The 41767-nt window shown below is 69.0% G+C and carries 32 protein-coding genes and 1 pseudogene; 11 read left to right on the plus strand and 22 right to left on the minus strand.

The window, feature by feature from the left end; all coding sequences use genetic code 11:
• Positions 1 to 126: 126 nt before the first annotated feature.
• Positions 127 to 876 (minus strand): SDR family oxidoreductase, encoded by a 750-nt coding sequence (locus tag D7V93_RS02255; protein WP_120641772.1) that lies wholly within the window; start codon positions 874 to 876, stop codon positions 127 to 129.
• Positions 877 to 1013: 137 nt separating this feature from the next.
• On the opposite strand from D7V93_RS02255, the gene D7V93_RS02260 reads away from it, so the two are divergent.
• Positions 1014 to 1886, plus strand: coding sequence for a LysR family transcriptional regulator (locus tag D7V93_RS02260; protein ID WP_244237060.1), 873 nt, complete (start codon positions 1014 to 1016; stop codon positions 1884 to 1886).
• Positions 1887 to 1936: 50 nt separating this feature from the next.
• On the opposite strand, the gene D7V93_RS02265 is transcribed toward D7V93_RS02260, so the two are convergent.
• Both D7V93_RS02265 and D7V93_RS02270 read right to left on the minus strand, forming a co-directional pair.
• On the minus strand, positions 1937 to 2893 hold the full coding sequence (locus D7V93_RS02265; RefSeq protein ID WP_120641773.1) for an alpha/beta hydrolase family protein: 957 nt from the start codon (positions 2891 to 2893) through the stop codon (positions 1937 to 1939).
• 172 nt (positions 2894 to 3065) lie between these two features.
• The gene (locus D7V93_RS02270) at positions 3066 to 3848 is read right to left on the minus strand and encodes an SDR family NAD(P)-dependent oxidoreductase (protein WP_120641774.1); all 783 of its coding nucleotides are present in this window, start codon (positions 3846 to 3848) and stop codon (positions 3066 to 3068) included.
• A 146-nt stretch (positions 3849 to 3994) separates the two neighbouring features.
• Between D7V93_RS02270 and D7V93_RS02275 the strand changes: the two genes are divergently transcribed.
• From D7V93_RS02275 to D7V93_RS02285, 3 genes are all read left to right on the plus strand, one after another.
• Complete coding sequence (locus D7V93_RS02275) at positions 3995 to 4819, plus strand: helix-turn-helix domain-containing protein (RefSeq protein WP_244237061.1); 825 nt, start codon at positions 3995 to 3997, stop codon at positions 4817 to 4819.
• On the plus strand, positions 4788 to 5648 hold the full coding sequence (locus tag D7V93_RS02280) for a flavin monoamine oxidase family protein (RefSeq protein WP_158623625.1): 861 nt from the start codon (positions 4788 to 4790) through the stop codon (positions 5646 to 5648). The genes D7V93_RS02275 and D7V93_RS02280 overlap by 32 nt, the downstream gene beginning before the upstream one ends.
• Before the next feature lie 70 nt (positions 5649 to 5718).
• Positions 5719 to 6306 carry a hypothetical protein gene (locus D7V93_RS02285; protein WP_120641776.1) on the plus strand — a complete coding sequence of 196 codons (588 nt, stop codon included), beginning with the start codon at positions 5719 to 5721 and terminating at the stop codon, positions 6304 to 6306.
• 196 nt (positions 6307 to 6502) lie between these two features.
• Here D7V93_RS02285 and D7V93_RS02295 read toward each other — a convergent pair whose 3' ends face one another.
• From D7V93_RS02295 to D7V93_RS02315, 5 genes are all read right to left on the minus strand, one after another.
• Positions 6503 to 6634, minus strand: coding sequence for a transposase zinc-binding domain-containing protein (locus D7V93_RS02295; protein ID WP_120641777.1), 132 nt, complete (start codon positions 6632 to 6634; stop codon positions 6503 to 6505).
• 300 nt (positions 6635 to 6934) lie between these two features.
• Positions 6935 to 7744: an endonuclease/exonuclease/phosphatase family protein gene (locus D7V93_RS02300; RefSeq protein WP_120641778.1), complete on the minus strand. Its 810-nt coding sequence runs from the start codon at positions 7742 to 7744 to the stop codon at positions 6935 to 6937.
• Between the two features lie 98 nt (positions 7745 to 7842).
• Positions 7843 to 9675: a serine hydrolase domain-containing protein gene (locus tag D7V93_RS02305; protein WP_120641779.1), complete on the minus strand. Its 1833-nt coding sequence runs from the start codon at positions 9673 to 9675 to the stop codon at positions 7843 to 7845.
• A 269-nt stretch (positions 9676 to 9944) separates the two neighbouring features.
• Positions 9945 to 10502: a hypothetical protein gene (locus tag D7V93_RS02310; protein WP_120641780.1), complete on the minus strand. Its 558-nt coding sequence runs from the start codon at positions 10500 to 10502 to the stop codon at positions 9945 to 9947.
• Between the two features lie 25 nt (positions 10503 to 10527).
• Positions 10528 to 11808 (minus strand): type I restriction enzyme HsdR N-terminal domain-containing protein, encoded by a 1281-nt coding sequence (locus D7V93_RS02315; RefSeq protein WP_120641802.1) that lies wholly within the window; start codon positions 11806 to 11808, stop codon positions 10528 to 10530.
• A 271-nt stretch (positions 11809 to 12079) separates the two neighbouring features.
• Between D7V93_RS02315 and D7V93_RS02320 the strand changes: the two genes are divergently transcribed.
• The gene (locus D7V93_RS02320; RefSeq protein ID WP_147451011.1) at positions 12080 to 13228 is read left to right on the plus strand and encodes a hypothetical protein; all 1149 of its coding nucleotides are present in this window, start codon (positions 12080 to 12082) and stop codon (positions 13226 to 13228) included.
• A 12-nt stretch (positions 13229 to 13240) separates the two neighbouring features.
• On the opposite strand, the gene D7V93_RS02325 is transcribed toward D7V93_RS02320, so the two are convergent.
• The 3 genes from D7V93_RS02325 to D7V93_RS02335 all read right to left on the minus strand — a co-directional run bounded on the left by D7V93_RS02325 (position 13241) and on the right by D7V93_RS02335 (position 19922).
• Positions 13241 to 16033 (minus strand): amidohydrolase family protein, encoded by a 2793-nt coding sequence (locus tag D7V93_RS02325; RefSeq protein ID WP_120641782.1) that lies wholly within the window; start codon positions 16031 to 16033, stop codon positions 13241 to 13243.
• The gene (locus D7V93_RS02330) at positions 16023 to 18704 is read right to left on the minus strand and encodes a P-loop NTPase family protein (protein WP_120641783.1); all 2682 of its coding nucleotides are present in this window, start codon (positions 18702 to 18704) and stop codon (positions 16023 to 16025) included. Before D7V93_RS02330 ends, D7V93_RS02325 begins: the two co-directional genes overlap by 11 nt.
• Positions 18705 to 18782: 78 nt before the next feature.
• Positions 18783 to 19922 carry an esterase/lipase family protein gene (locus D7V93_RS02335; RefSeq protein WP_120641784.1) on the minus strand — a complete coding sequence of 380 codons (1140 nt, stop codon included), beginning with the start codon at positions 19920 to 19922 and terminating at the stop codon, positions 18783 to 18785.
• Between the two features lie 112 nt (positions 19923 to 20034).
• Here D7V93_RS02335 and D7V93_RS02340 point away from each other — a divergent pair, with 112 nt between their 5' ends.
• The 3 genes from D7V93_RS02340 to D7V93_RS02350 all read left to right on the plus strand — a co-directional run bounded on the left by D7V93_RS02340 (position 20035) and on the right by D7V93_RS02350 (position 24195).
• Positions 20035 to 20898, plus strand: a complete 864-nt coding sequence (locus tag D7V93_RS02340) for a hypothetical protein (protein WP_120641785.1) — start codon at positions 20035 to 20037, stop codon at positions 20896 to 20898.
• A gap of 45 nt (positions 20899 to 20943) precedes the next feature.
• Positions 20944 to 21843 carry a hypothetical protein gene (locus D7V93_RS02345; RefSeq protein ID WP_120641786.1) on the plus strand — a complete coding sequence of 300 codons (900 nt, stop codon included), beginning with the start codon at positions 20944 to 20946 and terminating at the stop codon, positions 21841 to 21843.
• Between the two features lie 81 nt (positions 21844 to 21924).
• Positions 21925 to 24195: a hypothetical protein gene (locus D7V93_RS02350; protein WP_120641787.1), complete on the plus strand. Its 2271-nt coding sequence runs from the start codon at positions 21925 to 21927 to the stop codon at positions 24193 to 24195.
• A 95-nt stretch (positions 24196 to 24290) separates the two neighbouring features.
• Here D7V93_RS02350 and D7V93_RS02355 read toward each other — a convergent pair whose 3' ends face one another.
• Both D7V93_RS02355 and D7V93_RS02360 read right to left on the minus strand, forming a co-directional pair.
• Positions 24291 to 24941, minus strand: a complete 651-nt coding sequence (locus D7V93_RS02355) for a LysM peptidoglycan-binding domain-containing protein (RefSeq protein WP_120641788.1) — start codon at positions 24939 to 24941, stop codon at positions 24291 to 24293.
• 105 nt (positions 24942 to 25046) lie between these two features.
• On the minus strand, positions 25047 to 27032 hold the full coding sequence (locus D7V93_RS02360; RefSeq protein ID WP_158623626.1) for a DUF1565 domain-containing protein: 1986 nt from the start codon (positions 27030 to 27032) through the stop codon (positions 25047 to 25049).
• A 153-nt stretch (positions 27033 to 27185) separates the two neighbouring features.
• Here D7V93_RS02360 and roxA point away from each other — a divergent pair, with 153 nt between their 5' ends.
• Positions 27186 to 29207, plus strand: coding sequence for a rubber dioxygenase RoxA (gene roxA / locus D7V93_RS02365; RefSeq protein ID WP_120641790.1), 2022 nt, complete (start codon positions 27186 to 27188; stop codon positions 29205 to 29207).
• A gap of 53 nt (positions 29208 to 29260) precedes the next feature.
• Here roxA and D7V93_RS02370 read toward each other — a convergent pair whose 3' ends face one another.
• Genes D7V93_RS02370 through D7V93_RS02410 form a run of 9 tightly spaced genes read right to left on the minus strand, consistent with a single transcriptional unit; the run spans position 29261 to position 40707 of the window.
• On the minus strand, positions 29261 to 30640 hold the full coding sequence (locus tag D7V93_RS02370) for an aldehyde dehydrogenase family protein (RefSeq protein ID WP_120641791.1): 1380 nt from the start codon (positions 30638 to 30640) through the stop codon (positions 29261 to 29263).
• A 26-nt stretch (positions 30641 to 30666) separates the two neighbouring features.
• Positions 30667 to 32844 carry a 3-hydroxyacyl-CoA dehydrogenase NAD-binding domain-containing protein gene (locus D7V93_RS02375; RefSeq protein WP_120641792.1) on the minus strand — a complete coding sequence of 726 codons (2178 nt, stop codon included), beginning with the start codon at positions 32842 to 32844 and terminating at the stop codon, positions 30667 to 30669.
• A gap of 37 nt (positions 32845 to 32881) precedes the next feature.
• Positions 32882 to 34093, minus strand: coding sequence for an acetyl-CoA C-acetyltransferase (locus D7V93_RS02380; RefSeq protein ID WP_120641793.1), 1212 nt, complete (start codon positions 34091 to 34093; stop codon positions 32882 to 32884).
• Positions 34094 to 34125: 32 nt separating this feature from the next.
• Positions 34126 to 35274, minus strand: coding sequence for an acyl-CoA dehydrogenase family protein (locus D7V93_RS02385; protein ID WP_120641794.1), 1149 nt, complete (start codon positions 35272 to 35274; stop codon positions 34126 to 34128).
• 27 nt (positions 35275 to 35301) lie between these two features.
• Entirely contained in the window at positions 35302 to 36441 is a 1140-nt protein-coding gene (locus D7V93_RS02390) for an acyl-CoA dehydrogenase family protein (protein ID WP_120641795.1), read from the minus strand.
• Positions 36442 to 36473: 32 nt separating this feature from the next.
• Positions 36474 to 38312, minus strand: coding sequence for an AMP-dependent synthetase/ligase (locus D7V93_RS02395; RefSeq protein ID WP_120641796.1), 1839 nt, complete (start codon positions 38310 to 38312; stop codon positions 36474 to 36476).
• A 48-nt stretch (positions 38313 to 38360) separates the two neighbouring features.
• Entirely contained in the window at positions 38361 to 39191 is an 831-nt protein-coding gene (locus D7V93_RS02400; protein WP_120641803.1) for an SDR family oxidoreductase, read from the minus strand.
• An 8-nt stretch (positions 39192 to 39199) separates the two neighbouring features.
• Positions 39200 to 39871 carry a TetR/AcrR family transcriptional regulator gene (locus tag D7V93_RS02405; RefSeq protein WP_120641797.1) on the minus strand — a complete coding sequence of 224 codons (672 nt, stop codon included), beginning with the start codon at positions 39869 to 39871 and terminating at the stop codon, positions 39200 to 39202.
• The gene (locus tag D7V93_RS02410; RefSeq protein WP_120641798.1) at positions 39868 to 40707 is read right to left on the minus strand and encodes an enoyl-CoA hydratase-related protein; all 840 of its coding nucleotides are present in this window, start codon (positions 40705 to 40707) and stop codon (positions 39868 to 39870) included. Before D7V93_RS02410 ends, D7V93_RS02405 begins: the two co-directional genes overlap by 4 nt.
• A gap of 88 nt (positions 40708 to 40795) precedes the next feature.
• Here D7V93_RS02410 and D7V93_RS02415 point away from each other — a divergent pair, with 88 nt between their 5' ends.
• Together D7V93_RS02415 and D7V93_RS02420 are read left to right on the plus strand one after the other, a co-directional pair.
• A complete protein-coding gene (locus tag D7V93_RS02415) occupies positions 40796 to 41569 on the plus strand; it encodes an SDR family NAD(P)-dependent oxidoreductase (RefSeq protein WP_120641799.1) in 774 nt (257 codons plus the stop codon).
• A 17-nt stretch (positions 41570 to 41586) separates the two neighbouring features.
• Positions 41587 to 41767, plus strand: a pseudogene (locus D7V93_RS02420) (acyl-CoA dehydrogenase family protein); the annotation flags it as partial.

Genomic DNA, 41767 nt, shown 5'->3' on the forward strand with positions numbered 1-41767 from the left:
GGAGGGTACAGAGGGGCCGAGGAGGGCCGCTGACGGGGCCGCCCGAGCGATGCTCCCGGCCGGTGGACATGAAGTTGCCCCGGTTCCGCAGAGCGTTCCGCGCTTTCGCCCTCAAGCGGCAGGCGTTCAGACCATGCCTCCGTTGGCGCGAAGGACCTGGCCGTTGATCCACCCGCCCTCCGGGCCGGCGAGGAAGGCGACGGAAGCGGCGATGTCCTCCGGGGTGCCCAGCCGCTCCAGGGGGTTCAGCTTCGCCATGTGGTCCACCAGCTCCGGGGACTTGCCGTTCATGAAGAGCTCGGTGGCGGTGGGGCCGGGCGCGACGCAGTTGACGGTGATGTTCCGGCCGCGCAGCTCCTTGGAGAGGATGGCGGTCATCGTCTCCACGGCGGCCTTGGTGGCCGCGTAGACGCCGTACGTCTCCAGCTTCAGGCCCAGGACGCTGGTGGAGAAGTTGATGACGCGACCGCCGTCGCGCAGGCGTCGCGCGGCTTCACGCAGGCCGTTGAAGGTGCCCTTGAGGTTGACCGCCACGTGCTGGTCGAACAGCGCGTCGTCGAAGTCCACGAAGCGAACCATCTTCGCGATGCCGGCGTTGTTCACCAGCACGTCCACGCCGCCGAACGCCTGCTCCGCCGCGTCGAACATCCGGGGGAAGGCGGCGGGGTCGGCGACATCCGCCTGGACGCTCAGGGCCCGGCCGCCCGCCGCTTCAATCCGGCGCACCACGGCCTCCGCCGCGTCGTGGCGGCCCGCGTAGTTGACGAGGACGCTGAAGCCGTCGCGCGCGAGCCGCTCCGCCACCGCGGCGCCGATGCCGCGTGAGGCGCCCGTCACGAGGGCCGTCTTCTGCTGCTGGGTCTGGGGGTTCGTCATGGTGTCTTCCTCCGGAGGTTCGCCGTCGCCGTCGCTGGCGTCGGGTGAGGGGAAGATGGACCTTTCTTGCGTGCGGATAATCCGCTTTGTTCCGGCATCACTGTTCGACAGGGCGGATGATGGACCGGTTTGATGCCATGAAGGCCTTCACCCGCATCGTGGAGCGCCGGAGCTTCACCCAGGCCGCGAAGGACCTGGGGCTGCCGCGCTCGTCGGTGACGGACGCGGTGAAGCAGTTGGAGGAGCGGCTGGGCGTGCGCCTGCTCCAGCGCACCACGCGGCACGTGAGTCCCACGCTGGACGGCGAGGCGTACTACCAGCGCTGCCTGGCGCTGCTCGCGGACCTGGAGGAGGCGGACGCGGCGTTCACGGGGGCGCAGCCGAAGGGGCTCTTGCGCGTGGAGGTGCATGGAACCCTGGCGCGCCGGGTCGTGCTGCCCCGGCTGCCGGAGTTCCTGGAGCGCTACCCGGGCATCGAGCTCTACATGAGCGAAGGCGACCGCTTCGTGGACCTGGTGCGCGAGGGCGTCGACTGCGTGCTGCGCGCGGGCGAGCCGCGGGACAGCGACATGGTGGCCCGCCGGGTGGCGCTGCTGGAGGAGGCCACGTGCGCGTCGCCGGCCTACCTGGCGCGGCACGGCGTGCCGGAGAGCATCGAGGCGCTCCAGCGCGGGCACCGCATGGTGGGCTTCCGCTCCTCCCTGACGGGAAGCCTGCTGCCGCTGGAGTTCACGGTGAACGGCGAGGTCCGCCACGTCGTACTGCCCACCACCCTGTCCGTGAACGGCGCGGACACCTTCGTCGCCGCCGCGCATCTGGGCCTGGGCCTCATCCAGGCGCCGCGCTACCGCCTGGAGGAGGACTTCGGGCGCGGCACGCTGGTGCCCGTGCTGCCCCAGTACCCGCCGACGCCCACGCCCGTGTCCCTGATGTACCCGCGCAACCGTCAGCTGTCCCCGCGCGTGAGGGTCTTCATCGACTGGCTGTCGCGGGGCTTCGCCGCGCCTTGAGCCTCAGCGCAGCGGCGCCCATCCGCTTGAGACGGATGGGCCTTCTTCGCCTACTTGGATTCGACCCGTCCGAGCGGGTGGGCTGCGCCAGTCAGCGCGTCTTGCGCTTCCTGCCAGGCGGAGTCTCCGGAGTAGAGCGCGGTGCGGAGATAGGCCCAGGTGAGACGCTGGACGGCAGCCACTCGCTCGGGGTTCTCATCCGTGGTCTCGGCGACGTCGTATCCCGAGACCCCGCCCAGCCCGTGCCCTGCGTCGAACAGGGTGACCAGGGACTTGGGGCCTGGGGCGAGGAGGTATGGATCGGCGTGCCAGTCGGCGCCCGCGACCGTCAGGTGGGGAGAGTCATCCTTGTCGCCGGCGATCACGAGCGCGGGCGTCGTCATCGTGGAGAAGTCGATGGTCGAGAAGAAGGGGTAGTTCTCGGCTGCGAACCTGCTGAGGGCGTCGCCTCTGCCGGGCGCGGCGAGCAGCACGCCCGCCTTGATCCGGGGCTCGGCGAGGTTCACCGCCGTTCCGTCGTGGAGATCCTTGTGCCGCGTGCCAAGCAGCAAGCTCGCGGTGTGCCCGCCCAGCGAGTGCCCGATGACGGCCACCTTGCTTCGGTCCAGGCGCCCGGCGAGCCCAGCGACGGCGCGCTCGATCGCGTCGAGTTGGTCGAGGATGCGCTTCATGTCCCCGGCCCGCGCTCGCCAGTACAGCGGCGCATCGGGGTCACCGGAGTCGAGGACGAGCGTCTTCGAGTCAAGATGGGTGGGCTGGATCACGACGAAGCCGTGTGCCGCCAGGAAGTGGGCGAGTGGGGCGTAGCCATTCAAGGAAGAGAGGTGGTTGGAGCGACCGTGGCCATGCGAGAGCAGGATGATGGGCAGCTCGCTTCCGGTCACGGGCGCGGAGACTCGCACCTGGAGCTCGACGGCGCGGCCGGGAGCTGGCAGCACGACAGGGCTGACCGAGAGGACCGGCGTGGGTGCGCTGCGGGGGTGGGCTGCGGGAGTCGGTTTGTTCATGAGATTGATTTCCTTTCGTGGGCGCGGACCAGGATGCGCGGCGCGCTCTGTGATCACTTCGCGACGCGCGCAGCTGGCCGCGAAGTCCGTGGAGCCGTGGCTGAAGGCGAGGTGGATGGCGCCCTCCGATTCCGCTGCTCCACGCTTCAGGCTGTCTCGGTCCACCGCTGCCTCACCCCGGCTGCTTCTCCAGGTACTCCTGCACGCGCGCGAACACGTTCGGCTGTGTATAGACGTCCCCGCGGCCGCTCAGGGCTGCGTCGCACAGCACATGCGCGACCTCCTCCGCCGACTGCGTCGCGCCGCTGATGACGGCGAGGACCTCAGCGGGAAGCTTTCCGGCATCACCCCCGCGCTGACCCAGGGCGTTGTGGCCGAAGTCGGTCGCGATCCGGCCGGGGTAGACGACGACCACGCGGAGCTGGGGATGTGAGCCCGCCAGCTCGATGCGGAACGCCTCCGAGAGCGACATCATCGCTGCTTTTGCCGCGGCGTAGGCAGCGCGCGGAGGGAGCGGGGTGCGGCCGAGGAGCGACGACACGTTCACGATCGCGCCCGTGCCGCGGGCCTGGAGGTGCGGCGTCACGACCTGCATGCCGTAGAGCACCGACTTCAGGTTGTCGCGGATCATCGCGTCGACGTCGTCGTCGGTGATCTCGAGCAGGGGGCGGCCGATGCCTCGACCCACGTTGTTGATCCAGATGTCGACGCGACCGAACTTCGCGACGGCCTCGTCGAAGATGCGCTGCACGTCGTCGCGCTTCGTCACGTCGGCGACGACGGCGTGGGCCCGGTTCCCACAGCGCCTGGCCACTTCGCCGAGGGGGCTGGCGCGGCGCGCGGCCAGCACGACCGATGCTCCACGTCGCGCGAGCTCCTCGGCGGCGGCGGCTCCGACACCCCCGCTCGCCCCGGTGACAACAACGACGTGGTCTGAAAAGTCTTGGTTGCTCATGCGTTACCTCCACCCCTTTCGTACCTCCCGCCGCCGCCCTCCGATTGGAAGGACCGGACATTTCATCGGTCCTTCCGCGCCGGCTTGAACGGCCGAGGTGGACGCGTGAGAGTACGAGGGTGCCGCTCACGATGGACCCTGCCGCCTTGACGTTCTCGCTTTCCCGCTTCGTCGAGGACGTTCGCGCTGTCGTGCCAGTCGCTGGACACGCACGTCACGAACGGCTGCCCGACGGAAGAACGACGCTTGTCTTTCGAGTGATCGAGGAGGGTCGGAAAGGGGATGTGTGCGTCGCGGGCCCGCGAACGCAGGCGCTGTTCAAGAACGCCCCCGGCATCGCGCGGGCGGTCATCCTTCAGTTCAAGCCAGGCTGGTCGGTGCCGCTGCTGGGCGTGGCAGCGAACGCGCTGACGGACCGGATCGTCCCGTTGGAAGACCTCTGGGGCCGTTCGGGCGGCGACCTCTGCCTCAAACTCCTTGCGGCGCGAAGCCTGTCGGAGGTGCTTGACCGACTCTCCCACGCGATCGCCCTGCGGACCCATCAGACCTTCGAACCGGCCTCGGCACGGCTCGCTCGCCGCGCGGTTCGCTTGTTCGAAGGAGAAGAGGATCGGGTGGAGACCGTGGCGGAGCGGCTTGGAGTCACGGCGCGGCATCTTCGCCGCGCTTTCACGGAGAACGTCGGCATCGGGCCAAAGGATTTCGCGCGGACCGTTCGCCTGCAGCGTGCCGTGCGGATGGCGGCGACCTCGAAGGACTGGGGACGCATCGCAGCGGACGCGGGCTATTACGATCAGGCGCACCTCATTGCCGACTTCCGGGAGCTCGTCGGGCTCACACCGGGCGCCTTCCTGAAGCGCCCGGGGGATGGGGGCCCAGCCGAACGGTTTCACCGCGCCGGTGTCGAACAGGGGGATTCGAGACCGGAGGATGCGCAGCATGTCGCCGACCCCCACCCTTTCCCGCCGTGAAGTCCTTGCCGTCGCCTCCTCCGTCGGGCTCCTCGGGTGCGCGGCGCGATCCCACCTGAAACCCACGGCGCCGGCCAGGAGCGCGGTCGTGCTGGGGGCTGGACTCGCGGGTCTCGTCGCGGCGTTCGAGCTGATGAAGCGCGGCTTCGACGTCCACGTGCTCGAAGCGAACGCTCAGCCCGGAGGACGCATTCGAACGATCCGCGCTCCGTTTCCGGACGGGCTCTGCGTGGAGGCCGGAGCCACCCATGTGGTCGGTGCCCCCGACCTGCTGGCGCTGTTCTCCGAGCTGAACGTCGGCCTGTTCGAGCCGGCTCGGCGCGGGTGGCCGAAACGCGTGCTGTTCAAGCGCGGCCAGCGGTCAGTCGTCAACGCCGGTGAGGCCACTCCCGAGGAGGACCCGCCCCTTCGCGAAGACGAAGCCTCATGGGATTTCAACGGGATGCTCGCGAAGTACTTCGGCACGGTGAAAGACCACGACCCTCGCAACCTCGACGGGTCTGGCCCCGAGTTCTCACGCCTCGATGGACTCACGGCCGAGCAGCTCTTGCTCGAACGGGGTGCCTCCGAAGGCTTCCGCCAGATGGTGGAGCTCTCTTTCTGCCCGAGCGGCAGCTTGAAGACGATGTCTGGGTTGGCCTTGATGCGCGAGGCGCTCAACATCCAGCTGGAGATTGGCTGGGGCAGCGCCAAAAGGGTGGTGGGAGGCGCGGACGACAACCCCAACATCCACTCCCGCTTCTCCCTCCTGCGCCGTTTCGGCTGGGGCCAGGGGCTGCGGCTATGGAAACGCTTCTGCGTGCACTACACGCCCGTGCATGGCAGTTAGCCCAATCAGGCAGAGGTAGACGAGCTTCCCTTGGTGCCCGCTTGGGCTATCCTCAGTCAACGGAGGTCCCATGAAGTTTGCCTACACGCACGCCACTCCTGACCCGGGCTTTGTCGAAGCGGTCGCATTCGCCAACGAGCTCTCCTCCATGGAGGGCTTTTGGCAGGAGATCGCCGAGGCTGAACAGTTCACCTACACAACCGTCACGCCCGCCGCGATCGCGGAGCGGCTGCGCGCTTGCACCGACGTCGTCAACATCCTTCACATCAAGAAGAGGCCAATTACGACGGCGGTCACCGACCCAGGCATGCCCCTCACGATCTACGTCAACACCCGGCGTTTTCATAACCGCAGGGTTCGGGACAAGGTCAACACGCTGGTCCACGAGTTTGTCCATAATGTCGACTTCTTCCGGGATGGCGCGCAGTCAAAGCGCTGGAACTACACTCACTGGGTAAAGGACCATTCTGATCGGCCGAAGACGGCTCCCTACTGGATCGGTAACCTTGCTGAGCGTTGGTGGGAGTTGGCCAACCAGCACGTTCCTGAGGACCAGCGCCGTGCGATCGTGAAGGCTAAGGGGGTGCCGGACTTCGCTGGGGCTGAGGACTTCGGGTGCGAGATCGCACACGTGCCGGAATCGGAGATCGAGCGCTGAAAGGGGCGAACACCGCCCGCAGGAAGAGAGTGAGGACGTCGGAGAGCAGTCCCGCCTCCTCCAGCAGCATCCACCGCACCCGATGCGGAAAGGACAGCGTCCACTGCCGCTAGGGCACGCGCGGCAGCACCTGCTCCACCAGGTGCACCGACGTCACCCGCGCCCGCTTCGCGTTACGGGAGGGGCACACCCCTCGTCACTTGCACGAGAAGGCGACGAGCAGTTCGTCCTTGCAACTCTCGCAGCGCACTCGCGCGAAGCCGTGTGCCAGCACTCCGCATTCCAGGTACCTGGCGAAGTCGCGCTCCACGTACTGGGGCAACTTCATCCAGTCCCTCACGCCTCGCGCATAGAGGGGCTCAGTGCGTCCCTGGCTTCGTCCCCAAAATGTCTTCAAGATTGGCGGGGACTCCGGGTGACAGGTGGGACTGCCGAGAACTCACCCGTGGACTCGCAGTGCCTGGATTCACTCACGATTCTTCGAAGATCGTGTGCCGTCGTGAGTTTAGGGCACCCCTCGTCCATGGGTTCAAGTCCCGTGCTCCTTGCCACTGAAGGGCCCGGAACCGAAAGGTTCCGGCCTTTCGTTTTTCTGCGCCTGGGTTTCTCCTTCGGCGTGCTGCAGCCCTCAGGTGCGCAGCAGCCGTGCGGCGATGGGCAGGTGATCAGAGGGCTCGGTCTCCGACGGCATCGGCGTCTGGTCGTCCAGCTCTGGCAGCCGGAGCGGCTGCGCCTGCAGCGCGCGCGAGTGGAAGAGGAAGTCGATGGCCTTGGCCCTGCCGTTCGCGTTGCAGGTTGGCTGGTGCCGCCCCTCATGGGCATCGAGCAGACCGGCCGCCGAGAATGCTCGGACCAGCGGATCCCCGGGCTGCGCGTTGAAGTCGCCGCACACGACCCACAGGGCCTCCGGGTCCCGCCCGACCAACTCCTCGAGCAATTCGGCCGCCTGTTGCATCCCCTGGTGCTGCTCCACGGGCCTATCCGGCCGGTCCCAGCGCAGGTGCGTGCACGCCACGCGCAGCCGGTCCCCTCCGACGTCGAAGTCCACGACCAGCGCCAGGTGCCCCGAGATGCGCCCGTCCTCCAGCCGGTCCTTGAAGTAGTGGGCCTCGTGGCCAAGGCAACGCTCCAGACGGTGGAACACCGCGCAGCCATCGGGGCGGCCCTGCTGCTTCAGGGCCAGCACGCCTGCGTACCCGTGCGGCTCCAGCGCCTTCTCAAGCGCGGCGAAGCGGTCGGGCTCCACCTCCTGCAGGCAGACGATGTCCGCGTCCAGCCCCACGATCCGGCGGGCCAATGCCTCGTGGCGCCTCTGCGGCTGGAGGATGTCCGCGGGCGTGTGCGGGAACCACTCGGGCTTGACGTAGGCGTCCGCCAGGAGGTTGTACGAGGCAATTCGCAGCTCCACCGCCATCGGCAGGTTCTCCCGGTCCGCCAACTGGATTCATCCCAGGGCCGTCGCAAGCATAGGCGGAAGGGGGGCCTTGTTGAGTGGGCTCGGCGGAAGTCCCCGCGTCCACTCCAGTTCGGACCGCGCTACCACCGCCACAGCGCGAACGAGAACAGACCGAACTTCGCGAGCCAGGTGCTCAGGCACACGACGGACGCGGACCCGAGGAGGCAGCGCCACCGGGCCACGGTCGCGGGCTCCTGCCTCCAGGTGCGCACGCTGAGGACGACGCCGGCCACGCCGAGCGCTGGGAACAGCACGGAGGCCGCCCAGACACCGACCGTCTGCCAGTTCTTGTGCGCGAGCAGGGTCAGCTCGAGGTTCGCCGCGCAGATGACACCCAACACCAATGACAGCAGGGCGAGACACGGCAGGCGGCGCACCCAGCGATTGCGCAGCGAGGTGCGTCGTCCGAAGGGCGTGCTCAGGAGGAGGGCGAGCGACACGAGCACACTCACGAGCGGGAAGACCGCTGCCGCCATCGAGGTGCGCTGCAGGTAGTCGCCTCCCGTCTCCAGTCCCACGGTCGCGCCGTCCCCGTTCCGGACCAGGACCCCGTTGATCACTTCGCCGTAGTCGACATCGGCGAGCAGTCCATCTCCGTGGTGCTTCAGCGTCGCCTGGTAGCCGAACCCCGGCAGGATGGGCTCGAGGGTCAGCGTGTCGGCCTGCACGGTCACCTGGCCTGTACTGAGCAGGTAGGTGGGGAGGCCCAGCAGCGAGATGCGCGGGTTGACGAGGCGGTACCAGCCGTCGACGTCGCCTGTGAGCGGGTGGAGGGTCGGCGCCGATGGCTTCCACTGCGTCTGGTGGGAGATGAAGTCGGCGAGCGGCTCCTCCAGCTTGCGCAGCTCGTTCTCGCTGTTGACCAGCAGCACGTAGCCCATGCCCTGCTCGGCGTGGAAGTGCATGCTCGCCTTCGCGCCCAGGACGCCCCCGGCGTGGCCCTGCCAGAGCGTGGCCCTGACGATGCGGTGGTGCAGCCCCAGCCCCGCGCCGTAGGCCAGCCCCGCCCGGGCGCCCTCTGTCGATTGGACCTGCTTCATGGCGCGGACGGTCTCGGGCCGCAGCACTCCAGGAGCAGAGGCCCCGTCGGTGAGCATGAAGCGGCCCAGCGTGGCCAGGTCCGTCGCCGTGCACCACAGCGCGCCGTCCGCCTGGGTCTGCTCGAAGAACACAGGGGTGCGGTGCATGTCGATGCCGCTGTGGCCGCTGGCGTGGTCGCGCTGCGCGGCCTGCGTGGCGAGGGTGGCGACCTGCGTGATGCCCAGCGGTCCCAGGACCCGTGCCGTGACGATCTCGTCCCAGGGCTTCTGGTAGTGGGCCTCCAGGATCGCGCCGAGCAGCACGTACCCCGGGTTGCTGTAGCTCTCGTGCATGCCGGGCCGCCAGCGCACCGTCAGCGGCTCCGGATGCTGGAGGCTGCTCTCGAGGTGGCGCCCCCGCCGCTCGACGGGGCTGAAGAACGCCTTGGCGTGCATGTCGTCGAAGCCCGCGGTGTGGGTGAGCAGGTGGAGCACGCGGACCGGGTCACTGTCTCCGAACGGGTTCCGGATGGGAGCGTCCGGCAGCAGCTCCGAGACAGGAGTCTGCAGCCCGAAGTGGCCCTGCTCGACCAGCTGCATGATGGCGATCGCCGTCACCGTCTTCGTGACGGAGCCAAGGCGGAAGAGCGTGCCGTCCGTGACGGGGGCCCGGGTTCCGCTGTCGGCCAGCCCGATGACCTCGCTGAGCACGGTGCCCCGGCGGTCGAACACCGCGTAGCTCGCGCCCGGGATGTGGTGCCTGGCAAGCAGCGCGGTCAAGGACTGCCGCAGCTCGGCGGGCGTCGCCGGTCCCGGCCGCGCGGGAGCGGTCGTCGCGAGGGCGAGTGTCGGGACGAGCAGCGCGAAGGCCCACAGCGGGGCAAGGCCCTTCATCGGTTCTCCGGGGGTGCAGGGGAGGGTGCCGAGTGCCCGGATGCCGGAGATGCTCGGTCGGCGCTGACTACGGCGCAGCCCCAGGACCATTTCGCGGTGCCGCGCGAAAAGCTCGAACGATGGGCGCGGGCACGGCCCACACCGCAGGGGCCATTCGAAGGTCACTGGCGAGCGAGCCCGCTGCGCACGACGAGTTTTCAGGGAGGCGTCCCACTCGGCCAGGAGCTCCTGCCTGCTCTCTGGACCGGGTGGGCATCGCGCCTCATTTTCTAGCTGGAACTGCTCAACGCCCTGCTGGAGCCCAGCCGCTCCCATGCGATGTGCTCAGCGATGGCGCCGATGGCATATGCGACGTCATTCTCGTCGCCATTGGCATCCTCATGCTCGTAGCCAACGACATGCATCCACTCATGAAGCCAGTGCCCCACGCCGGAGGCCACGTCGTCGTGAGCGACCCAATTGTTGATGTGATAGAGATTCGTATGGATGACCGGGCCGCCAAGGTTGGTGGAGCCTACGGTCTTCTTGTTCAAGACCCGAATGGGTCGGAATCCGTAATAGAACGCGCGGAGGTTGATCCGAAGATCGATCTCATGGTCTGCGTCCGTCCCCAACTCCCGACCCTCGAACAGATACCGCATGAGGGCATCCTTCGAGTGGTCGGTGCCGTGATGGTGGATGTAGCTGAACTTCTGCTGTGCGACCGCATCGCGGAAGCCTTGCGTGTTCACGACCTCCTCCATCAACTGGATGGCGCGCTGAACGAACGCTTTCGTTTTCTCGCCGGCATTGGTCAGCTCGTGCAGCGTGACTTTGAGCGGAGTCATTCCATTCTCCTTGAGCGTTGTGGGCCTACTGGCTGGAGACCACCTTGAGCGTGGTCCTGGGGTCCTCGCCCGAGAGGACCTCGTCCTTGACCGTGAGGGACAGCTCCAGGCTCCGGGCCACCAGCGCCTTGAGCGCCCACACCTGGGGGATCGTCTCGATGTAGACCCGGCTCAGCCCGAAGGCAGCGGGGGCCGCCTCGACCTCGAATCCCGCCGCGAGCGTTTTCGCCTCCTCGACCGGGATCCAGGTGACGATGCTCTTGCGCTTGCCGTTGCCGAAGAACCGCACGAACCACTTCGTGGGTCTCTTGAAGGACACGTTGAAGTAGTTCGAGGTGTCCCGGTAGAGGATGTCGTCCGCCGGGTGGCCATTCTTGCCGCAGATGTCCCGGACGACCGCGAAGAACGCCAGCTCCTCCTCAGTGGTCTCGACCGTGGCTCGACCCTTGTCATCACCTGGAGCGCGAGGCTCCGTTTCAAAGGGCCTGGCGGAGTCCGCCTTCACCACGTTGGGCCCTTCCACGGCGGCGGGCGGCTCCGTGCCCTCGTTCAGGCGCTGGATGCGTTCCTTGAGCTTGTTCAGGAAGTCATCGCCCATCACCCGGAGCAGGGTGGGTTCGATGGCCTCCTTGGCGACCTCCGCGAGGCGCTCCATCACCGCCGTCGTCCGCTTCCCCTTGTAGATGTCCTCGGTGAGCCACTTGAGGAAGCCTTCATTCTCGCCGGGCGCCTTCAGAACCGCCGAGAGCTTGTCGATCATGCTCTGGCGGTACCGGCTGTTCTCCGCGTCTGTGATGAGCGTCGTCGCGTTGAAGGACTCACGGCTGAACTTGGACAGGAACTTCGCGACCTTCGCCCAGTCGGCCTTCGAGTCCTCCAGGGAGAACGTGAAGAAGGGCTCCGGATCCATGACGTTGGGGTTCTCCAGATCTCCGAAGAAGAGATAGTGGCACCCATCCGTGATGATGCCGAAGTGGAGCTCCGGGAGCTGGGACAGGTAGCGCGCCAGCTGCTGGGCGCGTGACTTGAGGTCCGTGCCCAAGGGCTTGGTCTCGATGACGATGAGCGGCTTCGCGCCGGTCTGGTCGAAGATGGCGAAGTCCATCCGGTCCGGGAGCTTCTTCCCGTCGCCCTGGACGAAATCCGCCGCGTACTCCAGACGCACCTCGCGCGGGAAACCGGGGTCGTAGCCGAGCAGCTTGATGAAGGGGACCACCAGCGCGAGCTTGGCCGTCTCCTCGTTGGTGATGAACGACTTGGAATCCTGATAGCGCTTCACCAGCTCCAGCAGTTGATTCGCGTCCATGGTGTTCCCCCCCTGCAATCCGCCGAACCTGGGATTTGAAATCCCTGGCGACGTCCATGACTACAGTGCGTTTGTCCGCCCTTGTCCATCCCACCACGGCGCACGCAAGGGGTTGAGCGTGGAGGTCATCGCGGACCTGGAACCCGGCGATACCTCCTCGGGAGTATGTCATTTCACTGGCAAGGAGGACCTGCGTGCGGTGGACCAGGCGGTGGGCGCCCGGGAGCCCTGGCGGATTGGCATTCCTGCGTGCCATGCCCATGTGTCTTCCATGGCGGCCTCTGACACCCTGCCTCCCGAGAACCCTCCGCCCGCGATCCTGGACCTCGTCGGCTTCCGCCGCCGGTCGAGCAGGTACGGCTCGGCCACCCAGCTGCTCTGGAACAGGCTGGAGAACGACGCCTCGCTCTGCGAGCTGTGTTGGATCCGCAAGGATTTGACGGCCGAGGACCGGGTCATCCTGGAACAGTGCAATCAGAGGCTGGGGGTGGCCCGGCGCTGCCTCGACAAGCAGCTCTGGCGTTGGTCCTTCTCCTTCTGGCAGATCATCCACGAGGTCGACGGCCTGCTGCTGCTGGTCATGCCCCGGCACATGCTGCTGCCCCATGCCCTGGAGATTCAGCAGCAGTTCGAACGGAGGGTGACGGACTCCGCCCAGAAGACACTCTGGCTGGGCGCGGATCGGACCTCGGGGCCCCTGCCCCAGTGCGTCCGTGTGCTCCGCGGGGAGGCGCTCCTCTCCAGCGATCCTGAAGCCTCCCTGCCTGAAGCGGAGCGCCTGGCGCGGTGCCGCCATGTGCTCTGGGGCGCGCAGGGGGTCATCAACGATCGCGTGGACAAGACCTTCTGGCAGCTCTCCATCAATGTCTCCATCCAGGTCCTCAGCACCCTGCTGCTCATCACGCTCTCCCTCATCGCGTTGCTGGGCTTCAATCGCTCCCTGGTCACGACCTGGCCTGGAGAGCTCGTTCCCCAGGGGCTGCTCCTGTTCAGCCTCGTGGGCGCCGCCGGCGCCGTGGTGTCCAACATGCTCTCCAAGGAGCGCTTCGTCGTCGCGACCGGGGCGACGAGCCGCTTCTTCGCCTATCACCTGCTGGTCAAGCCCGCCGTTGGCGCCTTCGCGGCCCTCACGCTCCTCTTCGTCGAGCAGTCCAACCTGCTGCTCTCGGTGATTCCTCGCGACCCCGTGAGCGCCGCCGGCTCCAACCCGGCCCTCCTGAACATCGTCGTGCGGGACTGGCGCGCCGTCTTCTTCACCCTGGCGGCCCTGTCAGTGGCCGCGGGGTACTCCGCCGACAGGTTCCTGAGCTCCATCATGAACAACGTGCTCAGCAGGCTGCTCGGGCAGTCGGAGAAGCTGCTGCCTTCCAGCGCTCCCCCGGAGGCCGGCGCCGCCTCCCGGCGCGCGGAGCCGAAGTAGGCGACAGCCGCCTCACGCCGGGGCTTTGCCGCGGGCCCGGCGGTGCGCCGCGGGCCGCCTCGCGTAGGCCCCCAGCGCGTCCATCAGCTCCTCCGACATGCGCTCCGCGCTGGGATGCCAGGGCGTGGTGAAGCGCGCGTCCATGCTCGTCTGCCGGATGGTGGACAGCCACTCGTGCACCACGCGTTCGGAGTAGCCCGCGCTCCGCGCCGCCTCGTGCAGCAGGGAGTACTCCCGGAGGAGGAAGGTGGAGAAGGTGATGGGGTCGTCCGCGCCCACCGCGATGGGCACCGGCGGCGGTGCTCCCTCCTCCGCGCGAGGCGGAAGCAGCCGCAGGATGGGGTGGTTGCGCAGGTCCAGCAGGTTGCCGATGAGCAGGTTGCTGGAGGGATTCACCTCCACGACTGTGCCCCGCGCTCCCACGTACCGGCGCAGCGCGTCCTGCGCCGACCGCAGCGCGGCCACCTCCGCGCCATCCAGGGGGATGTCCACCAGCTGCTGCCCGCGCCGGAACACGCGCTCGTCCTCCCGGTACGCCTCGATGAGCTCCTGGACGCGCCGGGGGTTGCGCACCCGGATCCAGTCCAGCCGGCGGGAAGCCCGGCTGAAGGCGTCCAGCCCCACGCCCACCGCATCCTGTGCCAGGGGCGGACACCAGAGGTTGTGCAGCACGTGGTGGGCCTCGGCCAGCACGTGTGGCGCGACACACCTGCCAAACACACCCTCGGACAGCTCGCGGATGAGGTTCTCCACCTGCTCAGGCCGTCCCGGTGGGGCCTCCGCGTTCAAGCCCGAGGGCAGCCGGTAGCTGCCGTACAGCCGCCACTCGAAGACCAGGTCCCACAGCCGCTCCTCGGCCGGCATCATCACCGCGCCCACGGACTCCGCCCACGTCCCGGGCTCCACGCCCAGCGAGGTGGCGTGTCCCAGCCGCCCGCCCCAGTGGTCCAGCAGGTAGTGCAGGCATTCGTAGATGCGGCGCAGCCCCTCCATGAGGTGCCGGTAGTCCTCGCCCACGTGGCCCGTCAGCCGCAGGGGTGGGGCGCCCCGGGCCGCCGGCCGGGCCGCGGCGCGGGCGGCCTCCCACCGCACGTAGCGGTACAGCGGCGCCAGCACCCACGTGGGCACGCTCAGCTCGTCCGACGCGACGTCCAGCCCCCGCACCAGCCAGAGCGACAGCGGCACCGCCCGCAGCAGCTCCACCAGCGCTTCCACCTGCGTCGACTGCGAGACGAAGTAGTCCGCGTAGCGGCCTCCCAGCCGGATCAGGCCCTCCGGAGCCGGCTCCGCGTACGTCCCCATGGCATGCGCGGGCGGCAGCCCCTCCCTCCAGTGGCGCTTGGGGTCGCGCGCCTTGAGCAGGTGCAGCACCAGGCCGAACTCCGGCTGGCGCCCGTCGCCCGTGCCCCTCCCCACGCGCTCCAGCACGCGCCGCCACGAGCGCGTCAGCCCCCACAGCTCCTCCGCCATGAGGATGGAGTCGTTCATGAGGCGGGTGCGCACCTCCAGGGCGGCGATGGGCTGCTCGCCCCCCGCCACCGAATAGGAGACCTCGGCGCGCACGGCGTGCAGGGGCCGCTTCATCGCGCCCAGGCGGTCGTAGAAGCGGATGAACCACTGGAGGCCCGCGGTCAGGGGCCGCTGCACGTAGGTGCGGTAGCTCAAGCAGCGCACCCGTTGGACCTGCCAGAAGAGGCGGTTGAAGTGCGGGTCCGGCGTTCCGGCCTCTTCCTGCTGCCGCATCCGCCGCAGCCCGAAGCGCACCAGCCAGCGCTCCCCCGCGTTGGGCGCGTGCAGCCCCATCCGCAGGGCGATGGGGTCGCACCGTCGCCACACCTCCTCGAGGGTCTCGGGGAGCTCGGCGCCGCCGCGGGCCGCCAGCGGGTGGAGGTCCCCGTAGAGCTCGCGCAACTCGTCCAGCTCCGGCAGGACCTCGAGGCGGGCGCGCGAGAGCGCCTCCAGCGTCCGCGCGAGCACCCGGCGGCGCTGGGGCATCCAGACGGAGGACTCCCGCAGGCCCTGCACGAAGTCCAACAGGGGGCGCCTCCCATCTCGCAGGATGACCTCCGCCAGGACGCATCGGGCCACCGCGGCCGCCAGCAGCCAGCGAAGCATCGTCTCGCCGTCCCCGAAGAGGAGCCCCGGCCCCGACAGCAGGCGCGCATCCAGGGCCGGATCCGCGATGGCGGTCAGCAGCGAGGCCCACAGCAGCGGGAAGTCCATGCCCGCGTTGACGTGGTGGTGCACCTCCGTGACGCCCCGGTCCAGCAGGTGGCGCATCAGCAGGGGCGGTTCGATGTCCACCCGCGTGGGCGGCGGCTCCACCGGCACCGCCGACATCAACAGGTCCTCCGGCATGGCGAAGGTGAGCCAGCGGTAGTGCGTGAGCGCGTCCACCGACCCGGCCTCCGTGTCCTGGGCGACGACGGTGACCCCTGGCCGGCGCTCCAGGTGGGTGTCCGCCAGGTGCAGGAGGTAGCCGGCCATGGACACCCGCCGCGGCGGATCCCTCTGGCCGCGGATGTGCCGGCGCGAGTCGAACCAGAACACGTCCCGCACCGCGATGAGGCGGTCCAGCGACCAGCCGCTGGCGTGCTCCGACAGGGTCTTCTCGCAGTCGCGCCACAGCGCCCGCGTGGCGCCCGCGTCCGGCCCTTCCAGCGAGGGCACCAGCTCCGTCAGCGCCTCCTGGAAGGCCCGGAGGCTGGTCAGCGGGAAGCTGGCCACCTCGGCGCGCACGTAGGCCTCCGGCACGCGGCGGGGGGCGATGTTGCCCTGGGCATTGCGCGGTCCGTCAGTGGTCATGGCTGGCGCCACCCTGGAGGTGCTCCAGGGGGTCGCCCTCCCGGTCCACGGCCTGGAACCACGTCCGCACCACGGCGTCGAGCCAGTCGTAGTACAGGCCCGTGTCCCGGCCCTCGTCCTTCCCAAGGTGGCGGCGGAGCGCCTCGGACGCGCCGGAGCGCCCCACCGCGGCGCGCACCATCTGTTCACGGAGCCGCGTCCGCCGGGGCCCATGGTGGCTCCAGTACGCCACCAGCTCGTCCCAGGCCTTGTTCGCTCCCGCGTCCCCCGACGGCCAGTGCAGCAGCTCGCTGGGGGCGGGGGCCGGCGCGAACTCCGGCCGCACCAGCAGGGGCAGCGCGTTCTGGAGCCACACCCGGGCCGTCCACAGCCGGTCGGACCCCACGCTGTAGGTCCGGATGTCCTCCAAGAGCTTCGCCACCGTGTCGCGCACCCGCTGCTCGTAGGGCGCCAGCACGGTGGCGCGCCCCCTTGCCTGGACCACCGACTCCATCCCCTGGTGCGCGTCGCCCCAGTCCCATCCGCCCAGCTCCCGGCCCGACACCGAGCAGATGTTCTCCACCCAGGCCGCCAGGATGAAGCGGTGGTGGGCGCTGACCTTCAGGCGCGAGTCCCGCATGTTGTCGACCTTGAAGAACCCGTCCGCCGTCCTCTTCAGGAACGCCTTCCACTGCGCGGTGAAGATGGCGAACTCGACGAAGGTCTTCCAGGTGGGAAGGCTCCACCAGCACTCGAGTTGGACGAGCGGCTCGGGGTGCGCGGTGGAGTCCACCCACAGCTCGTGCATCGTCACGACCAGCTCGGGGCTCATCTCGAAGGGCGTCACGTCCGGGTTCAGCACCCGGGGCGGCTCGAAGAGCATCAGCACGTCGTGCAGCAGCATGAGCCAGCCGGCCACGTTGCCGGGCAGGGGCACGCTGGGGCCCTCCCGGTCCACGTCACCCAGCATCAGCACCACGTCGTGGAAGTGCCGCAGGTGCAGCTCGCTGATGAGCACCCGTTCGTTCGCCTCCGCGCCGCCGTTGCCCTCCCGCTCCGGTCGCGGCCACTCCAGGACGTCCGACAGGGTGGTCCGCTTGGAGCGGCGCACCGGCTTGCCCGTCAGGTCCAGGAAGATGAGCCCCTGGTCGTCATACCGGAGGATCCGGTTGAGCAACTGCTGGCTCGCCCAGGCCGGCAGATCGCTTTCATCAATGGCGTTGCGCAGCATCTCCGTGGCCACCCGGACGGTCTGCTCCCCCTCCGAGACGGCGGCCTCCTCGGAGGAGGCGTGGGTGCCCTGGAGCTCGCGCCGGGCGGCGTGCCAGAGGTCCTGCAGGGTGCGCGCCGGCAGGCTGAGGGCGAGCTTGCCCGCGTGGGTGAGGATGACCTTGCGCTGGGGCGCGTCCCGCCCCTGCCGCAGGGCCTCGCGGTAGGTCGTCTTCACCGCGTCGGAGAGCCGGGGCTCCAGGTTGAGGAGGTCCGCGAAGGAGGCCAGCACCTGCGTCCTCTCCCGCTTCGGGGGCAAGGGCAGCCGGAGCTGCTCCAGGAGACTGCCCAGCGTCAGCCGTGCGTCCTCCGGTTCCACCCCCTGGGGGCAGAAGTCCCACGCCTTGTAGGGATCCACGGGCCCCAGGTCGATGCGGTAGCTGGGCGGCAGCGCGCGGCGCAGGGTGGTGGCCGACTGGCGCCGGGCGATGGAGAGCGTCTCGTCCTGGCCCGCGGTCCCGATGCCCGCCTGCCCGGAGAGGATGAGCTCCTTCTGGAAGGAGCGCTCCATGAAGAGCTGGAACTCCTGGTGGCCCGCGGCCAGCACGAACCAGAGCCGGGGGCTGGCCACCATGCGGGTGAGCTTCACGATGTTGTGGAGGTGTTCGATGCTGCGGTCCACGTTGTCGATGGGCAGGACGAGGATGACCTGCTCGCCCTGGGCGGTGCCGAAGCGGGGCAGGGACAGCGTCTTCGCCACATCCTCCATGGCCCGCGTGAAGCGCGGCTGGAAGGTGGCGTAGATCTCCGCGGCCTTGATCTGCTGCTCCGCGCGCGCTCGCGTGTCGAGCGTCGACGCGCTGTCCTCCCACATGAACGAGGCATCCCGGATGAGGTGATCCAGCTTTCCCCAGGCCTCTTCCGCGCTCTCCTCGAGGATGGAGGAGGACCACCTGCCGTGCCCGGTGCTCGGGGACGTGTCCTCCTGGGGCGCGTCCAGGGCGGCGCGCACGCGCACCAGCAGGGTGGCCAGGAGGTTGGCCCCCGGGGGAACCGGTTCCAGGTCGAGCGGCTCCAGCCACACGACGCGCCCCTCGATGCGTTCGAGTGTCGTGCCCAGGTCCCGCCGCATCGCCTCCCTCCCCGACGCCAGCGCCTCGCGGGTCCCTGCCTCCAGGTGCCCTCCCGGCTTCAGCCCGAGGAAGGCCCTCCAGTTGCGCAAGGCCTGGACGGCGCTGAGCAGGACGGTGGTCTTCCCCGAGCCCCGTGGGCCGGAGATGAGCAGGCTGGTGGAGAGGTGCTCGTCCCGGCTCCCCCTCATGTCCAGGCTGCTTCCGCAAGCGGCCTCCAGCCAGGACAGCAACTCGTACAGCCCCCGCTGCGTGGGCTCCAGCAGGTCGTCCCAGGGGAAGGCCCTGGCTTCGGGAAAGGGCGTGGGCACGTAGTGGCGCGTCTCGTCCGTGCGGCCCGGTTTCGTGTCCATGGAAGAGGATAGGGAGCCAGGGCCGGGACGCGCATCACCCTGGAGGCGGCTCGCAGGTCCGCCCTGGCGCGTACCCGGTCAGGCGGGGGGCCTGCCCACCGTGAAGTCGAGCACCCGCTCCCAGACCGCGTGGAAGTCCTTCTCCTGGAAGCGGGAGCCTGACTTCAGCCAGCTGATGTATTTCTCGGGCTCGTCGAAGTGGCCCAGGACGTCCAGGTGGTCGGCTTTCGCGACGTGGACCATCTGTCCCCAGACCTGCGAGCGGCTGGGGACGATGCCGTCGCTCCACGACTCGAACTTCCCGCCGAAGGCGTCCTGGAGGGCCTGGGTCTGCGCCGGCGTGCGCTCGGGAATCCTCAGCTCCGCGGAGAGGGGCGCGCTCCTGCCATACAGGAAGCAGAAGATGGCGTAGAGGAACGAGTCCGGCGGCAACAGCATGCGGGGGGACAGGCGGCGGAGCAGGCTGGGCGGCGGCGCGCCCGTGACGACGCTGCCGTAGCGCACGCCCTCCCGGTCCGCTGTGTTCGCGTTGAAGGCCTGCGCGCTGACCGGCATGAGGTCGCGGATCAACGTCTGGTCTTCTCCCACCTGGCTGAAGAACCGGATGAGCTCCTCGCGCTCGCTGTCGGAGAGGTCCGCCGTCAGCCGGGCGATCTGATTGAAGAGGTTGGGCGGGAGCTCCGCCCGCTCGCCCAGCAGGACGAGCCGGTAGCACGCCTGGAGCGCGGCGGCCCTGAAGGGCATCGCCTCGCGGTGCAGGGTGAGGAAGGTGAAGAGCCACAGGTAGCGCAGCAGCGTCTTGCCCAGGTCGCCCTGGTGGAAGAAGGTCGCCAGCGGTGTGCCGTGATGCGGGGTGGCGATCGTCACCACCGAGCGCACGCGCTTCACGAAGGCCGGAGCCTCCTGGGCCATGCGCGGTGAGACGACGCTCCGCGCATCCAGCCCGCCCGTGGAGTGCCCGACGAGGTGGAGCGCCGCGTCGTCCTCGTTCGCGGTCCGGGCCATCTCCCGGAACACGTCGCGCGCCCGCGCCTCGAGCCCGGAGGTGGGGGAGGAGGCCACGGCATGCACCTGTGCGTCGATGCCGCGCTCCTTGAGCCGCTGCTGGAGCAACCCGGGGACGTGCTGGAAGTAGGCGATGCGCTCCGTTTCCTTGTCACCCATCTGGGTGAAGCCGAAGAAACCGGGGACCAGATAGACGCGGTGCCTTGTGGCCATGGGGCAAGTCTAGCGTCTGGGGAAAACGTCGAAGGGGGTGAGGAGGAATGGGCCCGGGCTCCGTTGAGGACAGAACCCATACCCAGACCCCAGGCGGGGGGAGACCAGGACCATGAGACTCCGGAAGCAAACGAAGCAGTGGACGGGCGCGGCGCTCGCGGGGGCACTGCTGCTGCCAGCGGCGGCGCTGGCGAACGAGGCGCACGTCTATGGCATCGCCAGCTTTGGCGGCGCGGGGCAGTGCAATGCCGACTCGCACTCCGTGCACACGAAGACGGCGCAGGTGGTGGCGGACTACTTCACCGCGCTCAAGAGCGCCGGACAATGGACCGACGTGCGCACGCTCAACAACGCGAGCGCGCGCACGGACCTCTGGACCGACGCGGCGAAGGGGGCGGCGGTGGACGCGAAGGACACCCAGCTCAACGCGGGCGTGGACGACGCGGACGTCCTCTTCGTGCACACCCATGGTGGACACAACGAGACGTACAACCGGAGCTGGTTGGTGATGGGGAGCAACGTGGACTCGTGTGAAGCCATCACGGACGTCCACATGCGCCTGGGCAACGGGAAGCTGGACATCGCCGTCGTGAAGGCCTGCCAGTCCGGCAACATCGAGGTCTGGGAGCAGGGCGGCTACAAGCAGCTCGTGACGAGCAGCAGTGGCTTCAGCGTCTGGAATGCCTTCCACGGCGACTCGTCGTGCGGCAACTTCGTCAAGCGCTACCTGGACAGCTACACGGCGAACTCGAAGAACGACGGCGTGGGCGAGAACTGGATCGACGAGGCCTACGACTGGGGCGTCTTCAAGGACGACTGCCCGGTGTCCATCGTCTTCGGTGAGACCAAGGCGCTGCGCAAGTCCATGTTCGAGGCCGGTGGCTGGAAGGACCGGAAGAACACCGGCAGCAAGACCGGCTCCACCTACTTCTTCGTGGGGGGCTGCAACCCCGACAGCGGCCGCAGTCTGCCCTGAGCCCAGCCGCTCCCCACACCACCGAACCCCAGAGAAAGAAACGCCATGAAGACACCCTTCCTCCGACTCCTGACCGCCCTCCCGCTTACCGTCGCCATCGGCTGCGACAGTGGGCCGCCTCCCGCCCCCGTGGACAATGCCACGCAGCTCGAGCGCGCCGCGAAGGCGATGGCCACCGGCTTCACCTTCGACTCCACTGCGATTGCCACGCCTCCCACCGGGCCGCTGCCCACCGAGCTGCTCCCGCGCACCGCGTTCGACCCCGCGGTGCTGCAGGGTGCGCTGATCGGGACGACCGAACGCTTCACCCTGGTGGGAGGGGCGGGGATCCGCCGCGACCTGGAGTCCGCGTCCTGGAAGCTCGAGGCCGACCCCAGCGCCGGTCGTGTGCTGGTGCTGAGCAAGACCGAGAGCGGCCCGGCGACGACGCAGGAGCCCGCGCTGTTGCAGCGCAATGCCATCGCCCGGCTCCAGCGCTGGGGCATCCCCACGGCGGAGCTGGGGCCGGTGCGGCAGGTGCAGTCCTTCCACCAGAGCGAGGAGGGTGGCACCGTCGGGACCCCTGAGCTGCACCGCCACAAGACCTTCGTGCTGCGCGCGATCAATGGCATTCGCGTGGAGGGCCACCGCGCGGTGGTGACGCACGGGGTGGATGGCGGCTTCCAGCGGGCGCTGGTCAACTGGCCGCCGCTGGCCCGTCAGGGCCACCTGCTGCGCACGCGGCTGACCACGGCGGAGATCGAGCAGCGCGCCCGCGAGGCGCTGCTGGCCGAGGGCGAGACGGCGGGGCCCGTGCGCCTCTTCTGGAAGTACGTGCCCACGCAGCTCAGCACCGGAGAGCAGGCGTTGACGCTCCAGGTGAGCGCCGCGATGCCCTCGCTCACCGGCGAGAGCAGCACCGAGGAGCCGCGCGTGATCGACGTGGACGTGAGCGCCGTACCGTAAGGCCCTTGCCGGGGCCCTGCCTTGACGGTGGGGCCCTGGCGTCTGGAACGCGCTGGCTTGTGGGTTAGGCTGTGAAGCCTCATGGTCAAGATCACCCGCTCACCCGCCCCGAAGCTCTCACAGGTCTCGAAGGTGGACGTGCCTGTCACGAAGGCGCCTGCCGTGGCGACGCCTTCGCGCGCCCCCAGCTCCGCCTCGTCGATGGCCGCTCCGGTCGCGGCGGGCACGAAGGCGCCCGCGCAGCAGAAGGTGGAGCAGCAGGTGGCCGCGCTCGCGGAAGGACCGACCCGACAGGCCTTGTTGCAGATGCTCTCCGGCGCGCTACCAGCCCCTGTCGTCGGCCTCGCGACCCAGGCCATCGCCGGGTTCAGCCCCGCGCAGCAGAAGGAGCTGTCGACCCTGCTGTCGAAGGCGGGCGTCAGTGCCAAGGCTTCACCCCGCGCCGACGCGGGCGCCGAGCGCGCCTTCCTCTTCAAGGCCATCGCCAGCGGCGCGCAAGGGGCGACGCTCAAGCGCCTGGCCGAACAGATTCGCGGGCGTCCGCCCACCAACCAGGCCTTCTCCTTCAACCCGATGTCCGCGATGGCCTCGAAGCGCGCGGCCCCGGCCAGCCCCGCGGAGGCCGCCGCGGCGAAGCTGAAGGCCGCGATGGATGACATCTGGGGCACCGACGAGGCCGCCGTCCACGCGGCCCTGGAGGGCGTGGACCCCGCCCTGCTGACGCAGGTGGCGGAACGCTACGAGAAGCTGACCAGCACCCCGCTGCGCGAAGCGCTCAACCTGGAGCTTGAAGGGCCAGACCTGCAGCGCGCGCTCGCGGCGCTCGGGCGAGCGGTGTCGGCCGCCCCCACCGCGCCGGTGCAGGCCCCGGTGAAGGCCGCGAAGGCCGCGGCGGTCGCCAGTACGCCGGCCCCCGACATCCAGAAGAACCTCGACGCCCTCCAGGTGTCGTCCCGGGACGAGGGCGTCATCAAGCGCGGCAACGCCGTGGAGCTCAATGACATCATCCCCATCAACGTCGCGCAGTGGGATCCGCCCAAGGCGCACATCTACGCCCCGCTGAAGAAGGCGGTGGAGGCGCGCAACAAAGCGCAGGAGGCCCTCGCCAAGGCGACCACCGAGCCCGCGAAGAAGGCAGCGCAGGCGAAGATCGACGCCGCCGACCAGCAGATCACCTCCCAGGGCGAGAAGCTCAAGGCGTGGATGAAGGAACACCTCGCCACGAACCCGTCGCTCATGAAGGCCAACGAGGCCGTGAAGCTCGCAGGGGCGCAGGTCGCCGCGCTGGAGAAGAAGCACGCGAAGGCGAAGGTGCCGACGGATGCGAAGGCCGCGGAGACGCTCAAGCAGTCCCAGAAGGACGAACTGGACGCGGCCAGGGCGAAGCTCACCCAGGCCCAGACCCACCAGCAGACGGTGAAGGACGGCCTGCTCACCCGCATCGCCGGCTACACGCCCATGGTGGACGTGCAGCAGACCCGCACGGACGTCACGGTGGATGGAACGACCGTGCGCATGCGGGATGGCCGTGAGACGGCGTACACGAACTCGTGGAAGGCGGTGGATGGCGGCGCCACCTCAGGGGACGCGGCCGCCAACGTCGACACCCAACTGGAGAAGAGTGGCATCAGCGAGGACCGACAGAAGATCCTCGCGTCCATCTCCGGCCTGGAGGGAACCTTCAGCAAGGTCAACACCTGGGACACCGGCCGGGTGTCGTGGGGCTTCGCCCAGTGGACGCTCGGCAAGAGCGGCAACGGCACGCTGGCGGAGTTCATGCGGGACCTGAAGAAGACCGACCCGGCGCAATACGAGAAGAGCTTCGGCAAGTACGGGATCGACATCGACGCCAAGGGCGTGGTGCTCACCCGCGGGGATGGCACCGTCCTCAGGGGGGTGGATGCCGCCGAGGAGATCCGCACCGACGTGAAGCTGTCGGCGGTCTTCATGGCCGCGGGCGCTGACCCGGCGATGCAGCAGGCGCAGGTCCGTTTCGCCAGCGCGGGGAAGATCTCCGGCGCCCGCAACCGCTCGGTGTCGGTGGTGGGCAAGGACGCCGAGGGTCAACCCGTGAAGGCGAAGCTCCAGCTCAAGGACGTCATCACCAGCGAGTATGCCAACGCCATCCTGAGCGACCTGGAGGTCAACGCGGGCTCGGGTGGAAGGGTCGCCGAAGCCGCGCTCAAGAAGTACGTGAAGGACAAGGGCGTCGACCCCGCCAAGGTGGAGGAGTGGGGCCCGGACGCCCAGAAGGTCGTCCTCGCCGCGCTCGAGCATGCCTCGCGTTCGGAGCGGCTGACGCACCATGGGAAGGCGGGCTTCAGCAAGGAGCCGGACACGTTCGTTGACTGAAGGCGGGACGTCCGGCGGGCGGACATGACATCGCCCCCGGTCGACAGCCCCGGAGGCGACGGTGATGCCGGTGTGCTTTTTTCGTGCGGCGGGAGCTACACCGTCGGCATGAAGACCTTGAATCCGGTGCGGCCACCGGCGCCGAGCGTGTTGCGCTCGATGAAGTCGCTCACGGACGAGCGGCCGTCGCCGGTGGTGATGGCGGTGTGGCCGTAGATGCTGCCCGCGCGCGTGGAGGTCTTCTCCCAGGTGAGGACGAGGCCCGGGACCTTCAGCGCCTCCGCGAGCGACATGTTGACCTGCTTGAACTTGTCGCGCGGCAGGTTGTTGTCGATCTGGTTGCCATTGCCCCAGACCTTGACGCCGAAGGCGTTCTGGATGGCCCGGCTCACACCCGTGGCGCACAGGCCCTGGCTGTTGTACCCGCCGATGCTCATCGCCGCCGCACGGCCCGCCTCCGCGAGCTTGCGCATCGCGGGCGTCGCGCTGCCCGGCCCGGCGCCACCGCTGCCCTGGACCTGGCCGCCGCCCTTCGTGCCACCCGTGCCGCCGGAGCCCTTCGAACCGCCGCTGCCCTTGGACGGCTCGAAGCTGTCGCCCTTGCCGGGGACGCGCAGGGTCTTGCCCGCGAAGATGAGGTTCGGGTTGGAGATGTTGTTGGTGCGGGCCAGCGCGGAGACGCTGGTCTTGAAGCGAGCGGCGAGGGCCGAAAGCGTGTCGCCCTTCTGGATGCGGTAGTTGGACATGAAATCTCCTTGAGCGATTGTCGGGACCTCACTCGCGGAGTTGCGCTGATTTCCCAGGTTCTTGGAGTTTCCCTGGTTGGATCCACCATTGCTTGAAAATTTCCGTCACGGTGAGGTTACGCGCACGTCGTCGTAGGTGGCGGCGCCGGTCGCGTAGAAGCCGACCTTGCCCGCCGTGAGGGCCGTGTCCGTGCCCTGCACGCGAAGCACGCCGTCCACGAAGCCCTCGATGGACGTGCCGTGAACGGCGAGGGTCAGCGTGTAGAACGCGGACGTGCTCGCGGCGAACGGCACGGACTGGAGGGTCTGGGTGGTGCCGGAGACCTTCTTGTTCAGCACCAGGTTCCCGTTGTGGAGGATGAGGAAGTAGAAGTTGTTCCCATCCACGTACCGGGCGACGAGGCCGTTGCGGACGCTCGTGGAGCCGGTCTTCACCCGGGCCGAAAAGGTGTAGTCGCTCCACGCGGGCTGGCCAGCCGTGACGATGTACGTCGCCGACGCGGTGGACTGCTGCCGGGCCGCCTTCGTCCCATCCGTGACGATGGCCCAGCTCCCGTTGCCGCTGGCGTTCGTCCAGCCACCCGCCGGGAAGCTCGCGTAGGACTCGAAGCCGTCGGTCAGCAGCGTCGAGCCGGTGCCCGGCGGCGTCGTCACGCTCACCGTGTTGCTCACGGGAGAGACGTTGCCGGCCGCGTCGGAGGCCCGCACGGTGTAGCTGTACGTCGTGGACGGGCTCAGGCCGGTGTCGCTGCACGTCCGCACCGCCACCATGCACACGGGCGCGCCGCCGCGGGTCACCGCGTACGACGTCACCCCGACGTTGTCCGTGCTCGCGCTCCAGGCCAGGTCCACCCCGCTGCTGGACGTCGCGGTCGCGGTCAGCCCCGTGGGCGCCGTGGGCGGGGTCGTGTCCTGGCCCGTCCCCGCGCAGGCCGTGGTCGGAGTGCCCACCGAGCTTCCGGTCACCGCCGGTGCCGTGGTGTCGAAGGTGTTGCCGCAGAAGGTCGCCTGCGGCGCGCTGTTGTCATTGCGGATGAACGCGCCCGTCGCCTCGCGGAAGGTGTTGTTCGTGGCCGAGTTGCCGCCCTTGTCGTAGGCGCCGGAGTCGGACTTGAGCTTGAGCGCGTAGCTGCGGCTGCCGCTGATGACGTTGGCGTCCAGCACGTTGTGGTGGCCCCGCAGCTCGATGAGGCTGCCAAGGAACTCCAGCGGCTCGTCGTTGTAGCGGCAGTCGTTCCTCGCGAACGTGTTGTCGTGCGCGTTCTCCTTCACGTTGAGGCACTCGGAGCCGAACGTGTGGATCGTGTTGTCGTGGACGTGGTTGAACGCGCTGGTGTCATTGGCATACATAGGCTGATCAGTGGACTTGGGGCTGGTGCCAACGTAGACGCCCTCTCCGTTGTGGTACTTGTAGCCGTCCACGTCGTCGCCCTTGCCGTACATCCCGCACCACTGGATGACCGAATTGGCGATTTCATTGTGGTGCGCGTTGCTGCGCATGCGGATGCACTCGCCCCCCGCGCCGTTGAGGAACATGTCGCGGATCACCACGCCCGTGATGTCGCGCGACGTCTCCGCCGAGCCGATGTAGATGAGCCGCCCGTCGGCGATGAGCGACTGGTTGGCGTCCTTGAAGCTCCGCACGCCTGACAGGGCCGTGGGGTGCGTCGTGTTGACGAGCTTCTCCTGCCCATCAACCGTGAACCCCTCCAGCACGTAGTAGCTGTGGTCGATGTTGAAGATGCGCCCCGTGCCGAACAGCACCGCCTTGTAGCGCCCCGAGCGCGCCTTGCCGGTCTCCGGCCCGTGGAGGGTGATGGGCGCGGTCGTGGTGCCCGCCCGCTTCGTCACCGGCCGCTCGCGGTAGATGCCGGGTGCAATCTGGATCGTCGTGCCCGCGGTCGCCTTGTCCAGGGCCGCCTGGAGCGTCTTCAGCGGGGCCGTGGACGACGTGCCGGCATTGGCGTCGGAGCCGCTCGGGCTGACGTACAGCGACGCGGCACCCGCGGTCAGCGGCAGGAGCGTCAACAGGGCCAGGAGCCGCCAAAGGTCGCGGCTCGGACGGAAGGGGAGGAGCGAGGAGGGGTTCACGAATGTTCCTGAAGTGAGTGATTCCCGGGCTTTACCACTTTTCAAGCCATGTCCATGAGTCCTCGCTGACGCACTGCGTATTGTGGGCGTCACTCCATGAGCCTAGACAATGCGCTGTTGTCAAAGTGCCAATAAGCAATGGAGGCCGCGCGAATGAGACTGCGATGGAGCCGTGAGTGGGCATTACCGGGTTGCCTTGTCCTCACCCTGATGGCATCCCGGGCGGACGCGGACCCCCTGCCGCTGCTGGAGTCGACGACGCTGCGTTCGCCGTTCGCGGCGGCGTGCAACGGGAAGCCGGACTCGACGCCGTTGCCGGTGGATCCGCGCACCCTGGTCGTGCCGGGCGTCAACAAGCCGGGGGCCGCGGTGCAGTTCAACGCCTACTGGTTGGACCTGCACAACCCTCCAGCGCCGTTCGTCTCGACGCTGCCGCCCAATCCCCAGACGTGCGGCGAGTTCCGCGCGAGCGTCAACCGGGGGCGCACGAACATCGAGACCCGCGCCTACTTCCAGCCGTTCAGCACCGCGCTCGCCTACTACAACATCTACACACTCTGGGGTTACCTCATCCGCCCCTCGGACTTCGACGAGCAGGTCATCAAGCGCTACGGGCTCGCGAAGGCGCCGTTCCGCAATCCCTACCCACTGCCGTGGGAGAACCCCAACCTCACCCAGGGCGGCAGCGGCCAGCTTCCCCTCGGGCTCGTGCAGGAGCGGGACGCGAACGGGCGTTTTACGGGCAACATCGCCTCCAGCTGCTCGGGCTGCCACGACTCGCGGCTCGGGACCGAACAGGAGGCAGGCTTCGTGTGGGGCCGCTCTGGCGACGCGATTGACGCGGGGCTCATCCAATCCGACATGTTCCGCTCGACGGGCGTCGGGACCGTGCTGGAGATCATCCCCGTCCCCTGGAGCGTGGGCCGTGGCTCCAGTGACGCCATCGGCATCGTCGACCTGCTGCCCGCGCTCTTCGACATGGACTCGCTCGGCCTGGCTCCCAGCCTGCTCGAATACTTCCCGACCCATGCGGGAGGCATGTCCCGCGCGCCCAACTGGTGGCAGCGCGCCTTCAAGACGCGGCAGTTCTGGGACGGGGCCCTCTCCTCGGACAACGTCCGCTCGGAGATGGCCTTCGGGGTCGCGAACCTGACCCGCTCGCCCGCGGAGCGCCGGGCGCTGTCCAACGAGTTCGAGGACAACGACAACTTCTTCACCTCGCTCTCGCCCCCGGCCTACCCCAAGACCGTCAACACCACGCTCGCCGAGCAGGGCGCGATCCTCTTCCACGAGCGCGACCTCTGGGCGAACGGCGCCAACGCCAACATCCCCAAGGCCCCGGGCAATGGCTCCTGCGCGAGCTGCCACGGCGTCTACTCGCCGCGCCACGCGGCGAACCCGGCCTTCCTGCCCGACCCTCGCCTCAAGGGCGTCTCTGGCGTCATCACCCCCATCGAGACCATCCGGACCGACCCGGCGCGCAAGGGCCTGATGGCGGATGAGCGCAAGCGCAGGGCCTGGAACACGTCCTTCCTCGCCTACAACGACGAGCACCCCGACCACGGCCCCTTCTACGACGGCATCGTCATGAGCGCGCTGCGCCGCGTGCCGCGTGCCGCCTATGACAACGGCACCGGCCCCGTGTACTCGCCCGTGGGGCCGAACGTGTGGAACGAGCCGTTTGGCTACATCGCGCCGCCGCTCTACGGGGCGTGGGCCTCCGCCCCGTACTTCCACAACGGCAGCGTGCCCACCCTCTGGGACGTGCTGAAGCCGTCGGACCGGCCCGCGGTGTGGAAGCGCAAGCAGACCGCCCCCAACGCGCTGGGCACCAACGCGGGCTACGACATGAGCTACTCGGCGTACGACTTCGCGAAGCTTGGCTGGAGCGTGACGCCGCTGGCCTGCGCCAACAAGCCCGCCAATGATCCGTTCATCCCCTGCACCCAGGACATGGCGACGCCCGACGTCCTCTTCGCGAACATCGCGAACCTGGTGGCCAACTACAACTCACTCGCCTACCAGTCGCCGCCGCCCATCACCCAGAAGCAGATCCGTTCGCGGATGATCTTCAATTCGTACCTCTACGGAATGGGCAACGGCGGACATGACTTCACCCAGTCGCTCACGGACAACGAGCGCTGGGCGGTCATCGAGTACGTGAAGACGCTTTAAGCCCTGACGGAGGGAGGCGGGTGGCGCCAGGAGCCCGGCGCCACCTGCACCTGTCACAGGAAGCGTTTGAGGAGGCCGAGCTTTCCGACGTAGGGCGGGTAGCGCAGCTTCATGTCGAGCGCGAACGGCCGCTTCACCACGCTCTTCTTGTGGCTGAAGGCGTCGAAGCTCGACTGTCCGTGGTAGCCGCCCGTGCCCGAGTCGCCCACGCCGCCGAAGGGGAGCCCCTCCGCGGCGAAGTGGACGCACACGTCGTTGGTCACGGCGCCACCGCTGGAGGTCTCGGCGAGGACGCGGTCGTTCACCGCGGCGTCCCGCGCGAAGCTGTAGAGAGCGAGCGGCTTCGGCCGGGAGCGCACGAAGCGGATGGCGTCGTCAATGCTCGGGCAGTCCACGAGCGGCAGCAGGGGGCCGAAGATCTCCTCCTGCATCAGCGGGCTCGACAGCGGCGCATCCGTGATGACGGTGGGCGCGAAGTAGCGGCTGGCCGCGTCGCGCTCGCCGCCGAAGGCGACCTGCCCGTCGGCCGCGAGCGCGGAGACGCGCTCGAAGTGGCGGGCATTGACGATGCGGCCGTAGTCGCTGCTCTCGCGCGCGTTCGGGCCGTAGAAGCTCCGGACGGCCTTCTGCACCAGGTCCGTGAAGCGGCCCTTGAGCTCCGGGGGGATGAGCACGTAGTCCGGCGCGATGCAGGTCTGCCCGGCGTTGACGAACTTGCCCCAGGCGATTCTCCGCGCGGTGACTTCCAGGTCCGCGCTCCGGTCGACGATGCAGGGGCTCTTGCCCCCCAGCTCGAGGACGGTGGGGGTGAGGTGACGGGCCGCGGCCTCCGCCACGACCCGGCCCACGCTGGTGCCTCCGGTGAAGAAGATGAGGTCCCAGCGCTCCTCCAGGAGCCGGCGGCTCTCGTCCGCGGCCCCCTCGACGACGGCGACGACCTCCGGGGGGAAGGCCTCGCCCAGCATCCGCGCGAGCACGCGCGACGTCTCCGGCGCGTGCTCACTGGGCTTCAACACGGCCGTGCAGCCCGCGGCGAGCGCCCCGATGAGCGGTGCGATGGACAGCTGATAGGGATAGTTCCACGGCGCGATGATGAGCGTCACGCCCAGCGGGTCCGCGTACTGGTACGCCCGCGCCGGTTGGATGACGAGCGGCGCGGAGCCCCGTCGTGGCTGCATCCACGCCTTCACGTGCTTGAGCGCGTTCTTGATCTCGCCGTAGATGCTGCCGACCTCGGTGAGGTAGGCCTCCTCCGGGCTCTTGGAGAGGTCCGACTTGAGGGCGGCGAGGATGTCCGCCTCATGTTTGCGCGCCGCCCGCTCGAGCGCCTGCAACTGCTCCCGCCTCCATTCGAGCGGGAGCGTGACGCGGGTTTCGAAGAAGGCGCGCTGCCTTGCCACGAGCGATAGCGCATCGAGCGGTGTTCGGACCATGTGACTTCCCCTTCCGAGGGAGGTGGCTACTGCAGGAGTTCGCCTTTTTCGGCCTTCGCGACGAGCGACGCGGGCGGCAGGAAGTGCTTCCCGTAGCGCTCCGCGAGCTGGCGCGCGCGGAGGACGAAGCCGCGAGGCCCCGTGCCGGTGGGCCCTTCGTAGCCGTTGATGTACTGCACGACGCCGCCCGTCCACGCCGGGAAGCCGATGCCGAGGATGGAGCCCACGTTCGCGTCCGCGACGGTGCGCAGCACGCCTTCGTCGAAGCACCGCACCGTGTCGATGGCCTCGGCGAACAGCATCCGCTCCTTCATGTCCTCGAAGGGGATGGTGTACCCGGGCTTCGTGTAGTGCTGGGTGAGGCCCGCCCAGAGGCCCGTGCGCTTGCCGTCCGCGTAGTCGTAGAAGCCGCCGCCGGTGGAGCGGCCCTTGCGCTGGTGCTGGTCGATCATCGCGTCCATCACCGCGTAGCTGCCGTGCACCTGCCACGTCTGGCCCGAGGCCTCCACGGCGGCCTGGGTCTCCAGGCGGATCTTCCGGGGCAGCGTGAGCGTCAATTCGTCCACCAGCTGGAGCGGGGCGGCGGGGTAGCCCGCCTGGAGCCCCGCCTGCTCGATGGACGCGGGCGGGATGCCCTCACCCACCATGGCGATGGCCTCATTGAGGAACGTGCCAATCACGCGGCTGGTGAAGAAGCCCCGGCTGTCGTTGACGACGATGGGCGTCTTGCCAATCTGCACCGCGATGTCGATGGCCTTCGCGAGCGTGGCGTCGCTGGTCTGCTTGCCCGCGATGAGCTCCAGCAGCGGCATCTTGTCCACGGGGGAGAAGAAGTGCATCCCGACGAAGTCGGGCGGACGCGTCACCCCTTCGGCGAGCAGGGAGATGGGCAGCGTGGACGTGTTGGACGCGAGCACCGCGTCCGGGGCGACCACGCCCTGCACCTCCTGGAACACCTTGTGCTTGAGCTTCACGTCCTCGAAGACGGCCTCGATGACCAGATCACAGCCCGCGAGCGCGGTGGGGTCCGCGGCGGGGGTGATGCGCGAAAGCAGCGCTTCGCCCTTCTCCTTCGTGGTGGAGCCCTTCTGGACGGCCTTCTCCACGAGCTTCACCGAGTACTGCTTGCCCTTCTGCGCGGCGTCGAGGCTCACGTCCTTGAGCACCACGTCGATGCCGGCCTTGGCGCACACGTAGGCGATGCCCGCGCCCATCATCCCGGCGCCGAGCACGCCGACCTTCTTCGCCGTGTGCTGCGGGAAGCCCTTGGGACGACCGCCGCCGGAGTTGATGTGCTGCATGTCGAAGAAGAACGCCTGCATCATGTTCTTCGCGACCTGGCCGGTGGCCAGCTCCGTGAAGTAGCGCGACTCGATGGTGAACGCGGTGTCCACGTCCACCTGCGTGCTCTCCACGGCCACCGCCATGATGGCGCGCGGCGCGGGCATGTTCGCGCCCTTCAACTGCTTGCGCAGGTTGGCGGGGAACGCGGGCAGGTTCGCCGCGAAGGAGGGCGAGGACGGCGTGCCGCCCGGAATCTTGTAGCCCTTCGCGTCCCACGGCTGCTGCGAGCTCGGGTTCGCCTTCACCCACGCCCTGGCCGCGGGCAGGAGCGCGTCCACCGACTCCACGACCTCGTGCACGAGGCCCAGCTCCTTCGCCTCCTGCGGGCGGTAGCGCTGGCCCTGGAGCAGGACCTTCATCAGCGCGTCCGTGATGCCCAGCATGCGCACCGTGCGCACCACGCCGCCGCCGCCGGGGAGCAGCCCGAGCGTCACCTCCGGCAGGCCAAGCTGGGCGCCCTTCACGTCAGCGATGATGCGCCGGTGACACGCGAGCGCGATCTCCAGCCCGCCGCCCATCGCCGCGCCGTTGATGGCCGCGACCACGGGCTTGCCCAGCGTCTCCAGCGTGCGCAGCTGCGCCTTGATCTCCTCGCACAGCTCGAAGACCTGCTTCGCCTCGTCCTTCTTCACGCGGCGCAGGTCGTTCAGGTCGCCGCCCGCGAAGAACGTCTTCTTCGCGGAGGTGAGGATGATGCCGGTGATGCTCGCCTTCTCCTGGACCAGCCGGTCCACCGCCGCGCGCATGGACTTCACGTAGGCGGCGTTCATCGTGTTCGCGGACTGGGCCGGGTCATCCATCGTCAAGACCACGATGCCGTCGGCGTCTTTTTCCCAGCGCAGGGTGTTCTGTTCGCTCATGGGGATTTGCTCGGAAGGTGTCGAAAAGGGGAGGGGTTCAGACGCGCTCGACGAGGGTGGCAACGCCCATCCCACCGCCGACGCACAGGGTGACGACCGCGCGGCGCGCCTGACGGCGCTCCAGCTCGTCCACCACGGTTCCAAGAATCATGGCGCCGGTGGCGCCGAGCGGGTGGCCCATGGCGATGGAGCCGCCGTTGACGTTGAGCTTCTCGTCCGGGATGCCCAGGTCCTTCTGGTACTTGAGGACCACGGAGGCGAAGGCCTCGTTGAGCTCGAAGAGGTCGATGTCCTTCACGCTGAGGCCGGCGATGTCGAGCAGCTTCCGGGTGGCCGGGATGGGGCCCGTGAGCATGATGGTGGGGTCCGCACCGGACGTGGCGATGGCCGCGATGCGCGCCCGCGGCGTGAGGCCCAGCGCCTTGCCGACCTTCTCCGAGCCCAACAGGACGAGCGCCGCGCCGTCGACGATGCCGGAGGAGTTCCCCGGGGTGTGCACGTGGTGGATCTTCTCCACGAAGTGGTACTTCTGCAGCGCCACCGCGTCGAAGCCGCCGGCCTCGCCCATGGCGGTGAAGGACGCGTTGAGCTGACCGAGCGACGCCACGGTGGAGTCCGGGCGCATGTGCTCATCGCGGTCGAGCACGGTGAGGCCGTTCTGGTCCACCACCGGGACGACGGACTTCTTGAAGTAGCCTTCCGCCCACGCCTTCGCGGCGAGCGCCTGCGACCTCGCGGCGTAGCGGTCCACGTCCTCGCGGGTGAAGCCCTCGATCGTCGCGATGAGGTCCGCGGAGATGCCCTGCGGCACGAAGTAGGTGTCGTAGTTGGTGGCCGGATCCAACGCCCAGGCGCCGCCGTCCGAACCCATGGGGACGCGCGACATGCTCTCCACGCCGCCCGCGATGACCAGGTGCTCCCAGCCCGAGCGCACCTGCTGCGCGGCCAGGTTCACCGCCGTCAGCCCGGAGGCGCAGAAGCGGTTGAGCTGCACGCCGCCGGTGGTCTCCGCGAGGCCGGCCGCGAGCACCAGCGTGCGCGCGATGTCCGCGCCCTGGTCCCCGACGGGAGACACGACGCCGAGCACCACGTCGTCGATGCGCTGGGGGTCGAGGTTCGGGTTGCGCTTCTTGAGCGCATCCACCAGGCCGACGAGCAGCGACACCGGCTTGGTGCCGTGCAGCGCGCCCTTCTTGCCCTTGCCGCGAGGGGTACGAACGGCGTCGAAGATGAAAGCTTCCTGGCTCACTCGGAGCCTCCTTGGAGATGCAGGTGATGGGGCTACAGGGAACGGGCGACGAGCTCTTTCATGACCTCGTTCGCGCCGGCGAAGATTCGCAGGACGCGGGTGTCCGCGAACAGGTGGGCGATAGGGTACTCCTTCATGTAACCGTACCCTCCAAACAGCTGCAGGCAACGGTCCACGACGATGCACGCCTGGTCCGTCACCCAGTACTTCGCCATGGCCGCCGTCGTCACGTCGAGCCTGCCCTCGAGGTGGGACGTGATGCAGTCGTCGACGAAGGTGCGACAGACCCGTCCCAGGGTCGCGCACTCCGCCAGCTCGAAGCGCGTGTTCTGCAGGGCGAAGAGCGGCTTGCCGAAGGCGTGACGCTGCTTCGTGTACGCGACGGTCACCTCCACCGCGCGCTCCAGGCTCGCCATCCCGATGAGCGCCGTGATCAGCCGCTCCGGCGGAAGCTGCTGCATCAACTGCACGAAGCCCCGGCCCTCCTCGCCGCCGAGCAGGTTGACCACCGGGACCTTCAGGTCGTCGAAGAAGAGCTCGGTGGTGTCCTGGCCCTTGCCCCCCAGCTTGTCGAGGATGCGGCCGCGCTGGAAGCCGGGCGTCGTGTCGGAGACCTCGGCGCACAGCAGCGAGATGCCCGCATGGCCCTTCACGTCCCCCGTCCGCACCACGATGATGATGAAGTCGCAGACGTGGCCGTTGGAGATGAACGTCTTCGAGCCGCTCACGCGGTAGAAGTCACCCTCACGCACCGCGCGGGTGGTGATGGCCTGGAGGTCCGAGCCCGTCCCCGGTTCGGTCATGGCGATGGCCCCCACCCACTCGCCGCTCGCGAGCCGGGGCAGCCACTTCTGCTTCTGGGCCTCGGACGCATAGGCGAGGAGGTAGTGCGCGACGATGGTGCTGTGCACGGCGAAGCCCATGGAAGGGTCGCCCGCGCGGACCTGCTCCTCGACGAGGACCGCCTCGTGCGCGAACGTGCCGCCGCCGCCGCCGTAGGCCTCCGGGATGGACATGCACAAGAGGCCCAGCTCACCCGCCCTGCGGTAGAGGGCCTTGTCCGGATACCCCTGGGCCACGTGCTTGGGCACGTTGGGGAGGACCTCCTGGGTGAAGTAGCGGGCCGCGAGCTCGCGCACCTGCTCGAGTTCGTCCGAGCTCCATCGGGGACGTGTCGTCATGTCTGTCTCCTGGACTGGGGGTCGACCCTAGAGTCCGAACGTCTTGCCAATGATGTCGCGCTGGATCTCGCTCGTGCCGCCGTAGACGGTGGAGATGACCGTGGCGCGCAGGTGCGACTCCATGTCGTATTCGGTCGCGTAGCCGTAGCCCCCCATCATCTGCATGCCCTCCAGGGCCACGCGCTTGGCGGTCTCCGTCGTCTTCAGCTTCGCCATCGAGGCCTCGCGGGGGAGGGTCTGCTCGGGGGCCTCGTCCGCCATGGCGGCCACGCGGTAGACGAGCAGCTCACAGCAATCCAGCTCGGTGGCGAGGTCCGCGATGCGGTGCTTGAGCGCCTGGAAGGAGCCGACGGGCCGGCCAAACTGCTTGCGCTCCTTCACGTAGGCGACGGCGTCATCGAACGCGCGCCGCCCCCGGCCGAGCATGGCCGCGGCGAGGATGAGCCGCTCGCTGTTGAGGCCCGCCATCAACTGGGGCCAGGCGCGGTCCACGGTGCCCACCACGGTGCTCTCCGGGAGGAAGCAGTCGGTGAAGAAGACGTCGTTGACCTCCTTGCCGCCCAGCGTGGGGATGCCTCGGATCTCCATCCCCGGCGTGCCCGCGGGGACGCAGAACATGGTGAGGCCCTCGTGCCGCGAGCTGGTGGCGTGGGTGCGGGCCACGAGCAGGAGGTGGTCCGCGAGGTGCGCGTTCGAGCACCAGGTCTTCTGCCCGTTGACGAGGAAGCCCCCGGGGGTGCGCGTGGCCCGGCAGGTGAGGGCGGCGACATCCGAGCCCGCCCCGGGTTCGGAGATGGAGATGGCCTCCACGCGGCCCCGGGCGATGCCGCCGAGGATGGTGGCGCGCTGCGCCTCGGTGCCGAACTTCGCGTAGGGGCCGGCGGCGACCGCCGTGGTGATGTAGCCCCCCACGGGGGCGAGCCCGTAGGCGGTCCGCTCGGCGAACAGGCAGATGTCGGACATGCCTCCGCCCGAGCCGCCGTACTCCGGGGGAAGGCCCACGCCCAGCCAGCCGAGCTCCGCCATCTGGGCGTAGAGGGCGGGGCTGTGGGCCTCGGCGCCGTGGTTCGTCAGGGCGTCTCGCTGCGAGCGCGTCCCCGTCTTGGCGCGACAGAACGCGTCGATGGCGGAAGCGAACGAAGCCTGCTCCGGGGTTCTCGCATGCATGGGGGCTCTCGTGGATCCAGCAGGTGGGGGTGTCAGGCGTTCGCGTAGAGCGCGGCGATGCGCTCAGCGTATTGCGCGAGGACCACGCGGCGCTTGAGCTTGAGGGTGACGGTGAGCTCGCCCGTCGCGGGGGACCACGCCTCGGGCACCACCGCGAAGGACTTGATCTGCTCCGCGCGGGACAGCCGGGCGTTGGCCGCGGCGACGAGCGACTCGAGCTCGGCGCGGACCCGGGCATCCCGCGCGAGGTCGGCGAGCGACTCCGACGCGAGGCCCTGGGCCCGGGCCCAGAGCGGCGCGGCCTCCGGGTCGAGCGAGACGAGCGCCGTCACATAGGGGTGGCCGTCGCCAATCGCGATGGCCTGTCCCACGAGGGGGTGCGCGCGCAGCATGCCTTCGAGCTTGGAGGGCGCGATGTTCTTCCCGCTCGAGGTGATGAGCAGCTCCTTCTTGCGGTCGGTGATGGTGAGGAACCCGTCCGCGTCGAGCGTGCCGATGTCGCCGGTGGCGAGCCAGCCGTCCACGTCCACCCCGCTGATGACCTGACCGTCCGGGGCGAGGTACCCGGAGAACACCACGGGGCCTCGGACGAAGATCTCCCCGTCCCGGGCCAGGCGCAGCTCCAGCCCGGGGATGGGCCGGCCCACGGCGCCCAGCCGGAAGTCCGTGGGCGTGTTGATCGTCGCGCAGCCCGTGGTCTCACTCATGCCCCAGACCTCCAGCACCTTGATGCCGAAGCCCCCGAGGTACTCGAGGATCTCCACCGGGATGGGCGCCGAGCCGCTGCTGGCCCATTCGAGCGCGCCCAGGCCGAGCGACCTGCGCAGCGGTTCAAGGACCTGGGCCTCCACCTCCACGACCTTCTGCTGAAGCTCCGGGGGGACCGCCCTGCCGGAGCCCTGGAGTCGGAACGCCTCCAGGGCCAGCGCATGGGCCGCGAGCAGGGGCTCGCGCCGCGAGGGATCCAGCGCGCCCACCTTCGCCCGCAGGCCACCCGCGAGCTTCTCCCAGAAGCGCGGCACGCCGAAGAACGCGGGCGCACGCGCCCTGGCCAGCAGCGGCATCAGGTCCGCGGGATCCGCGCAGATGTGCACGTGCAGCGCCTTGTAGAGCGCGCGGTACAGTCCGAGCTCACGCTCCGCGACATGCGCGAGCGGCAGGTAGGCGATGGACGGCACCCGCATCTGGACGGGGATGGAGGCGTCCACGGCGATGGCCTCGTAGAAGGCGTTGCGGTGGCTCAGCACCACGCCCTTGGGGTCGCCGGTGGTGCCCGACGTGTACATCATGGCGATCGGGTCCTCGGGCCGGATGTCCTTCCAGCCTTCCTCGAAGACCAGGGGCGCCGCCTGGTGCAGCGCGCGCCCCTGGGCCTCGACCTCCGCGTAGGAGACGAAGCGCGCGTCCCCGGCGGGGATGGCGGACGGGTCGAGGACGATGATGCGTTTGAGCGCCCCGAGCGTTTCGAGCACCGGCCACCACCGCGCGACCTCGTCCTTGCCCTCCAGCACCACCACCGTGGCCGCGCTGTGCCGCGCGACGTAGCCCACCTGTTCGGTGCTCAGCGTCTGGTACGCGGTACAGGGAATCGCGGACAGGTGGACCGCGGCAAAGTCGACGACCCAATGCTCCGGCCGGGCGGACATCATGATCATCATCCGCTCGCCCTTCTTGAGCCCCAGCGCGTCCAGGCCCCGGGTGAGCGCGGCGGTCTGTTCCCGCAGCTGCGCCCAGGTGAGCGTTTTGTCTCCGGCGGTGAGGGCGGGAGCGTCCGCGTATTCCTCGGCGTTGCGTTTGAGGAGGAGCGGCAGCGTGAGCTTGTCCGCCAGGGATTGGCACTGCGCTTCCAGGTCTGCGCGCGACGGATCCATGGGCACCTCCTCGGATGCGTGGGTCAAACGTGCTGTGGCGCTCCCCCGTCAGGGGTCGACGTAGAGGTCGAGCACGACGTCGGGGCCGCCGCCGTAGCGGCTGAAGTCGGTGACGCCTTCGGCGCGCAGGACGTCTTCGTCGATGAAGGTCTGGCCGGTGCATGTCCGCGGCGGGCGCTGGAAGAGGGCCACGGCCGCGTCGGCCATGATCTCCGGCGAGCGGGCCCGCTGCATCGACGTGTCACCGCCGAGCAGGTTCTTCACGGCGGCGGTGGCGATGAGCGTCCGGGGCCAGAGCGCGTTCGCGCCAATGCCAGCCTCCGCGAACTCCGCGGCCCAGCCGAGCGTGAGCAGGGTCATGCCGTACTTGGCGACCGTGTAGGCCGGGTGCAATCCCAGCCAGTGCGGCGCGAGGTTGATGGGCGGTGAGAGCGAGAGGATGTGCGAATGGGGGGAGCGCCGCAGGTGGGGGAGCGCCGCGCGCGTCAGGAGGAACGTCCCCCGCAGCTGGATCTGCTGCATCAGGTCGAACCGCTTGACGGGCAGCTCCTCCGTCTTGAGCGGAGCGAGGGCGCTCGCGTTGTTGACGCAGAAGTCGATGCCGCCAAAGCGCGCCACGGTCGCCTCCACGGCCCGCTGCACGTCCGCCTCGTCGCGCACGTCCCCCACCACGGCGAGCGCCCGGCCCCCCGCGGCTTCGATCTCCGCGGCCGCCGTGTGCACGGTCCCGGGGAGCCGGGGATCCGGGGTGTCTGTCTTCGCCAGGAGCGCGACGTTGGCTCCCAGCCGCCCCGCCGCGACCCCGATGGCGAGCCCGATGCCGCGGCTTCCGCCGGACATCAGGAGCGTGCGGCCCGCGAGCGGTCCCTGGGGTGCCAGTCGTTGCGTCACCGCTTGGGCCCCGTCTTGGGCGCCCGGGCGTCGCCGCGCGCGGGGCCGTCCTGCTGGGCCAGTTGGGGGAACACGTCGCGCACGATGACGATCAGCGCTTCGCTCAGGAGCAGCTGGACGTCCTCGCGGGAGAGCGTTCCGCCGCGGATCCACTCGCGGATGGAGGCCTTCACCAGTCCGGCGTAGGAGCGCATCATCGCCCGGTGGCGCGCGTCGTTCCCGACCTCGACCTTGAGGCCCAGGAATTCGAGCGTCTTCGCGGCGGCCACGTCGTCCGCCTGCGCGATGATGTTCTCGACCTCCGGGTCCGCTCCAATGCCTCCCATGCCGGTCACGGCCACGTAGGTCTTTCCGTGGGTCGCGACGGTGTCGAGGTACCACTCGACGCTGCGCTCCACCCGCTCCCGAAGGGGCCCCGTCATGGTCACGTTCTCTTCCAGGCCGGGCATGAGCAGCATCCTCTTCACGACCTTCAGATAGAGGTCCCGCTTCTGCCCGAAGTAGTGGTTGAGCAATCCCCGGGCGACGCCTGCCTCCCGGGCAATGTCCGTGGTGGAGACTTCCGCGTAGGGGCGCTCACCGAACAGCCGCGTGGCGCATTCGAGGATCTGCTCCCTGCGCTTGTCCGGTTCGAGCCGCTTCCAGCGTGGCAGGGCGGCCGGGCTCATGGGTTCTCCCTCCACGGCAGGAACGCGGGCAGGTCCTGCGTCACCGTCCGGGAGAACTTCGCGGGCCGCTTCTGCATGAAGGCCATCACGCCCTCCAGCGCGTCCGCGCTCTCCCCCAGGCTCGCGATGAGCTGGCTGTCGAGTTCGAAGGCGGGCTCGGGTGAGGCCAGGGCGCTCATCCGGTAGAGGGCCTGGCGGATGACGGCCACGGAGACCGGCGCGGTGTTCTCCACCAGCTCGCGGGCGAGTGCATGGGCGGCGTCGAGCAGCGCTTCGGGTTCGTGGAGCGAGCGGACCAGCCCCGCGCCGAGCGCCTCCTCCGCGGAAATCAACCGGCCGCTCACCATCCAATCCAGCGCGCGTCCCATCCCGACGATGCGCGGCAGGAACCAGCTGGAGCCCGCCTCCGGATAGATGCCCCGCCGGCTGAAGACGAAGCCGAAGCGGCTGTTCTTCGCGGCGAGGCGGAAGTCCGCGGGGAGGATCATCGTGGAGCCGACGCCCACCGCGGCGCCCTGGATGGCGGCGATGATGGGTTTGCGCAGCGCGAACATCTGGCGCGTCACCCGCGTCGCGGGTTCGACCCAGTCGCCCTCCGGAACCCGCGTGTTCGTCACCTCGAGCGAGCTGCCGCTCAAGTCCGCTCCCACGCAGAAGTCCTTGCCGGCGCCGGTGAGGACGACCACGCGCACGCCTTCGTCCGCATCCGCGTCCGCGAGCGCGTCCGCGAGCTCATCCGCCATCATCACGGTGAAGCCGTTGCGCGCCTCCGGGCGGTGCAACTCCAGGGTAGCGACCCGGTCCGCGACTGAAAACCGGATGTGCTGATAGCTCATGGTGGGGGCCTCTTTGCTCCTGTCAGCGTCATGATGGTAGCTTGTTGGCACAGCGTCAACAGCAAGTCGCATTGGAAATGCCTTTTCCATGACTCCTTCTTCCTTTTGTCTCGAGGGTCGCCGCGCCCTGATCACAGGCGCCTCCAGTGGGTTGGGGCTGCACTTCGCCGGGGTGCTGGCGCGGGCGGGCGCCGAGGTCGTGTTGGCGGCGCGCAGTACCGACAAGCTTGTCACCGAGGTCGAACAGCTGCGTGCGTCGGGGGCACGGGCCCATGCGGTGTCGCTCGATGTGACCCGCTCCGAGTCCGTGCAGGCAGGCGTGGCCGAGGCCGAAAGGCTGGCGGGCGGAGTCCTGGACGTGCTGGTGAACAACGCGGGGGTGTCCGGCGAGCACTTCTTCCTCCAGGTGGAGGAGCCCGAGTGGGATGCGGTGGTCGATACCAACCTCAAGGGCGCCTACCTGGTGGCCCGGGCCGTGGCCCGTCGTCTGGTGGAGGCCGGCACGCCCGGCAGCATCATCAACATCGCCTCCATCCTGGGGCTGCGCGTGAGCGGCTCGGTGGCGCCATACTGCGCCTCCAAGGCGGGGTTGATCCACCTCACCAGGGCCATGGCGCTGGAGCTGGCGCGTCACCGGATTCGCGTGAACGCCCTCGCGCCCGGCTACATCGAAACCGACCTCAATCGCGGGTTCTTCGAAAGCGGCGCTGGCCAGAAGGTGCTTGCTCGCATTCCCTTCCGCCGGCTCGGCCTCATGCGGGAGCTGGAGGGGCCGCTGTTGCTCCTGGCCTCGGAGGCCGGCAGCTACATGAGCGGCAGTGTGCTGGAAGTGGATGGTGGCCACCTCTGCTCCACCCTGTAGTCCTCTTGGAGTCACCGATGGATTTCTCTCTCTCCCCTGAAATCGAAGACTACCGGCTGCGGGTGCGTGCCTTCGTGGAGCAGCACGTGCTGCCGCTGGAAACCCAACCCGACGCCTTCGACGCGCACGAGAACCTCCGTGAAGAGGTCGTGGCCCGGGTGCGTGCCCGGGCCCGCGCCGAAGGGCTCTGGGCCTTCC

Source organism: Corallococcus llansteffanensis (genome assembly GCF_003612055.1).
GTDB classification, from domain to species: Bacteria; Myxococcota; Myxococcia; order Myxococcales; family Myxococcaceae; genus Corallococcus; species Corallococcus llansteffanensis.

Coding starts and splice junctions, on each gene's coding strand:
- D7V93_RS02255 (WP_120641772.1), bottom strand. CDS start 876: ATGACGAACCCCCAGACCCAGCAGCAGAAGACGGCCCTCGTGACGGGC.
- D7V93_RS02260 (WP_244237060.1), top strand. CDS start 1,014: ATGAAGGCCTTCACCCGCATCGTGGAGCGCCGGAGCTTCACCCAGGCC.
- D7V93_RS02265 (WP_120641773.1), bottom strand. CDS start 2,893: ATGAACAAACCGACTCCCGCAGCCCACCCCCGCAGCGCACCCACGCCG.
- D7V93_RS02270 (WP_120641774.1), bottom strand. CDS start 3,848: ATGAGCAACCAAGACTTTTCAGACCACGTCGTTGTTGTCACCGGGGCG.
- D7V93_RS02280 (WP_158623625.1), top strand. CDS start 4,788: ATGTCGCCGACCCCCACCCTTTCCCGCCGTGAAGTCCTTGCCGTCGCC.
- D7V93_RS02285 (WP_120641776.1), top strand. CDS start 5,719: ATGAAGTTTGCCTACACGCACGCCACTCCTGACCCGGGCTTTGTCGAA.
- D7V93_RS02295 (WP_120641777.1), bottom strand. CDS start 6,634: ATGAAGTTGCCCCAGTACGTGGAGCGCGACTTCGCCAGGTACCTGGAA.
- D7V93_RS02305 (WP_120641779.1), bottom strand. CDS start 9,675: ATGAAGGGCCTTGCCCCGCTGTGGGCCTTCGCGCTGCTCGTCCCGACA.
- D7V93_RS02310 (WP_120641780.1), bottom strand. CDS start 10,502: ATGACTCCGCTCAAAGTCACGCTGCACGAGCTGACCAATGCCGGCGAG.
- D7V93_RS02315 (WP_120641802.1), bottom strand. CDS start 11,808: ATGGACGCGAATCAACTGCTGGAGCTGGTGAAGCGCTATCAGGATTCC.
- D7V93_RS02320 (WP_147451011.1), top strand. CDS start 12,080: ATGGCGGCCTCTGACACCCTGCCTCCCGAGAACCCTCCGCCCGCGATC.
- D7V93_RS02325 (WP_120641782.1), bottom strand. CDS start 16,033: ATGACCACTGACGGACCGCGCAATGCCCAGGGCAACATCGCCCCCCGC.
- D7V93_RS02330 (WP_120641783.1), bottom strand. CDS start 18,704: ATGGACACGAAACCGGGCCGCACGGACGAGACGCGCCACTACGTGCCC.
- D7V93_RS02335 (WP_120641784.1), bottom strand. CDS start 19,922: ATGGCCACAAGGCACCGCGTCTATCTGGTCCCCGGTTTCTTCGGCTTC.
- D7V93_RS02340 (WP_120641785.1), top strand. CDS start 20,035: ATGAGACTCCGGAAGCAAACGAAGCAGTGGACGGGCGCGGCGCTCGCG.
- D7V93_RS02345 (WP_120641786.1), top strand. CDS start 20,944: ATGAAGACACCCTTCCTCCGACTCCTGACCGCCCTCCCGCTTACCGTC.
- D7V93_RS02350 (WP_120641787.1), top strand. CDS start 21,925: ATGGTCAAGATCACCCGCTCACCCGCCCCGAAGCTCTCACAGGTCTCG.
- D7V93_RS02355 (WP_120641788.1), bottom strand. CDS start 24,941: ATGTCCAACTACCGCATCCAGAAGGGCGACACGCTTTCGGCCCTCGCC.
- roxA (WP_120641790.1), top strand. CDS start 27,186: ATGAGACTGCGATGGAGCCGTGAGTGGGCATTACCGGGTTGCCTTGTC.
- D7V93_RS02370 (WP_120641791.1), bottom strand. CDS start 30,640: ATGGTCCGAACACCGCTCGATGCGCTATCGCTCGTGGCAAGGCAGCGC.
- D7V93_RS02375 (WP_120641792.1), bottom strand. CDS start 32,844: ATGAGCGAACAGAACACCCTGCGCTGGGAAAAAGACGCCGACGGCATC.
- D7V93_RS02385 (WP_120641794.1), bottom strand. CDS start 35,274: ATGACGACACGTCCCCGATGGAGCTCGGACGAACTCGAGCAGGTGCGC.
- D7V93_RS02390 (WP_120641795.1), bottom strand. CDS start 36,441: ATGCATGCGAGAACCCCGGAGCAGGCTTCGTTCGCTTCCGCCATCGAC.
- D7V93_RS02395 (WP_120641796.1), bottom strand. CDS start 38,312: ATGGATCCGTCGCGCGCAGACCTGGAAGCGCAGTGCCAATCCCTGGCG.
- D7V93_RS02405 (WP_120641797.1), bottom strand. CDS start 39,871: ATGAGCCCGGCCGCCCTGCCACGCTGGAAGCGGCTCGAACCGGACAAG.
- D7V93_RS02410 (WP_120641798.1), bottom strand. CDS start 40,707: ATGAGCTATCAGCACATCCGGTTTTCAGTCGCGGACCGGGTCGCTACC.
- D7V93_RS02415 (WP_120641799.1), top strand. CDS start 40,796: ATGACTCCTTCTTCCTTTTGTCTCGAGGGTCGCCGCGCCCTGATCACA.